Raw genomic sequence first — 57,079 nt, 5'->3', positions numbered from 1 at the left:
CGTGTTGCGTCCGGCCGGATCCCCTCGCCCCCCCGCATGGCCCATCGCCGGATGCGCTCCCCGCCACACCGGGTGACGCTGAGTGTGCGCCACGTTCCGTACGGTCAGGAGGCTGCATGCGTAGGTCGCTCCGCTCACTCCTCGCCGTTCTCGCGGTTCCGCTCGCCGCCGCTCTTGCCCTGGTGCTGGTCGCCCCGGCCCCGGCGACCGCCGACCGCGGGGTGGTGGGCGGCCAGCCGGTCCATACGATCGAGGCGCCGTGGGTGGTCGCCCTGTCCAGTCGTGAGGTGTTCGGTGCTGCCCGCTCAGGCCAGTTCTGTGGCGGGGCCGTGGTGGGCCCCACGACGGTCCTCACGGCGGCCCACTGTCTGAGCCGGGCGGTGCTCGGCCGGAACTGGCGGGAGGTGCCGGATCTGCGCGTGCTCGTCGGGCGCAACGATCTGCGGGGGAGTGCCGGGGTGGAGTTCCCGGCGGGTCGGGTGTGGGTGAATCCCGCGTACGAGGGCGACGACCGGGCCGGTGATGTCGCGGTGATCACCCTGAGTCGTCCGCTGCCGCCCGCCTACGTCCTTCCCATGGCTCAGCGCGGCGATCTCGCCTACCAGCCCGGTACCCGGGCGGCGGTGTACGGCTGGGGTGATACGGAGGGCAACGGCAGCTATGCCTCGACGCTGCGGATGGCCACCGTCCGGGTGCTGGAGGACGCGACCTGTGAGGCCGCGTATCCCGGCACCGCGGAGGGTGACTACCAGGCGGATTCAATGATCTGCGCTGGGCTGCCGCGCGGCGGGCACGACGCCTGCCAGGGGGACAGCGGCGGGCCGCTGGTGGCCGGAGGACGGCTGGTGGGGCTGGTGTCCTGGGGGAGCGGCTGTGCGGTGGCGGGCCGGCCCGGGGTCTACACGAGGATCTCGGCGGTGGCGCCGCTGGTGGCCGCCCATGGTTGACGGGCCCGTGACACGAGCGCGGGCGGCCGCCCCCGGTGTGGGGGCGAGCCGCCCGAGATCCGGCCCTGGGCCGGCGTCGCTCGTCGTCGTGGTGGGGCGAAGCGTCAGCGTTCGTCTTCGGACGCGGACGCCGGAACGGCGGTCAGCCGCTCGGTCTCGTCCTGTATCTCAGCGGCGATCTTCTTGAGTTCCGGCTCGAACTTGCGCCCGTGATGGGCACAGAAGAGCAGTTCACCGCCGCTCATCAGGACGACGCGCAGATAAGCCTGGGCGCCGCAGCGGTCGCAGCGGTCAGCGGCCGTCAGCGGGCTCGCGGGGGTCAGAACAGTAGTCACGTCGCCTCTTCTCTAGCTCGACGAGCTGTCGTACCAGGGTCAACATCCAACCAGCCCGATATCGTTCCCGCTCGTGGCTTTTTCCCAAAACTTGCTTCTGAGTAGGCCGGATGGTGACGGTTGGCGGCGAATGAGCCGTATTGCGATGGTTTACAGATTCACGTCGTTTGGTCGGTTATGTCCAACCGGCTGGGTTGCCGGTTGTTCATGAGGACGTGCCCGGAGCCTAAATGGTTCATGCCTGAAAGGGAACGTGATGTGTGCGTCACTCCGACGGGCGATCGAACGTACGAGCGAAACAGGTGTTGTCTCGACTAGCATGGACGTTTCACGGGTGGCGGCACAGAGGCTCTATCAAGCCTCGGTACCCTCTGACGGGCGACCCAGCCACCACCGTGCCCACAGCCGGGCCAACCAGAAATTCAGCGAGGAGCGAACCGCGTGACCGCCGACACGTCCGTGCCGTCCACTGCGCTGCTGACCGGAGCAGACCGGGGCGGCTCCAACTACACCGCGCGGCACCTTCTCGTCCTCGAGGGCCTCGAGGCCGTGCGCAAGCGCCCCGGTATGTACATCGGCTCCACCGACAGCCGGGGCCTGATGCACTGCCTCTGGGAGATCATCGACAACTCGGTGGACGAGGCCCTCGGCGGCTACTGCGACCGCATCGAGGTGATCCTCCACGACGACGGCTCCGTGGAGGTCCGGGACAACGGCCGCGGCATCCCGGTCGACGTCGAGCCGAAGACCGGGCTGTCCGGCGTCGAGGTCGTGATGACCAAGCTGCACGCCGGCGGCAAGTTCGGCGGCGGCGCGTACGCGGCCTCCGGCGGTCTGCACGGCGTCGGCGCCTCCGTGGTGAACGCGCTGTCCGGCCGGCTCGACGTCGAGGTGGACCTCAACGGCAAGACCCACTCGATCAGCTTCCGCCGCGGTGTCCCCGGAATCTTCACCGAATCCGGCCCCGACGCGCCTTTCGACCCCTCCAGCGGCCTCCTCAAGGGCAAGCGGGTCCCCAAGACCCGCACCGGCACCCGCATCCGCTACTGGGCGGACCGGCAGATCTTCCTCAAGGACGCCAAGCTCTCCCTGGACACGCTGTACGCCCGCGCCCGCCAGACCGCCTTCCTGGTGCCCGGCCTCACCCTGGTCGTCCGGGACGAGCGCGGTCTCGACGGCGAGACGGGGCCGGTCGAGGAGACGTTCCGCTACGACGGCGGCATCAGCGAGTTCTGCGAGTACCTCGCCCAGGACAAGGGCGTCTGCGATGTGCTGCGCCTCTCCGGCCAGGGCACCTTCAAGGAGACCGTGCCGGTCCTCGACGAGCGCGGCCATATGACGCCCACCGAGGTCACCCGCGAGCTCGGCGTCGACATCGCGCTGCGCTGGGGCACCGGCTACGACAGCACCGTCAAGTCCTTCGTCAACATCATCGCCACCCCCAAGGGCGGCACCCATGTCTCCGGCTTCGAGCGCTCGGTCACCAAGACCGTCAACGAGGCGCTGCGCGTCACCAAGACACTGCGCGTCGCCGAGGACGACGTCGTCAAGGACGACGCCATGGAGGGCCTGACGGCGGTGGTGACCGTCCGGCTCGCGGAGCCGCAGTTCGAGGGCCAGACCAAGGAGGTGCTGGGCACCTCGGCCGCCTCCCGGATCGTGGCCAATGTGGTCTCCAAGGAGCTCAAGGCGTTCCTGACCTCCTCCAAGCGGGACGCCAAGGCGCAGGCCCGCGCCGTCCTGGAGAAGGTCGCCGCCGCGGCCCGCACCCGTATCGCGGCCCGCCAGCACAAGGAGGCGCAGCGCCGCAAGACCGCGCTGGAGTCCTCCTCGCTGCCCGCCAAGCTGGCCGACTGCCGCAGCGACGACGTGGACCGCAGCGAGCTGTTCATCGTCGAGGGGGACTCGGCGCTGGGCACGGCCAAGCTGGCGCGCAACTCGGAGTTCCAGGCGCTGCTGCCGATCCGCGGCAAGATCCTGAACGTTCAGAAGGCGTCGATCTCCGACATGCTGAAGAACGCCGAGTGCGGTGCGATCATCCAGGTGATAGGAGCCGGCTCGGGCCGCACCTTCGACATCGACCAGGCCCGCTACGGCAAGGTGATCTTCCTTGCGGACGCCGATGTCGACGGGGCCCACATCCGCATCCTGCTGCTCACCCTGTTCCAGCGCTATATGCGGCCGATGGTCGAACAGGGCCGGGTCTTCTCGGCCGTTCCGCCGCTGCACCGGGTCGAGCTGGTCAACCCCAAGCGGGGCCAGTCGAAGTACATCTACACCTACTCCGACAACGAGCTCCGGGAGACGCTGCTGGACCTCCAGCGCCGCGGTGTCCGCTACAAGGACGGCATCCAGCGCTACAAGGGTCTCGGTGAGATGGACGCCGACCAGCTCGCGGAGACCACGATGGATCCGCGCCACCGCACCCTGCGGCGCATCAACATCAGCGATCTGGAGGCGGCGGAGCAGGTGTTCGACCTGCTCATGGGCAACGAGGTCGCACCGCGCAAGGAGTTCATCACCAACTCCGCGGCCACTTTGGACCGTTCGCGCATCGACGCCTGATCCGGCGCCTGATCCGGCCCGCGCCTCTCCACCCACGGGTGGAGAGGCGTACGTCATGGGCGGCCTCGTGGGTCCACCCGGGTCCCACCCCGGCTCCGATCCGCGCGGCCCCACCTCATCCGTAGCGTCCCGGGAAGTGGTTGTGTCCCTTCCCCGGAGGCTCTGTGTGATGTCGGGAATCCCCCATGCCGTGGTGATCGCCGCGGTGGTCGTCGTCGTGATCGCCCGTCAGTTCCGGCCGCAGAAGGTGGTCGAGGACACCCGGCGATGGTGGGCGCTGCCGGTCGTCCTCGGCTGGCTGGCGCTGCGTGAGCCGGGACTGATCGACCACCGCCACCAGGCGGCCGCCGTGGCGCTGCTGGTGGGGGATCTGCTCGCCGGTGCGGTCACCGGAGCCGCCTGGGCCTGGACCAGCCGGGTGTGGACGGACGACTCGGGCGCGGTCTGGGCCCGGGGCGGGAAGGTCACGGCGGCGGTGTGGGCCGGTGGACTGGTGCTCCGGCTCGCCCTGGCCGCGGCGGGCGCGCTGGCGGGTGTGCGTCAGGAGAGCGGTTCGATCACGCTGACCCTGGCCGTGTCGCTGCTGCTGAGCAGCGCCGTCGTGATGCTGCGGGCGCACGGTCCGGAGCTGATGACACGTGGCGTGGGGAAGGGCACACTCGGCCGATGAGCGCATGGACACGGTGGCCGTCGTGGCAGGCGCTGTCGGGCCAGGGGCTGCCCCGGATCCGACGGGCGCTCGATGTCTGCGGATGGGCGACCGCCGTGTGCTGGCTGGTCCGGGGGCTCTTCCAGGACGAGGCCCTGCCGGGCTGGGAACGGGCGGTGCTGATCGGCACCCTGGCCGGATGCACGGCCGCCATGTTCGCGTTCCGCCGGGTCACCGTGGACCACCGGCTGCTGCCCGCCCTGGCGCTGGTGGCCCTGCTGATCGGCGCGGCGGCCGGAATGCGGACGGCCGGGGCCGACCACCCGGCGGACGTGGTGTGGGGCGCCTCCGCGATCCTCGCGATGGAGCGGCTGCCGCTGCTCGCGGGGGTGGGCTGCGGGGTCACCGCGATGGGCTCCTCCGTGCTCACCAGCGCCGAACCGTCGCTGAGCGGTGTCATCACCGGCGCCGGTCTGCTGCTGATCGGCTATACGCTCCGCCTGGACGACGAGGCCCGGGGCAGCGGCTACCGGCTGCTCGCCCAGGAGCGGGCCGCCCGGCGGGCCGAGGCGGAGACGGCGGCGCTGGCCGAACGGACCCGGATCGCCCGGGAGATCCACGACGTGCTGGCGCACAGCCTGTCCGCCCAACTCGTCCACCTGGAAGCGGCGCGGCTGCTGATCGAGCGCGGTGAGGACTCCGCGAAGGTCCTGGAACGCGTGGTGGCCGCACGGGGAATGGCCCGCGAGGGGCTCACCGAGACCCGGCAGGCGCTGTCGGCGCTGCGCGGTGAGATGGTGCCGGTCGAGGACTTCCTGCGGGACTCCGCGGCGGCGGAGGGGGCCGGGTTCGCGACCGAGGGGGAGCGGAGGCGGCTGAGCGCGGAGGCGGGGCTCGCGGTGCGTCGGGTCGCGCAGGAGGCGCTGACGAACGTCCGCAAGCACGCGCCGGGCGCGCGGGTGCGGCTGCGGCTGGTCTACGGGGCGCGCGAGGTCGCGCTCGAGGTGAGCGACGACGGCGCGGGCCGGGCACCAGCCGGCGCCCAACTGGCCGCCACCGGCTCCGGGTACGGTCTGCTGGGGATGCGCGAGCGTGCCGCCCTCCTCGGCGGCAGCCTGGAGGCGGGGCCGGCGGGGGAGGGGTTCACGGTGCGGCTGAGGGTGCCGCTGTGAGCGACGGTACGAGACTGCCAGGGGGCGCGTGGAGTACGGGAGGTCTGGTGTCGCGTGACCGCAGAAGCCGACGGGCACGCGTGCCCGCGGCTGCGCGCCGGGCGGCCGTGGCGACGGACGGGATGGTGGGGGCGTGACGGACGACGGCAGCGGAGGGACGCCGCCGGTGACCGCACGGGTGGTGGTGGCTGACGACCAGACCGTGGTGCGCGAGGGGATCGTGATGCTGCTGGGGCTCCTCCCCGGTATCGAGGTCGTCGGATCCGCCGGTGACGGCGAGGAGGCGCTGCGGCTCGTCGCCGAACGCGCCCCGGACGTCGTCCTGATGGATCTGCGGATGCCGCGCTGCGACGGTGTCGAGGCCACCCGCCGGGTATGTGCCGCCTACCCGGACACCCAGGTCGTCGTGCTGACCACCTACGCCGACGACGACTCGCTCTTCCCCGCGCTGCGCGCGGGTGCCCGCGGCTATCTCACCAAGGACGCCGACGCGGACGAGATCCTGCGGGCCGTCCGGGACGTGATGTCCGGGGACGCCGGGCTGTCCCCGAAGGTGCAGCGGCTGCTGCTGGATCGGCTCACCGAACGGGACGGACCCGCCCCCGCCGCGCCCCGGAGGCCCGGCGGCGCCCCGAGTACGCCCGCAGCACTGCCCGACGGGCTCACCCCGCGGGAGGCGGAGGTCCTGGCGCTGGTCGCGGAGGGGCTCTCGAACGCGGAGATCGCGCGCGGTCTGCACGTCGCCCCCGCGACCGTGAAGACGCACATCAACAACCTCTTCTCCAAGACCGGGGTACGCGACCGGGCGCAGGCCGTCCGCTACGCCTACCGCTACGGCATCGCCCGGCCACCGGGGGACAGTTCCGATGCGTTCGTCACCTGAGTCACCTGATGGGGTGAACGTCCGGTATTGAAGGGTCAGGGATCTTCCGGATCTGCCCATCCTTGGGCACGCGGCCAATGCGGCAGTGAGCAAGGAGTGTTCGGGTGGACATGCACAACGCGCGCGATACGGGAGCGGCCCGGCTGGACGATCCCTGGTACGACGCGCTCGCGTCCGGCTGGGGAGAGCCGGACGACGGGGACAGCAGACCGCGGCGGGCGAGCCCGCCCGCCGCGGAGGAGGTCTACACGGAGGTGCACGGCAGCGCCGCGTTCCAGGAAGTGCGGAGGCGCTACCGCCGGTTCGTGTTCCCCGCGGCCGCCGCGTTCCTCCTCTGGTATCTGGTCTATGTCGTCGCGGCGACCACGGCCCCCGATCTGATGGCCCGCCCCGTGGTCGGCGTCCTCAATGTCGCGATGGTCGCCGGACTGGCCCAGTTCGCCACCACCTTCCTCCTCACCTGGGCGTATGCCCGACACGCCCGGCTGCGCCGGGACCGGGTCGCGCTGGAACTGCGCTGGGTGACCCAGGAGATGATGCGGGGGCACGGGCGGTGACCGGCAATCAGCAGAGCCTGGCGCTGCTGCTCTTCGGCGTCTTCGTGGCCGGCACGCTCGGGATCACCACCTGGGCGGGCCGCAGACGTCATGGCTCACCCGAGGAGTTCTACGCGGGCGGACGGCTGTTCTCGCCCATGGAGAACGGCTTCGCGATCGCCGGTGACTACATGTCGGCCGCTTCCTTCCTCGGTATTTCGGGGCTGATCGCGCTCTTCGGCTACGACGGGGTGCTCTACTGCGTCGGCTTCTTCGTGGCCTGGCTGGTGGTGCTCCTCCTGGTGGCCGAACTGGTCCGCAACTGCGGCCGGTTCACCCTGGCCGACGTACTGGCCGCCCGGATGCGCGAGCGCCCGGTCCGGATCGCCGCGGGCGTCTCGTCCGTCACGGTCTGCGTGCTCTATCTCGTCGCCCAGATGGTCGGCGCGGGCAGTCTGGTCGCCCTGCTGCTCGGCGAGACCGGTGCCCACGCCCGCACCTGGACGGTCATCGGTGTCGGCACCCTGATGGTGGTCTTCGTGACGCTCGGCGGTATGCGCGCCACGACCTGGATCCAGATCATCAAGGCCGTACTGCTGATGGGCGGGGCGATCGCGCTGACCGTCCTCGTGCTCGTCCGCTTCCAGGGCGACATCGACGCGCTGCTGAGCTCGGCGGCGCGCCACAGCGGGCACGGCGCCGACTTCCTGGCCCCCGGCCTCAAGTACGGCGGCGACTGGACCGCGCGGCTGGACTTCGTGAGCCTGGGGCTGGCCCTGGTGCTGGGCACCGCCGGGCTGCCGCACATCCTCTCGCGCTTCTACACGGTCCCCACCGCCCGGGCCGCACGGCGCTCGGTCATCTGGTCCATCGGCCTGATCGGCGGCTTCTACCTGATGACGATCGTGCTCGGCTTCGGCGCGGCCGCGGTGCTGGGCACCGACGCCGTACGGTCCTCCAACGCGGCCGGGAACACGGCCGTTCCGCTGCTCGCGCTGGACCTCGGCGGCGGCGCCGGGTCGACCGGGGGGACGGTGCTGTTCGCGGTCGTCGCCGCGGTCGCGTTCGCCACCATCCTGGCCGTCGTCGCGGGTATCACCCTCGCCTCCTCGGCCTCCGTCGCCCATGACCTCTACGCCTCGCTGAGCCGCCGGGCGGACCGCACCCCGCGCAGCGAGGTCGCGGTCGCGCGGCTCGCCGCGGTGGGGATCGGGGCGGCGGCGATCGGCCTCGGACTGCTCGTCCAGGACCTCAATGTGGCTTTCCTGGTGGGGCTGGCCTTTGCCGCCGCCGCGTCCGCAAACCTTCCGGTGCTGCTGTATTCGCTGTTCTGGCGGCGGTTCACCACCCGGGGGGCGGTGTGGTCGGTCTACGGGGGTCTGGTTCCGGCGGTGGTGCTGGTGGTGCTGTCCCCGGTCGTCTCCGGCGGTCCGGGCGCGATCTTCCCCGGGGTGGACTTCCATGTCTTCCCGCTGGAGAACCCGGGCCTGGTCTCCGTGCCGCTCGGCTTTCTCGCGGGCTGGATCGGCACGGTCACCTCAGGCGCGGCCGTGGACACCGCCGGGCACGCGGCCAAGCACGCGGAGACGGAGGTCCGGGCGCTCACCGGGGCGGGAGCCGCCTGATGCCACAGCGCGGGCAGTCCGCTCAGACCCACACATAGCGGTGCTCGGGGCGGCCGGTCTCGCCGTACTTGAGGCTGAGCCGCACCCGGCCCGTACGCTCCAGCAGCTTCAGATAGCGCTGTGCGGTCTGCCGGCTCAGCGCCGACCGCTCGGCGACCTCCTGGGCCGACAGCGGTCCTTCGGCGCCGCGCAGCACCTCGCGGACGAGATCGGCGGTGAGCGCGGAGTGGCCCTTCGGCAGCTCCGCGGGGCCGGCCGAGGCACCGCCCAGCGCGCCGAAGATCCGGTCCACCTGGTCCTGTCCGGCCTCGCCGCCGCCCTCCAGCGCACGGCGCAGCGCCGCGTACCCCGCCAGCTTGGCGCGCAGTCCGGCGAAGGTGAAGGGTTTGACCAGGTACTGGAGCGCGCCGTGACGCATGGCCGCCTGGACGGTCCCGATGTCGCGGGCGGCGGTCACCATGATGATGTCGGTGTGGTGGCCGAGCTGGCGCAGCCGCCCCACCAGCGCGAGCCCCGTCTCGTCCGGCAGATAGTGGTCCAGCAGCACCAGGTCGGCGTGGCCGCGCTCCAGGAAGTCCAGCGCCTCGGCGGCCGAGTGCGCCGATCCGGCCACGTGGAAGCCCGCCACCTTGCCGACGTAGGCCGCGTTCACCCGGGCCACGCGCACATCGTCGTCCACGACCAGTACCTCGATGGGCGCGGGCGGTCCGGGTCTGTCGTTCATCGTGGCTCTCCTGTCGCGGTCAGCGGTGCCCCGCCCGGTTCCTCGGCCAGCGCCTCGGGGAGGACAACGGTGAACTCCGCGCCCCCGCCCGCGCGGTCGGACACCTGTGCGCTGCCGCCCTGGCGTTCGGCGAGGCGGCGCACCAGGGCCAGACCGATACCGCGCTTCCCGTGCGCGGGCGGCTCCTTCGTCGACCAGCCCTCGGTGAAGACCAGGTCGCGACGGTCGGCGGGGACACCGGGGCCGGTGTCGGAGACGCGCAGGAGCACCGTACGCGTGCGGTCGTCCGCGCACAGCGCCACCTCGACCCGCGGTTCGCGCGAGCCGACGGCCGCGTCCAGGGCGTTGTCGATGAGGTTGCCGACGATCGTCACCAGGCCCGGCGGATCCACCAGCCGGTCCGGCAGCAGGGTGTCGTCGGCGAGGGCCAGGGAGACCCCGCGCTCGGTGGCGACGGTGGCCTTGCCCACCAGGAGGGCGGCGAGCAGCGGGTCGTGTACCCGCTCGGTGACCTGCTCGGCGGTGGCGCGGTGCACCCCGACCGCCTCGGTGATGAACTCCGTCGCCTCCTCGTGCAGCCCCAGCTCCAGCAGGCCCAGGAGGGTGTGCATCCGGTTGGCGTGCTCGTGGTCCTGGGCGCGCAGGGCGTCGATCAGCCCGCGGGTGCCGTCCAGTTCGCGGCCCAGCCGCTCCAGCTCGGTGCGGTCGCGGAGGGTGGCCACGGCGCCGCCGTCGTCCGTCGGCATCCGGTTGGCGACCAGGACCCGTCCGCCGGAGACGGTCAGCAGATCGGCGCCGGTGACCCGCCCGGTGAGCACATCGGTCGTACGGCCCGGTGGCAGTACCGCCTCCAGCGGCTGCCCGGTGTCCTCGGTACGCAGCTCCAGCAGCCGCTGCGCCTCGTCGTTCAGCAGCCGGATACGGCCGCGCGCGTCGAGGGCGACAACACCCTCTCGGATGCCGTGCAGCATCGCCTCGCGCTCGGCGAGCAGCGCCGAGATATCGGAGAAGGCCAGGTCATGGGTGCGCCGCTGGAGTCTGCGGGAGACCAGATACGCCGCGAGGGCACCGACGGCGAGCGCCCCGCCCGCGTACGCGAGCATCCCGGGCACCGCGCCGACCAGCCGCCCGCGCACCGTCTCGTACGCGATGCCGACCGATACGGCGCCCACGATGCGGCCGTCCGCGTCGCGCAGCGGCACCTTGCCGCGTGCGGAGCGGCCGAGGGTGCCCTGGTCGATCTGCATGACGTCCCGGCCCGCGAGGGCCTCGCTGGGGTCGGTGGAGACATGCCTGCCGATCTCGCGCGGGGAGGTGTGCGACCAGCGGACCCCGTGCCGGTCCATGATCACGACGTACTCGGCACCGGTCGCCCGGCGGATCCGCTCCGCCTCGGTCTGCACCGGGCCGCCAGGGGAGGGGCGGGTGTGCTGGAGCTCCTCGGCCAGCCGCGGCCGGGCGGCCGTGGTCTGCGCGATGGCGAGGGCACGGCGCATGGCCTGGTCGTCCAGCTGCGAGCCGAGCGGGGCGAGGAAGAGGCCGGTCGCGAGCACGGTGACGCCCGTGGCGATGGCCAGCTGCATCAGCAGGACCTGGGAGAAGACGCGTCGGGGCCATCCGATGCGCCACCTGATGGCCGCGAGCCGCGGCCGCGGCGGTATCGCGGCGCTCATGGCAACGAAGGGTAACCAAGGGCGCGGGGGCGGGGTCCATGGCCGCCCGGCGGAGAGGGGCGCGGGGCCAGGCCCTGTCCGGTGGATCGGATCGGCCGGGGGCCCGGGGTGACCGGGTCAGCGGCGGCCCGCGGGCACCGGCCGGGGAGCGTGGGCCGCGGTGGTCCGGGTCGCACGGATGCCGACGACCTCCATCCGGGCCGGGGAGCCCAGCGCGGAACCGCAGCTCTCCGGGCGGGGCGGGGCGGAGGCGACCTGGGCGACGCTCACCCGCCACGCCCGGCCGTCGCGGTGCACGACGGTCACGGACCAGGTGGGGGCCGCGCCCTCGGTCCGCGCCACCGTGAGCGCCTCCGTGCCGTCCTCGCCGGTGATGGCGCGGACGGCCAGCTCGGCCGCCTGCCCCGGCCGCTCCCAGGCGGAGCGGCCACGGCAGCCCTCGAGGACGACGCGGCCGCCGCGCAGCGCCTCGAGGGCGTTCCGCACGCTCCGCGCGGTGGCGCGCCCGTAGGTGTAGCCGTGCGGCAGGACGACAAGCGTCGGGGAGAAGCGGTGGCCGCCGATGTGGGTGACCTCCCAGGTGCCGTCGACGCCGGCGGCGACGAGCTCGGCGGCGAGGGGACGGCCCAGGAGGGCGCAGCAGCGGTCCCGCTTGCCGTTGGTGCAGACGAGCACCAGCGGATCGCCGGTGTACTCCTCCCACTGCCCGGGGGCGTCCTGGGCGGTGTGCCGGCCGGAGGGTTCGCCGTCGTCCGGTGCCGCCAGCGTCAGACCGGCCGGGTCACCGGCGCCCAGCGCCGCGAAGTCGAGGGCGCGCAGCCGTCCTGGGTCGTTGAGGGCGGTGGTGCGGATCCAGGAGCGGCCGGGCCGGGTGTGGGAGACGAACACCCGGTGCCGCGCACCGGTGTGCAGATCGGCGTGGCGGCCGGGGCGGCGGATGAGCGCGACCCGTACGCCGGTGTCCTTGGCCGCGCGCTCCAGCGCGCGGCCCACGGCCGGGTCGAGATGACTCGCCGTGAGGGCCTCGGTGCCCCACGGACCGGGTTGTTCGACCAGCAGCCAGGTGGGGGCGGTGGCCGCCGTCCCGGCGAGCGGCTCGGACAGGTCCCGGGAGGCAGTCGCGCACGTGCTCACGAAGGTAAGCCTAACCTCTCTCGATCGACCTGGCGCGCCGGAGTGGGACAGGGAGCACCACATGAGCCGGATCGTGCCTCCTGCGCCCCACAGCCGGACGATGACGGTCCGTATTCAGCGCCGTGCACGCGGTTCCGCGATGCGGAAGCGAACGGGAGAATGGCGGCTACGGGGGCGGGGAGGGGGCTTGGGATGAGCGGTTTATGGGCGCGGTGGCGCGAGCGCCGGGGGAGACGCGGGGGACGACGGGGGCTGGATCCCGCCCTGAAGTCGATGGTGCGGGCGGCCTACCGCGACGGGCGGCCCCTTCCCGAGCCGCTCGCCCGCAAGGCGGCGCACGCCGGTGATCCACAGGGCATGACGGTCTACGGCATCGGGCTCGGCAACCGGGGCGCGTACGCCGAGGCGGTGCACTGGCTGGGCAAGGCGGTCGCCGCGGGGGACACCTCGGCGATGGTGGTCCTCGGCACGCTGCAGATGGATCTGGGCAATCTGGGCGAGGCGGAGCGGCACTTCCGCAGGGCCGCCGACCGCGGACACTCCGGCGCCCGCGTCGCCCTCCAGCAGCTCCGCGCCCGCCGCAACGGCAGCGGCCACTGAGCCGCACCACGTCGCTGAGGCAGCCGCACGGGGCGGGTCGCCACCCCTCCGCACGCGCGGGGGCGCGGCACCCCGTGGTGCCGCGCCCCCGCGTCCAGCGTTCCGCGGTGCCGCGCGCCCCCGCCCGCTTCAGCGGCCGGTGGCCCGCCGCCCGGCTCACACGGGCCCGGCCACCACCGCCACCGGCTTCGCCAGCGGGATGCCCGAGCCGTCCCGGCGCGGGTCCGGGTCGGGCAGTGTCGCCGCGGCTCCGGTGGCCGTCGCGGCGCGGGCCGGGGTGGCACCCGCCCAGGCCAGGACGAGACAGTCCTCACCCTTCAGGAACCGCTGGCAGCGCACCCCGCCCGTCGCCCGGCCCTTGCGCGGGTACTGGTCGAACGGGGTCAGCTTGGCCGACTGCTGCACCGAGTCGTCGAGCGTGCCGTGTGCGCCCGCCACCGTGAACACCACCGCGTCCGCCGCCGGGTCCACGGCCGTGAACGAGATCACCTTCGCGCCGGAGCCCAGCTTGATGCCCGCCATACCACCCGCCGGGCGGCCCTGCGGCCGCACCTGGCTCGCCTGATAACGCAGCAGCTGGGCGTCGTCGGTGATGAAGACCAGGTCCTCCTCGCCGGTGCGCAGCTCCACCGCGCCCACGATCCGGTCGCCGTCCCGGAGCCCGATGACCTCCAGCTCCTCCTTGTGGGCCGGATAGTCGGGGACCACGCGCTTGACGACGCCCTGCTCCGTGCCGATCGCGAGCCCCGGTGAGGACTCGTCGAGGGTGGTGAGGCAGATCAGCTCCTCGCCCTCCTCCAGGGTCAGGAACTCCGCGATCGGCGCCCCGCCCGCCAGGTTGGGGGGCCCGGCCTTCTCGGGGAGGATCGGCAGGTCGATCACCGACAGCCGCAGCAGCCGCCCGGTGGAGGTCACCGCGCCCACATCGGCGCGGGCCGTGGCCGGGACCGCCGAGACGATCACATCGTGCTTGGCGCGCTTGGCCTGTCCCTCGACCGGGAACGGCTCTCCGTTCGCGGTGCGGGCCAGCAGGCCGGTGGAGGACAGCAGCACCCGGCACGGGTCGTCCGCGACCTCCAGTGGCACCGCGGTGACCGGCGCGTTCGACGACTCCAGCAGCACCGTCCGCCGGGGGGTGCCGAACTTCTTGGCCACCTGGGCCAGTTCGGAGGAGACCAGCTTGCGCAGCTCGGCGTCGGAGTCCAGGATCCGGGTCAGCTCCTCGATCTCCGCCTTGAGCCGGTCACGCTCCGACTCCAGCTCGATACGGTCGAACTTGGTCAGGCGCCGAAGCGGGGTGTCCAGGATGTACTGCGTCTGGATCTCGGAGAGTTCAAAGCGCGACATGAGGGCTTCCTTGGCCTGCGCCGCGTTGTCGCTGGAGCGGATCAGCCGGATGACCTCGTCGATGTCGAGCAGGGCGACCAGGAGACCCTCGACCAGGTGCAGCCGGTCGCGCCGCTTGCCGCGCCGGAACTCGCTGCGCCGCCGCACGACCTCGAAGCGGTGGTCGAGATAGACCTCCAGCAGCTCCTTGAGCCCCAGGGTGAGCGGCTGGCCGTCCACCAGCGCCACATTGTTGATACCGAAGGACTCCTCCATCGGCGTGAGCTTGTAGAGCTGCTCCAGCACGGCTTCGGGGTTGAAGCCGTTCTTCACCTCGATCACCAGCCGCAGGCCGTGCTGGCGGTCGGTGAGGTCCTTGACGTCCGCGATGCCCTGGAGTTTCTTCGAGCCGACCAGGTCCTTGATCTTCGAGATGACCTTCTCGGGGCCCACGGTGAAGGGCAGTTCGGTGACGACCAGCCCCTTGCGGCGGGCGGTCACGTCCTCCACCGCCACCGTGGCGCGGATCTTGAAGGTACCGCGGCCGTTCTCATAGGCGTCCCGGACGCCGCCGAGACCCACGATCCGGCCGCCGGTCGGCAGGTCGGGGCCGGGCACGAACCGCATCAGCGTGTCCAGATCGGCGCCCGGGTGCTTGATCAGATGGCGGGCGGCGGCGATCACCTCGCCCAGATTGTGCGGGGCCATATTGGTCGCCATACCGACCGCGATTCCGGACGTGCCGTTGACCAGCAGGTTCGGATAGGCGGCGGGCAGGGTGACCGGCTCCTGCTCACTGCCGTCGTAGTTCGGTGCGAAGTCGACCGTGTCCTCGTCGATGGACTCGGTCATCAGCGAGGTGGCCGAGGCCATCCGGCACTCGGTGTAGCGCATCGCCGCGGGCGGGTCGTCATTGCCCAGCGAGCCGAAGTTCCCGTGGCCGTCGACCATCGGCAGCCGCATCGAGAACGGCTGCGCCATGCGCACCAGCGCGTCGTAGATCGAGGCGTCGCCGTGCGGGTGGAGCTTTCCCATCACCTCGCCCACGACGCGGGCGCACTTCACGAAGCCGCGCTCGGGGCGCAGCCCCATCTCGTTCATCTGGTAGAGGATGCGGCGGTGCACGGGCTTGAGCCCGTCGCGGGCGTCGGGCAGCGCACGCGAATAGATGACCGAGTAGGCGTACTCAAGGAAGGAGCCCTGCATCTCGTCGACGACGTCGATGTCGAGGATGCGCTCCTCGAAGTCGTCCGGCGGCGGGGTCTTCGTGCTGCGGCGGGCCATCGCGCGTGCGGCTCCTTCAACTGCCGGGGCGGGATCTGACGGCGTCCATTGTGGCCCGCCCCGCCGACAACTGTGGAACGGGCCATGGACGAGCGTGGCCGCGTCCCCTCCCGCGGCCGCCCGCGGGGCCCCTCCCACAGGGGTCACGGCGGCGGTCCGCGGCACCCTCGCGGGGCGGAACGGGACCGGAACTTCGCCAGATGTCCGTGCGCTTGCATACAGTGACAGGAGCGCTCATCACGCGGCTCGCACCGCCTCCATCACGCGATCGAAGGGACGTACATGCCCATGGGTCACACGGCCACGCAACAGGCCGGCTCCGGCGGCCTGAAAGCGACCGAGCATCGGCTGGCCAACGGACTGCGGGTGGTGCTCTCCGAGGACCACCTGACCCCGGTCGCCGCGATCTGCCTCTGGTACGACGTCGGCTCGCGCCACGAAGTCAAGGGGCGCACGGGCCTGGCTCACCTCTTCGAGCACCTGATGTTCCAGGGCTCGGCCCAGGTGACGGGCAACGGCCACTTCGAGCTGGTGCAGGGCGCCGGCGGCTCGCTCAACGGCACGACCAGCTTCGAGCGCACCAACTACTTCGAGACCATGCCCACCCACCAGGTGGAGCTGGCGCTGTGGCTGGAGGCGGACCGGATGGGGTCCCTCCTGACCGCGCTGGACGAGGAGAGCCTGGAGAACCAGCGGGACGTCGTCAAGAACGAGCGCCGCCAGCGCTACGACAACGTGCCGTACGGCACGGCCTTCGAGAAGCTGGTCGCCATGGCCTACCCCGAGGGCCACCCGTACCACCACACCCCCATCGGCTCGATGGCCGACCTGGACGCGGCCTCCCTGGAGGACGCGCGCGCCTTCTTCCGCACCTACTACGCGCCGAACAACGCGGTGCTGTCGGTCGTCGGCGACATCGACCCCGAGCAGACCCTCGCCTGGGTCGAGAAGTACTTCGGCTCCATCCCCTCCCACGACGGCAAGCGGCCGCCCCGCGACGGCACGCTCCCGGAGGTGATCGGCGAGCAGCTGCGCGAGGTCGTGGAGGAGGAGGTCCCCGCCCGCGCCCTGATGGCCGCCTACCGGCTGCCGCACGACGGCACCCGCGAGGCCGACGCGGCCGACCTGGCGCTGACCGTGCTCGGGGGCGGCGAGTCCTCCCGGCTCCACAACCGCCTGGTGCGCCGCGACCGCACGGCCGTCGCGGCCGGATTCGGGCTGCTGCGGCTGTCGGGCGCGCCCTCGCTCGGCTGGCTGGACGTGAAGACCTCCGGCGGGGTCGAGGTGCCCGCCATCGAGACCGCGGTCGACGAGGAGCTGGCCCGCTTCGCCGAGGAGGGGCCGACCCCGCAGGAGATGGAGCGTGCCCAGGCGCAGATCGAGCGCGAGTGGCTGGACCGGCTGGCCACCGTCGGCGGCCGGGCGGACGAGCTGTGCCGTTTCGCCGTGCTGTTCGGCGATCCGCAGCTGGCGCTGACCGCCGTGGAGCGGGTGCTCGACATCACGCCCGAGGAGGTGCGGGCGGTGGCCGCCGCGCGGCTGCGCCCGGACAACCGCGCCGTGCTGGTCTACGAGCCCGTCCAGGGCGCGGACACCGCTGATGACGCCGCTGATGACGCCGCCGACGACACCGACGCAGAAGGGGAGGCGGCCCAGTGAGCGACGCCGTCACCGCGACCATGACCTTCCACCCGCAGCCCGTCGGCGGGGCCCCCAGGCCGTGGGCCTTCCCGGCCCCCGAGCGCGGTGAGCTGTCCAACGGGCTCACGGTGCTGCGCTGCCACCGCCCCGGCCAGCAGGTCGTGGCCGTCGAGGTCAATCTGGACGCCCCGCTGGACGCCGAGCCCGCCGGGCTCGACGGGGTGGCCACCATCATGGCGCGCGCCCTGTCCGAGGGCACCGACAAGCACGACGCCGAGGAGTTCGCCGCCGAGCTCGAGCGCTGCGGTGCCACCCTGGACGCCCACGCCGACCACCCGGGTGTGCGGGTCTCCCTGGAGGTCCCGGTCTCCCGGTTGCCCAAGGCGCTGGGGCTGCTCGCCGACGCGCTGCGCGCCCCCGCCTTCCCCGACAGCGAGGTCGAGCGGCTGGTGCGGAACCGGCTGGACGAGATCCCGCACGAGCTGGCCAACCCGGCCCGCCGCGCCTCCATGGCACTGTCCAAGGAGCTGTTCCCGGCCGAGTCGCGGATGTCCCGGCCGCGCCAGGGCACCGAGGAGACGGTCGAGGGCATCGACGCCGCGGCCGTGCGCGCCTTCTACGAGGCGCATGTCCGCCCCTCCACCGCGACCGCCGTCGTGGTCGGCGACCTCGGCGGGGTCGACCTCGACCAGGCCCTCGCCGACACCCTCGGCGCCTGGACGGGCGGCACGGCCGCGCCCCGGCAGGTCCCGCCGATCGTGGCCGACGACACCGGTCGGGTGGTGATCGTCGACCGGCCCGGGGCGGTCCAGACCCAGCTGCTGATCGGCCGGATCGGGGCCGACCGCCACGACCGCGTCTGGCCCGCCCAGGTGCTGGGCACCTACTGCCTGGGCGGCACCCTCACCTCCCGGCTCGACCGCGTGCTGCGCGAGGAGAAGGGCTACACCTACGGGGTGCGCTCCTTCTGCCAGGTGCTGCGCTCCACGGCCTCCTCGCCGTCCGGCGGGTCCACCGGTGCCGCGATGCTGGCGATCAGCGGCTCGGTGGCCACCGAGGTCACCGGCCCCGCGCTGGAGGACCTCTGGAAGGTGCTGCGCACCGTGAAGGACGAGGGGCTGACGGACGCCGAGCGCGATGTCGCCGTGCAGAACCTCGTGGGCGTCGCCCCGTTGAAGTACGAGACCGCGGCCGCGGTCGCGGGCACCCTCGCCGACCAGGTCGAGCAGCACCTTCCGGACGACTTCCAGGCGCAGTTGTACGCCCGGCTCGCCGAGGCCGGAACGGTGGAGGCCACCGCCGCCGTGGTGAGCGCCTTCCCGGCGGACCGGCTGGTCACGGTGCTGGTCGGGGACGCCTCGGCGATCGAGGAGCCGGTCCGGGCGCTGGGCATCGGTGAGGTGACCGTCGTCTCGGGCTGACCCCGGCAGGGCCTCCGGCGGTCCGACGGGCCGTCAGCGGAAGGGCCCTGACATCGAGTGCGATGTCAGGGTCCTTCCGAATGCCCGTTTTATAGGAGGGTTGGGTGTTTGGTTTGTGGGGAGGGCAACAAAAATCCGGATCTGTTTGGTGATCGAAAGACGCCCCGTTTAGCGTCAGTCCGGCTGTTCGCCATCTACACGCCGCGCCCGCGGCACGGGCAGTCATCGCCGAGTCCCCGTACGGCGCGAGCCAGGGGAGCCGGGGACCCAATGTCCCCTGGGGTGAATCGGGCGCCTTGTCCTCCGGGGCGAGGGGGCCGTAGGAGACCTTCCTGCTCCGAACCCGTCAGCTAACCCGGTAGGCGAGAAGGAAGGAAAGGAGTGCGCCACAGCATGGCGTTCACCCGTGCCACCGGGAAGCACCGCCGTCCCCGACGGTCCGTCCGCACCGGCGCGAACATCGCGGGAGTCACCACCATCGCCTCGGGCGTCGTCGCCGGTATCGCCGGTCCCGCCCTGGCCGCCTCCGACGAGGCACCCGCTCCCGAGCAGACCGGGTTGCAGCAGGCGATCGTGATCGACGAGGGGCTGGCCGACCAGATCCAGGCCCAGGCGCAGTCCCAGGAGACCGCCGCCGCGGAGGCCGCGGCCAAGGCGCGGGCCGAGACCATCGCCCGTCAGGAGGCCGCCAGGAAGGCCGAGGCGGCCGCGAAGAAGGCCAAGGCGGAGCGCGCCGCCAAGGAGCGCGCCGCGCGCGAGGCCGAGCGCAAGCGCCTCAACACCTTCGTCGCGCCGATCTCGGGCTCCTACGTCTCCACCGGCTACCAGGCGTCCAGCGGTCTGTGGTCCTCCGGCAGCCACACCGGCATCGACTTCCACGCCGCCTCGGGCACCACGGTGCACGCCGTGGGCGCCGGTGAGGTCGTCGAGGCGGGCTGGGGCGGTTCGTACGGCAACAACATCGTCATCAAGATGAAGGACGGCACGTACACCCAGTACGGCCACATGTCCTCGCTCAACGTCTCGGTCGGCCAGAAGGTCACCCCGGGCCAGCAGATCGGCCTGTCGGGCGCCACCGGCAACGTCACCGGACCGCATCTGCACTTCGAGGCGCGCACCAGCCCCGACTACGGTTCGGACATCGACCCCGTGGCGTACCTGCGCTCCCACGGCGTCAGCGTCTGACCCCACCGCGACCGTGCCGTGTCCCCACGGGGACACCCCGCGCACCAGGACCGTGCCAAGGCCCCGTCCGCCGGACCTTGGATTCAAGGGGTCGTCGCAACACCACTTGGTTTCAGGTGGTGAGTAGATCACGTAGACGCTCGGCTGGGGTATCCCAGCCGAGCGTCTTGCGTGGGCGGCCGTTGAGTTCCTGGGCGACGTGTTCGAGGTCTTCGGGACTGTGGACGCTGAGGTCGGTGCCTTTCGGGAAGTACTGGCGCAGGAGGCCGTTGGTGTTCTCGTTCGAGCCGCGTTGCCAGGGGCTGGCGGGGTCGCAGAAGTAGACGGGCATGCCGGTGGCCATGCTGAACTGCTTGTGGCGTGCCATCTCGCTGCCCTGGTCCCAGGTGAGGGAGCCGCGCAGGTGGGCGGGCAGGGTCTGGATCGTGGCAACGAGGCCGTCGCGGACGGTCTCGGCGTCGTGGGCCCCGCCCGGCAGATGGACCAGCAGGGTGTAACGGGTGCTGCGCTCGACCAGGGTGGCGATCGCGGAGCGCCCGCCCGCGCCGATGATCAGGTCGCCTTCCCAGTGACCGGGCACGGCCCGGTCCTCGACGTCGGCGGGACGGTCGCTGATCATCACCATCGGGTCGATGAACCGGGGCGTGCGCCGCTGGGAGTCCCGGCGCGGTTTGCGGCGGGTCCGGCCGGAACGGATGGCGGCCTGCACTTCCCGCTTCAGGCCGCCGCGGGCCTGGAAATACAGTGCCTGGTAGACCGTCTCCACGCTCACCCGCATGCTCTCGTCGTCGGGATGCTCTCTCCGTAGAGCGTGGCAGATCTGTGCCGGTGACCACCGCTGGCGCAGTCCGTCCCGGACGAAGCGGCGCAGCCGTCCCTCGCGCAGCAGTTTGCGCTCCTTGGGCCGGGGTCTGCGCGCTGCCGCTGCCCGGTGGGCGGCGTAGGGCTGGTAGCCCTCGCTGCCCGAGTTCGCGTCGATCTCCCGCTTGATGGTGCTCGCCGGCCGTCCCAGGACCCGTCCGATCGCCCTCAGCGACTGCCCCGCCGCGCGCAGATCGCGGATCTTCTCGCGCTCGGCGAGCGCTAGGAACCGCGGGTGAAGCTGCTTCTCCAGGGCCGTCAGGCCCACCGGTGCCGTGGTCACACCGCACATCGTGACGGTCCCGGTGCTGTAGTCGACACGGCGGCCGTCAGCGTAAGTGCGCGTGGTGCCGGTCTTCTTGACGCCCCAGTCCCAGTCCTTGGCCGTGCGCTCGTTCACCCCGACCTGCAGGGCCGCCACCCGACGTGCGACACCGGCGGCCCGAAGCCGCTCGTACTCGTCGCGCCCGGGGTGCCGCCGAGGCAGGCGCACCGAGGTCCGTCCGGCCTTTCGGGCCCAGCCGAAGGCAGTGTTCCGGTTCACCCCCAGCTCACGCGCCACCACGGTCACGTTCCCCACGGCATCCAGCCGCGCAAGGAAACGCTCCCTCAACCCCGCAAGATCATCCCGTCCAACGGCCACGGTCCTCGCAACTCCCACAGATCGCGGGTGTTGCGAGGACCGTTAGAACCCAAGGACCGGACGGGGCCTTCGGCATGCGCCACCCGCCCCCGCTGACCAAAAATATCCATGAATTCCGGCTCGCCATCGGAAATTCCGCCGGTTTGGAATAGAGTTGTCGAACGCCCGTCGACCGGGTGCGTTTCGCTGGGATTAAGGCGGAGGTTCGACTGTGGCGGGACCGGAAGTGAACGGGGATACCACCGCCATCCCGGGCGGTCGGCGGATTTCGGCGCAAGCGGTGTGCACGGCCATTCGCGACGACATCGTATCCGGTGCTTATCCGCCCGGCGGCCGGCTCACCGAGGAACTGCTCGCGCGCCGCTACGGCGTCTCGCGGGTGCCCGTCCGGGAGGCCCTGCGCACCCTGGAGTCCGAGGGGTTCGTGACCACCCGGCGCCATGCGGGCGCCTGTGTCGCCCAGCCCTCCGAGCGGGAGGCGGCGGACCTCCTCGACATCCGTGGGCTGCTGGAGCCGCTGGGCGCCGCCCGCGCCGCCCAGCGCCGCACCGAGGCCCATCTGAAGGTGCTGCGCGGCCTCGTCCGGCTCGGCCAGGAGCGGGCCCGCCGCGGCTGCCTCGGCGAACTGCCGCCCCTGGGCGACTGGTTCCATGAGACGCTCGCCCAGGCGTCGGGCAGTCCGAGTCTGGCCGGGCTGCTCGTCCAGGTGCGGCGCAAGATCGCGTGGGTGTACGCGGCCGACCCGGCGCGGCGGCCGGAGCGGCCCGTGCCGGGCGGCGGTGCCGGGCGGTCCGACCCGGCGGTGCGGGCCGTGGAGTCCTGGGCGGAGCACGGCGCGCTGGTGGACGCGGTGGCGCGCGGCGACGCCGATCGCGCCCGGATCATCGCCACCGCGCACACCGAGCGCGCGCTCTCGGAATACCGGCTGCGCCGTCCGGCTCAGGTGAGAACTTCGAAACATTCCGTCAACACGGCGAGCGGGCGGAATTAACACGGTTCCCGTATACAAGTTCCCGACTGCGTTCCTTTACAAAGGCGATTGCAAAGGGGCGGTTGCGAGGAGAGCGGCTTCACAGGGGGCAGGCGCAACGGGGCAGGAATTCGGAAACGACAGGGCCGCGGTGACCGGAATGGGTCACCGCGGCCCTGTCGCGCGAAAGAAGATCCGGCGGAATGCGAGAGCCGAATCACCGGGCGGGTCAGACCGTCTCGGGAAGCTCCTCGAGACCCTCCGCCACGAGCTTCGCCAGACGGTCGAGCGCGATCTCCGCGTCGTCCGCGTCGGAGGCCAGCACGACCTCCTCGCCGCCCTGCGCGCCCAGGCCGAGCACGGCCAGCATGGAGGCGGCGTTGACCGGGGTGCCGTCGGCCTTGGCGATCGTGATGGGGACGCCCGCGGCGGTGGCCGCCCGGACGAAGATCGACGCGGGGCGGGCGTGCAGGCCCTCGGCCCAGCCGATGGTGACGCGGCGCTCAGCCATGGTGTTGCCCTTCAGGTGTGACGGGTGCTGTTGTCTAGACCAAAATCATACGGTGTCCGGGTTCACCCGAACGATGTCCGAGTGAGCCCGGGAGTGCCCGGACCGGTCCGATACGGACCTTCCCCCGACACCCGGCCCCGACGCAAGGGGGTCCACCATTCGGACCCGCTCCCGATTCCGGTGGGGACCGTTCGGACCTGCTCCCGATGACCTCCCGGCCCGTACGCTTGCCCCATGCCGACGCCGCCGGACCAGCACGCCTACCCGACCCACTGGGAGGCCGACGTGGTGCTCCGGGACGGTGGTACCGCTCAGATCCGCCCCATCACCCCCGATGACGCGCAGCGGCTGGTCAGCTTCTACGAGCATGTCTCCGACGAGTCGAAGTACTACCGCTTCTTCGCCCCCTATCCGCGCCTGTCCGACCGCGATGTCCACCGCTTCACGCACCACGACTACGTCGACCGGGTGGGTCTGGCGGCCATCGTGGGGGGCGAGTTCATCGCCACCGTGCGCTACGACCGCATCGACGGCCGGGGCCGGTCGGCCAGCGCACCCGCCGACGAGGCCGAGGTCGCCTTCCTGGTCCAGGACGCCCATCAGGGCCGCGGTGTCGCCTCCGCCCTCCTGGAGCACATCGCCGCGGTCGCGCGGGAACGCGACATCCGCCGCTTCGTCGCCGAGGTGCTGCCCGCCAACACCAAGATGATCAAGGTGTTCACGGACGCGGGCTACACCCAGCAGCGCAGCTTCGAGGACGGCGTCGTCCGCCTCGAGTTCGACCTCGAACCCACCGACCGGTCCGTGGCCGTCATGCGCGCCCGCGAGCAGCGGGCCGAGGCCCGCTCCGTGCAGCGGCTGCTCGCCCCCGGCTCCGTCGCCGTCATCGGCACCGGACGCGCCCCCGGCGGCGTCGGCCGCACAGTGCTGCGCAACCTCCTCGACGGGGGCTTCACCGGGCGGCTGTACGCCGTCAACCGCGCTTTCCCCGAGGGCGGCGCGCCCCTGGACCCGGAGGGCGTCCCCGGCCACCGCTCGCTGCGCGAGATCGACGGCCCGGTCGACCTGGCCGTCGTCGCCGTCCCCGCCGAGCAGGTGCCGTCGGTGGCGGCCGACTGCGGTGAGCACGGCGTCCAGAGCCTGGTCGTCCTCTCCGCCGGATACGCCGAGAGCGGGCCCGAGGGCCGCGCCCGCCAGCGCGACCTGGTCCGCCAGGCGCGCACCTACGGCATGCGCGTCATCGGCCCCAACGCCTTCGGCGTCATCAACACCGCCGACGGCGTGCGGCTGAACGCCTCCCTCTCCCCGCAACTGCCCGTCCCCGGACGGCTCGGGCTGTTCACCCAGTCCGGGGCCATCGGCATCGCGCTGCTGTCCGGGCTGCACCGGCGCGGTGCCGGGCAGGCCGGTCTGCCCGGGATCGCCGGGATATCGACCTTCGTCTCCGCGGGGAACCGCGCCGACGTCTCGGGCAACGACCTCCTCCAGTACTGGTACGACGACCCGCAGACCGACGTCGCCCTGATGTACCTGGAATCCATCGGCAACCCGCGGAAGTTCACCCGGCTCGCCAAGCGCACCGCCGCCGTCAAACCGGTGGTGGTGGTCAAGGGCGCCCGCCACAGCGGCAGCGCGCCCACCGGCCATGCCGTGCCCGCCACCGGGATCCCCGACGCCACCGTCTCCGCCCTGCTGCGGCAGGCGGGCGTCATCCGGGTCGACACCATCACCGAGCTCGCCGACGTCGGTGTCCTGCTCGCCTCCCAGCCGCTCCCGGCCGGGCCGCGGGTCGGCATCCTCGGCAACTCCGAGTCCCTGGGGCTGCTCACCTACGACGCCTGTCTCACCGAGGGGCTGCGCCCGCTGCCGCCCCGCGACCTGACCACGGCCGCCGATCCCGGCGACTTCCGCTCCGCGCTCACCGAGGCGCTCGCCGACGACGGGTGCGACGCGGTCGTCGTCACCGCCATCCCCTGGGTCGGCGACACCTGCGCCGCCGATCTCGCCGCGGCCGTGCGCGAGGCGGCCGACGCGGCCCCCGGGCCCGGCGGCACCAAGCCCGTGGCCGTGGTCCACCTGGAGATCCCCGACCTGGTGGAGGCCCTGGCCGGGGTCAGCGACGGGGGCACCCCGCGGACCCGGCGGATCCCCGCGTACCCCGCGGCGGAGCGGGCCGTACGGGCGCTGGCCGAGGCCGTGCGGTACGCGCGCTGGCGGCAGGAGTCCGCCGAGCCCGGACGGGTGCCGGAGTACGACGACATCGACGAGGCCGGGGCCGCGGCCGACATCGAGGTCCTGCTCGCCCCGGCCGAGGTCGCCCCCGCCGAGAGCACCCCGGCCCCCGGCGTCCCGACCCCTGATCTTCCGGTATCCGGCGTCCCGGCCGACGGCGGACCGCACCCCGGCGCCCCGCCGCCGGACGACACCGGGGCCGCCGCCGCCGCCGGTGTGGAGCTGTCCGCCGCCGACACCCAGCGGCTGCTGGCCCGCTACGGGGTCAGCGTGCTGCCCGCCCTGCCCGCGCCCGGCCCCGACGCCGCGGTCCGGGCCGCCGAGCGGCTCGGCTTCCCGGTCGCCCTCAAGCCCACCGCCCCCCAGCTGCGCCACCGCACCGACCTGGGCGGTGTACGGCTCGGGCTCGGCAGCGAGGTGGAACTGCGCCGCGCCTACGCCGAGTTGACCGACTACCTCGGCCCGCCCGAGGAACTGGGGCTGGTCGTCCAGCGGATGGCGCCACGCGGTGTGGACACCGTGGTCCGGGCCGCGATCGACCCCGCGGCCGGGACCGTGCTCTCCTTCGGCCTCGCCGGTGCCCCTTCCGAACTGCTCGGCGACACCGCCCACCGCCTCGTCCCGGCCACCGACCAGGACGCCGCCGAGCTCATCCGGTCCATCCGGACCGCCCCGCTCCTCTTCGGCTGGCGCGGCTCCAAGCCCGTGGACACCGCGGCCCTGGAGGAGCTGCTGCTGCGGGTGTCACGTCTGGTCGACGACCACCCCGAGATAGTCGCGGTCGACCTCGAACCGGTCGTTGTCGCTCAGCGCGGTCTGTCGGTGCTCGGCGCCTCCGCCCGCCTCGCCCCACCTCCCGTCCGCACCGACCTCGGCCCCCGCCACCTCCCCGCCTACTGACCCCACCAGGCCTGCTGACCCCACCAGGAGGTCCTGAGACGGGGACACCGCATCCCGGACGGTCCCCCCGGCCACGGCCCCGGTGGGTTCCGAACCGGCCGTCCGCCCCCTCGTACGGCCGGAGCGGCCGCACCCACGGATTAGGATGGTGCACATGGCGAAGACCGGTACGACGACCCAGGGGCTGCGAGCGGCGATCGAGCGCAGCGGCTATTACCCGGCACTCGTGGCCGAGGCGGTGGAGGCCGCCGTGGGCGGGGAACCGATCGTCTCGTACCTCGTCCACCAGGAGACCACCTTCGACGCCAACGAGGTCCGCCGGCATGTCACGGTCCTCGTCCTCACCCGCAACCGCTTCATCGTCAGCCACACCGACGAGCAGGCCGCGGACGGCACCTCTCCGTCGCCGTACGCCACCACCTCCACCGAGTCGGTGAAGCTCCAGCGGATCTCCTCGGTGGTGCTCAGCCGGGTCGTCGCCAACCCCGAGTCGTACACCCCGGGCACCCTGCCGCGGGAGGTCGTGCTCACCATCGGGTGGGGCGCGGTCAACCGGCTGGACCTGGAGCCCGCCGCGTGCGGCGACCCCAACTGCGAGGCGGACCACGGCTACACCGGCTCCTCCACCGCCGACGACCTGAGCCTGCGCGTCAGCGAGGCGGGCGACGGTCCTGACAGCGTCCGCCAGACCCTCGCCTTCGCCCAGGCGCTCTCGGAGGCCACCGCGGCCACGCCGGACTCCGGCCGCTGATGTCCGGCTCCGCCCTCGGTCCCGTCACCCCGGCCGGCTCCGCCTGGCCCGAGCCCGCTCCGCTCGACCCGCGCGCCGCGCCGCTGCCGAAGTACGGCTCCGGTTCGCTGGCCGACCTGCTGCCCGCCATCGCCGCGGGACAGGAGATCCCGGGGTTCGCCTCCGGTCTCGCCCTCGCACCCGCCGACCGGGTCTGCGTCTTCCTGATCGACGGTCTCGGCTGGGAGCTGCTGCGCGCCCACCCGGCCGAGGCGCCCTTTCTGACCACGCTGCTGTCCAGCTCGCTGAACGGCACCGGAGCACCGCTGACCGCGGGCTTCCCGTCCACCACCGCGACCTCCCTGGCGTCGGTGGGCACCGGGCTGCCGCCGGGCGCCCACGGGCTGCCCGGGTACACCGTGGCCGACCCCGCCACCGGCCATCTGATGAACCAGCTGCGCTGGCAGCCCTGGACGGATCCGTATCTCTGGCAGCCGTACCCCACGGTGTTCCAGCGCGCCGACGCCGCGGGCGTGCACACCTGCCAGGTCTCCGCGCCGACCTTCGGGGAGACCCCGCTCACCAAGATCGCGCTGAGCGGCGGCACCTTTCACGGACGGCTCTCCGGCGAGGAGCGGATGGACCTCGCCGCCGAGCAACTCGCCGCCGGGGGCCGCTCCCTGGTCTACACGTACTACAGCGAAGTGGACGGCAAGGGCCATCGCTTCGGTGTGGACTCCGCGGAGTGGCGGGACCAGCTGCGGTACGTGGACCGGCTCGCCCAGCGGCTCGCCGAACAACTCCCGCCCCGTACCGCCCTCTACATCACCGCCGACCACGGCATGATCGACATCCCGTTCGACCCTGAGTCGCGGATCGACTTCGACGAGGACTGGGAACTGCGGGCGGGCGTCGCGCTGCTGGGCGGCGAGGGCCGCGCCCGGCATGTGTACGCGGTCCCCGGCGCCGCCGGTGATGTACTGGCCGTCTGGCGCGAGGTGCTGGGCGACCGGATGTGGGTGGCCGGGCGCGACGAGGCCATCGAGGCGGGCTGGTTCGGACGGCCCGGCGACGGCGGCGGGGTGGACGAGCGGGTCTACCGGCGGATCGGCGACGTGGTGGCGGCGGCCGCCGCCGACGTCGCCATCGTCGCCTCGGAGTCCGAGCCGAAGGAGTCCGCGATGGTGGGGCTGCACGGTTCGATGACCCCCGTGGAGCAGCTGGTGCCGCTCCTCGAAGTACGCTCCTGAAGCGCGATCCGTCACCCGCCGTACGAAAGGCTCTGCCACCCTCATGCCCGAGCTGGTGTTCTTCTCCGGAACCATGGACTGCGGAAAGAGCACCCTCGCTCTGCAGATCGAGCACAACCGCTCGGCGCGCGGACTGCAAGGGGTGATCTACGCCCGGGACGACCGGGCGGGCAAGGGCAGGCTCTCCTCGCGGCTCGGGCTGGCCATCGAGGCGGTCGAGGCCGCCCGGGACCTGGACTTCTACACCCATGTGGTCGGGGTGCTGACCGCCGGGGGCCGCGCCGACTACGTCATCGTGGACGAGGCGCAGTTCCTCGCCCCGGCCCAGATCGACCAACTCGCCCGGATCGTCGATGACCTGGGCGTGGACGTCTTCGCCTTCGGCATCACCACCGACTTCCGCAGCAAACTCTTCCCCGGCTCGCAGCGGCTGGTGGAACTCGCCGACCGGGTGGAGGTGTTGCAGGTCGAGGCGCTGTGCTGGTGCGGTGCGCGGGCGACGCACAACGCCCGTACCGTCGGCGGCCGGATGGTCGTGGAGGGCGCGCAGGTCGTCGTGGGCGATGTCAACCAGCCGGAGAATCCGGTCGGTTACGAGGTGCTGTGCCGCCGCCACCACCGGCGCCGGATGACGGCCGCCACCGCCCACGCGGCCACCCTGTCACCGGATGTGCTGCCGGTCGACGCGCCCTCGGGGCGGGAGGGCACCGGTGCGAGGCCGGACGGGACCGCGCACCGGCGGCGCCACGAGCCGGCCGCCACCTCCGCCTGAGGGGCGTCCCGAACAGCCGTGGCCGTCGTACCGTCAGCGGTCCGCGGCCCGTACGACGGTGAAGTCGGCGCCTTCCGGATCCGTCACCGTGGCCGAGCGGCCGGCCGGCCCCTCCGACGGCGGCCGCACCACCTGTCCGCCGGACGCGGCCACCCGGCCCACCGCTTCGTCCACGTCCGCCACCGCGAAATGGGTCATCCAGTGCGGCCCCCGGTCGCGCGGCAGCGCACGGCCCACACTCTGGATCGCACAGACCGGTTGCCCGTCCAGCCGCAGGGTGTGGCCGCCGGAGTCGCCCGGGCCGGTGGGCTCCGGCTGGTAACCGAAGACCATCTGGTAGAACTTGGCGACGCCGGTAGCGGAACGGGTCATCAGCTCGTGCCAGACGGGGGTGCCCGGCGCCCCGCCCGCCGGGGTCTCCGGCTGGTGCACCTCCTGCCACACCCCGAACACCGCGCCCTCCGGGTCGGCCGCCAGCAGCATCCGTCCGGCCTCGTCCGCGTCGAGCGGGCCCACCGCCACGGTGCCGCCGCAGGCGCGGATCATCTCGGCCGTCTCATTGGTGTCGTCCGAGGCCAGATAGGTCATCCAGGCCACCGGAAGATGGCGCTCCGGAGGCAGCTCACCCAGCCCGGCGACCGGCCGTGCGCCCTGTACGGCGCGGACGTACGCGCCGAGCTGCTGCGGGCCCGGTGTGAACTCCCAGCCGAACACGGCGTGGTAGAAGTCCTGTGTCGCGGCAAGGTCGTGCACCATCAGACTCGTCCAGCAGGGCGTGCCCGGTGTGCGCCGAGTCGCTGCCTCGGTCATACGTCAATCTCTCCTCGGACCATTTGTTGTGGCCGTACGTCCCCGGGCGCCGGTCGGCGGCGCGGGGCGGTGGTGCGGAGGTGCTGCTGTGGGGGGTCCGGAAGATATTTGCACCACCTGTCGCAACGTGACCCCCGGCCGCGCCGCAATTCGCCGGTTCCCACTGGAGAATGCCCGAAATCGCACTGTGTATCCGTTTCGGCTTCATTGCGGTCGTGTGGCCATCAGCTGTACGTCGGGTGACTCGGTAGTCCAGAAGTCGCAGGGATATCTACGTAAGGATGGTTCCCATGAATCCCCTCGTCACCGCATCTGACCTCATGGACGAGTTGGCGGGAGACCGGCCGCCGCTGCTGCTCGATGTGCGCTGGCAGTTGGGCGGCCCTCCGGGGCGCCCCATGTACGAGGCAGGGCATCTGCCCGGTGCCGTCTACGTCGACCTCGACACCGAGTTGGCGGGTCCGGCCGGAGCGGCGGGCCGTCATCCGCTGCCCGAACTGCCCACCTTCGAAGCCGCGATGCGCGGGGCCGGGGTCGACCGTGACCGGCGCGTGGTGGCGTACGACGGCGGCCAGGGGTGGGCCGCGGCGCGTGCGTGGTGGCTGCTGCGCTGGGCGGGCCATCCGTCCGTACGGGTGCTGGACGGCGGGCTGCCCGCCTGGACGGCGCAAGGCGGCGCGCTGACCACCGATGTCCCGGCCGTGGCCGAGGGGGACTTCGTCCCCGAGCCGGGGGCCGTGCCGCTGCTGGAGGCGGACGACGCGGCGGCGCTCGCCCGCCGCGGCGTGCTGCTGGACGCGCGGGCCGCCGAGCGCTACCGGGGCGAGGTCGAGCCCATCGATCCGATCGGCGGCCACATCCCCGGCGCGGTCTCCGCCCCGACGGCCGAGAACGTCGCCGCCGACGGTCGGTTCCTGCCCGCGGCCCGACTGGCCGAGCGCTTCGCGGGACTGGGCGTCACGGAGGCCACCGAGGTGGGGGTGTACTGCGGTTCCGGGGTCTCCGCCGCGCACCAGGTGCTGGCGCTGGCGGCCGTGGGCGTACCGGCGGCCCTGTACGTCGGCTCCTGGAGCGAGTGGTCCGCCTCCGGCGACCGTCCGGTGGCCACGGGGCCGCAGCCGGGCTGAGCACAACGGTGGGCCCTGCCGCCGCTGTTCGGGGCGGCAGGGCCCACCGGATGAGCACCTGCGGGCCGAGGGGCGCCCGGCGCACGGCCAGGGCGCCCGACGGCTACTCCTGCTTCTTGCGGCGGGTGCCGAAGACGATCTCGTCCCAGCTGGGCACCGCCGCCCGGCGGCCCGGACGGACACCGTCCGCCTCCGCCTGGCGGTCCGTGGTCCCGGTCAGCCGGTCGCGATGCCCCGCCACCGACCGCGGCATCAGCACATCCGCGTACGCCGAACCCGCGCTCGCCGCCGGAGCGGGCGGCTCCACGGCCTCCGGCTCCTCGGCGGGCTCGTCCGGCTGGGCGGCCGACGCGACGGGCGCGTCGGGCACGACCATGTCCCCCCGGAAGTTGGGCACGGCCTCCAGCAGGCTGGTGAGCGAGTCCCGCTCGCCGCCGATGCCGTCGTCCACGGAGGCGGACGCCGACGCCGGTGCGGGGGGGTCGGTCTCCTCGCCGCCGCGCTCGGCCGATGTCCGGTCCCGGTCCCGGTCTCTTTCTCTGTCCCGGTCCCGGTCGCGCGGCAGCCGGGCGATCCTCGGGACGAAGGGGAAGCTGGGCTCGGGGGTGTCGTCCGCCTCGCCGATCAGCGCCCGCGCCTCGTCGTCGACGGCCTGGACCAGCCGCCGGGGCGGGTCATAGGTCCAGCTCGCCGAGTGCGGCTCCCCGGCGACCCGGTAGACCAGCAGCACTTCCCAGGTGCCGTCGTCGCGCCGCCAGGAGTCCCACTGCGTGGTGTCCTTCTCGGCGCCGCGCAGCAGCAGCCGCTCCGCGACGGCCTCGCCGAGCTGCGGTCCGGTGTTCTCGCCGGGCCGGCGCACGGGTGTCTTGCGGGCGCGCTCGGCCATGAACGCGCGCTCCGCGAGCACCGGGCCCTCGAAGCGGCGCACACGGTCGACGGGGATGCCCGCCATCTGCGCGACCTCTTCGGCCGAGGCACCGGCGCGTATACGGGCCTGGATGTCACGGGGCCGCAGATGGCTTTCGACCTCGATCTCGATCTGGCCGAGCCGAGCGCGGTCATTGCGCACCGCGGCACGCAGTCGCTCGTCGATGGGAAGCGTGTACTCCGTGCTGTCCGCAGCCTTGAGCACCAGCCGTGTGCCGTCGTTGCTGACGGCCACGACACGCAGTTCGGGCATGGGGACCTCCCGGGTGGTGCCTGCCGACGTCACGGTTGCGTCGCTGCTCTCCCGCTAGACGAGTGTGGCCTGCCCGGGTGCAGCCTGCCACAACTTTGCCGAGTTGCCCGGCGTGTCGGGCATGGGCCCCGATCCGCCGTTATGGCACGGTGACCTTTTTGCAACCCAAAGTGACGGCGCTGTCACCTCGGGCGGCGATCCCCATGTCATGTCGCGGCGGCGCCGGTTGAGTTGCCGCCTTCCGGCCCCTCCCGTTGGGTCCGGGCAGCCGGACGGGAAGAGGGGGGCCAAGGTTCGCCACAGTACTCCATTCGGGCCGCTCGGGTGGAGCGGCGCGCCAGCCGAGTTCGGCCCCGGCATGGTGATCGGACGCCCAACCCTTCGCGGTGGGCCCGGTTATGAGTGGCAAGCTTCACAGAATCGTCAGAATCGGAACGATCTGCTTCGTTTATCGGTCACTTCTCCTTGCGGGCTGGAACGAATGTCCAAGCAAGGCCGAGAAGGCCGCGCGGCGGGCGGCGTCCCGCGCCCGCGGCACCGGCCGTGTTCGCCGTCGCCATGATGGCCCTCACGGGGATCGAGTGGGCGTCAGGCGGGCCGGTGTCCGACGTCTGGGGCGGCGACCGGGGAGGGACGACGGTCGGCGGGAGCGTCAACCGTCCGCCGGGGGCCTCGGGATCGAAGCACGGGCCTCCGCCATCGGACACCCGTTCACCGGGGGCACCGGGGACGCCACACCCGCGCCGGACTCCCCCACGGGTGAGTGAACCCGCGCCGGAGGAGCCCGGAGCCGGGCATCAGTCGCCGAGCACCCGCCGCAGATAGTCGTTGGCGAACAGCCGGCCGGGGTCCAGCCGGTCGCGGACCGCGGTGAACTCGCCGAACCGCGGATAGACCCCCGCCAGATAGGCGGCGTCACGGCTGTGCAGCTTGCCCCAGTGCGGGCGGCCGCCGTGTGCGGTCATGATCTGCTCGGCGGCGGTGAAGTACGCCCGGTGCGGGGTGCCCCGGTACAGATGCACCGCGATGTAGGCGGTGTCCCGGCCCGAGGCGGTGGACAGCGGGATGTCGTCGGCGGGCGCGGTGCGCACCTCCACCGGGAAGCTGACCCGCAGATCCGAGCGGTCCACGGTTCTCTTCAGCTCGCGCAGCGCTTCGACCGCGGCCTCGCGCGGCAGGGCGTACTCCATCTCCAGGAAGCGGACCCGGCGCGGACTGGTGAAGACTTTGTAAGGGATGTCCGTGTAACTGCGGGCGGACAGTGCCCGGCTGGAGATCCGGGCGATCCCGGGGATGGTCGCGGGGACCGCCCGCCCCACCGAACAGGCCACCTGGAAGATGCCGTTGGACAGCAGCTCGTCGTCGACCCAGCCGCTGACCCGGCCCACCGGGGCGGCGGGGCCCCGGCTGCGGTTGTTCCGCTTGGTGTTGCAGTTGCCGGTGTGCGGAAACCAGTAGAACTCGAAGTGCTCGTTCTCGGAGACCAGATGGGGGAAGTCGGCCAGCACCCGGTCGAGGGACATCGGCTCCTCCCGCGCGGTGAGCAGGAACTCCGGCTCCGCCCGGAAGGTGATCGCGCTGATCACACCCAGCGCCCCCAGCCCGACCCGGGCCGCCGCGAAGATCTCCGGGTTCTCCTCCGCCGAACAGCGCAGCACCGAGCCGTCCGCCGTCACCAGTTCGAGAGCGGCGATCTGGGCGGAGATCGAGGCGCTGTCCCGGCCGGTTCCATGGGTGCCGGTGGAGATGGCACCGGCCACCGTCTGCTCCATGATGTCGCCCATATTGGTCAGCGACAGCCCATGGGCCGACAGCGTTTCGTTGAGCTGGTGGAGCGGGGTGCCCGCGGACACCGTCACGGTCCCGGCCTCGCGGTCCAGCTCCCGTACGCCCACCAGCCGGTCCGGGCGTATCAGCAGCCCGTCCGTGGCGGCCGCGGTGCTGAACGAGTGGCCGGTGCCCACCGCCTTCACCGTCAGCCCCTCGGCCGCCGCTCCGCGCACCGCCTCGGCGAGATCCTGAGTGCACGACGGGCTCACACTCCGTACCGGCCGGGCCGCCACATTGCCCGCCCAGTTACGCCACACGCTGCTCCGACCGGTCCTCACGGTCCTGACGGCCATCCGCACCCGGCCCCTCCCGCTCTGGCGCCGGCCGCAGCCGGCGGTATCCGAGGAACGCCACCGTCGCCGCGAGCGCCCCGGCCACGGCCGGCACCAGGTACCCCGCCCCGGCCCCGGCGGCGTCGACCACCGAACCGGCGACCGACGAGCCGAGCGCCACCCCGACCGCGAGCCCGGTGGTGGTCCAGGTCATGCCCTCGGTCAGGTTCGCGCGCGGTACGTGCCGTTCGACGAGGGCCATGGTGGTGACCATGGTCGGAGCCACCGACAGGCCCGCGACGAAGAGCGCCCCGGCCAGAAACGGCAGGTTCCCGACCAGTAGGAGGGGGATCATACTCACGGCCATCGCACAAATACCCACCAGCCACTGGCGGGACACCGCCCCGCGCGGGCCCTTCATGCCGAACACCGCGCCCGCCAGACAGGAGCCCAGCGCGTAGACCGACAGCACCAGGCTGGCCGCGGCCTTGTGGCCCTCCTCGTCGGCGAAGGCCACCGTCACCACGTCGATCGCCCCGAAGATGGCGCCCGTCGCCACGAAGGTGGCCACCAGCACCCGCAGTCCGGGCGAGCGCAGGGCCGAGCCGCCGGTGTGGTGCTCGCGCGGGTGCGGCACCGGTTCGGTGGCGCGCTGGAGGGTCAGCGAGAAGACGCCGACGGCCAGGAAGCAGGCCGCCAGCAGCACGCCCGCCTCCGGGAACCAGGCCGTGGACAGACCGATCGCGATCACCGGCCCGACGATGAAGCACACCTCGTCGACGATCGACTCCCAGGCGTACGCGGCGTGCAGCTGCCGCGCCGCGTCCTGGTGGATCGCCGCCCAGCGGGCCCGCACCATCGCCCCCACGCTCGGCACGCACCCGGCCGCCACGGCCCAGACGAACAGCGTCCAGTCCGGCCAGCCCCGGCGCGCGGTCAGCAGCAGCCCCGCGACACCGGTCAGCGCCACGAGGGTCGCCGGGCGCAGCACCGCGCGCTGACCGTGCCGGTCGACGAGGCGGGAGATCTGCGGTCCGGCGACCGCCGCGGACAGCGCGACGGTCGCCGAGAGCGCGCCCGCCAGCCCGTACCGGCCGGTGAGCTGGGAGATCATCGTGACGAGGCCGACGCCCTCCATCGCGATCGGCAGCCGCCCGACAAAACCGGCGGCGGAGAACGCCTTGGTACCGGGGGGCGCGAAGAGCGCGCGGTAAGGACTGGAACTGGGCACGACAGGGGCTCCGCCGATGAGCAGGACCGGACGGCAGGGCCGACCGGGTGAGGAACGTGAGAGCTGATACAGCTTACGGCCACCGCCGGGTCCGCGCAGGGGTTATTTCCCGCCCGTCAGGGGCTGGTGGCAGGATCGGCAGCATGCCGGATCAGTCAGAACAGCCATCTCCCGCCCCGTACGACGCCCTGCTCCTGCTCTCCTTCGGCGGGCCGGAGGGGCCGGAGGACGTCGTCCCGTTCCTGGAGAACGTGACGCGCGGGCGGGGCATCCCACGTGAGCGGCTGAAGGAGGTGGGTCGGCACTACTTCCTCTTCGGCGGCGTCAGCCCGATCAACGCGCAGAACCGGGAGCTGCTCCAGGCGCTGCGCAAGGACTTCGCCGAGCACGGCCTGGACCTGCCGGTCTACTGGGGCAACCGCAACTGGGCGCCGTATCTGACCGACACCCTGCGGGAGATGGTCACCGACGGCCACCGCCGCATCCTGGTGCTGGCCACCAGCGCCTACGCCTCCTACTCCGGCTGTCGCCAGTACCGGGAGAACCTGGCGGACGCGCTCGCGGCGCTGGAGGGGGAGGGCCTGCCGTTGCCGCGCGTCGACAAGCTGCGGCACTACTTCAACCACCCCGGCTTTGTCCGCCCCATGGTGGACGCGACGGTCGCCGCGCTCGGCGAGCTGCCCGAGGGGCTGCGCGACGCGGCGCACCTGGCCTTCACCACCCACTCCATCCCGACCGCCGCCGCGGACACCTCCGGCCCCCCGGCGGACCACGGCGAGGGCGGCGCGTACGTGGCCGAGCACCTCGAGGTGGCCCGGCTGGTCGCGGACGCGGTGCGCGAGCGGACCGGTGCCGACCGCCCGTGGCGCCTGGTCTACCAGTCGCGCAGCGGTGCCCCGCACATCCCGTGGCTGGAGCCGGACATCTGCGACCACCTCGAGGAGCTGCACGGCGCGGGCGCGGCCGCCGCGGTCATGGTCCCGATCGGCTTCGTCTCGGACCACATGGAGGTCACGTACGACCTCGACACGGAGGCCACGGACAAGGCCGCCGAGCTGGGCCTGCCGGTCTCCCGCGCCTCGACCGTCGGCGCCGATCCGCGGTTCGCGGCGGCGGTCCGCGATCTGGTGCTGGAGCGCGCGGCCACCGAGCGCTTCGCCGAGGGGCGGGCGGCCGCCGCCCCCGAGCGGTGCGCGCTGGGCGCCCTCGGCCCGAGCCACGACCTCTGCCCGGCGGGCTGCTGCCCGGCCCGCTCCCCGCGGCCCGCGGCCGCGGGGGTCGACTGAGCCCACCGAACTCAACGGCCCGTCACCGCCGCCGGCGCCGCTCGCACCCCACGGGGACATCCGCGAAGGAGCACGATGACCGACCCGCTCACGACCGAACTGCTCGACCTGGCGCTGGAGGTCGCCCGCCGGGCCGGGGACCTGCTGCGGGACGGCCGCCCGGCCGACCTCGGCGTGGCCGCCACCAAGTCCAGCCCGATCGATGTTGTCACCGAGATGGACATCGCCTCCGAGAAGCTGATCACCGACTTCCTGGCGCGGCACCGCCCGGCCGACGGGGTGCTGGGGGAGGAGGGCGCGAGCCACGAGGGCAGCAGCGGTGTCCGCTGGGTGATCGACCCCATCGACGGCACCGTGAACTACCTCTACGGCCTGCCCGCCTGGGCGGTCAGCATCGCCGCCCGGAAGGACGGCGAGACGGTCGTCGGGGTGGTGGCCGCCCCGGTCCGCGGTGAGACGTACCACGCGGTGCTCGGCCAGGGCGCCTACGCCAACGGCGAGCCCGTTCACTGCCGCCCCGCGCCCGAGCTGGAGCGGTCACTGATCGGCACCGGCTTCGGCTACCTACGGGAGCGGCGCGTCGGGCAGGCCAGGGTGCTGCACGAGCTGCTGCCCGGGGTGCGCGACATCCGCCGCGGCGGATCGGCCGCCATCGATCTGTGCGATGTCGGCTGCGGGCGCCTGGACGGCTACTACGAGCGCGGGCTCAACCCCTGGGACTACGCGGCCGGAGAGCTGATAGCCCGGGAGGCGGGGGTGCTGACCGGCGGGCGGCCGGGCACCCCGGGCTCCGGGGAGCTGATGGTCGCCGCCGCCCCCGGCCTCTTCGAAACGCTCCAGGGCCGCTTGGAGGAGCTGGGCGCCTGGCACGACTGACGCGACGCCCGGCAGAGACGCCGAAGCGCCCCGGTGCCGCTGGGACACCGGGGCGCTCGGGCGTGGGACCGGAACCGACCGCTGGATCGACGGCGCGTTTCCGGCTGTGAACCTGGATCTGTATGTGGATCGTGCATCAGCGGATCTGTATCCCCGGAGGGATCAAGCGACGGCGCTGACCTCCACGCCATGCTCGGCAGCCAGCCGACGGAGGTCTTCCAGCTCCGCCTGCTCCACATCGGCGAGGAACTCGTCGCCCGTCTCACGGGCGCGAGTGAGGTCGGACTGGGTGGTCTCTATACGCTGCAGAATGCCTGCGGTGAACGCGTCCATGGTGCGCCCCCTCGTCGTGGGTCGGTGGCACGGGGGTGTGCCGACGGCGGGGCGATCACGTACGTGGTCCCTGCGGATGACAGCAAGATCATGGGATGCCAAAGACAGGGCGTGATCGCGGGTGTGCAGTCGTCCTCCCCACCCCGTTGTGAGCGGAAACCTCCGGCGCAAAAAGAATCTGAATTACCTGTTCCGGCGCTTCCGTCCCGCCTCGGTGGCCGTGCGGCGGTCCCTCCGCTCCCTCTTACCGCCGGTTTATGAGACTTCGAGGCAGGATGGAGGGCGCCGAACGCTCATCGAGTTCGGCGAGATCACGCCCGCTGCGGCCATGACGGAAGGACTAACGACGTGCGCGTACTCGTCGTCGAGGACGAGCAGCTGCTCGCCGACGCGGTGGCCACCGGTCTGCGCCGGGAGGCCATGGCCGTCGACGTCGTGTATGACGGAGCGGCCGCCCTGGAGCGCATCGCCGTCAACGACTACGACGTCGTCGTCCTCGACCGGGACCTGCCCCTCGTCCACGGCGACGACGTCTGCCGCAAGCTCGTCGAGCTCGGGATGCCCACCCGGGTCCTGATGCTCACCGCCTCCGGTGACGTCAGCGACCGGGTCGAGGGCCTGGAGATCGGCGCCGACGACTACCTGCCCAAGCCCTTCGCCTTCAGTGAGCTGATCGCGCGGGTGCGGGCGCTCGGCCGCCGTACCACCGTCGCGCTGCCGCCCGTACTGGAGCGGGCCGGGATCAAGCTGGACCCCAACCGCCGCGAGGTGTTCCGCAACGGCAAGGAGATCCAGCTGGCGCCGAAGGAGTTCGCGGTGCTGGAGGTGCTGATGCGCAGCGAGGGAGCCGTGGTCTCCGCCGAGCAGCTGCTGGAGAAGGCGTGGGACGAGAACACCGACCCCTTCACCAACGTCGTCCGGGTGACCGTGATGACGCTGCGCCGCAAGCTGGGTGAGCCCGCGGTGATCGTCACCGTTCCCGGCTCGGGTTACCGGATCTGACCGGGCATGGCGACGACCCCGCTTCCGCCCACGGCGCCACCGAAGCCCAGCTGGGACCCGCCGCACGGCTCGCCCCCCAACCCCTGGCTGCGCCCCACCATCCGGATACGGCTCACCCTGCTCTACGGCGGGATGTTCCTGATCGCCGGTGTGGTGCTGCTGACGATCATCTATCTGCTCGCGGCCGACGCCATCCGCCGCGGCAGTGAGTTCCCGCTCCAGATCGTGCGGATCGACTACAAGCCGACCGACACCTGCCACCTGCCCAGCCAGGGCAACAACGACGCGTTCAACCGTGCGGTGGCCCAGTGCATGAAGCAGCAGCGCGACTACGCCCTGGACGGGCTGCTGCGCCGCTCGCTGATCGCCCTCCTCGGGCTGGCCGTGGTCGCCTTCGCGTTCGGCTACGCCATGGCCGGGCGGGTGCTCTCGCCGCTGGGCCGGATCACCCGTACGGCGCGCCAGGTGGCGGGCTCGGACCTGTCCCGCCGGATCGAGCTGGACGGCCCGGACGACGAGCTGAAGGAGCTGGCCGACACCTTCGACGAGATGCTGGAACGGCTGGACCGGGCGTTCACCGCCCAGCAGCGGTTCGTCGCCAACGCCTCGCACGAGCTGCGCACGCCGCTGGCGATCAACCGGACGCTGCTGGAGGTCCAACTCTCCGATCCGCAGGCCCCCCCGGAGCTGGTCCAGCTGGGCAGAACGCTGCTGGCCACCAATGAGCGCAGCGAGCAGCTGGTGGAGGGCCTGCTGCTGCTCGCCCGCAGTGACAACGAGATCGTCGACCGCAAGCCGGTGGACCTCGCCGAGGTGGCCTCCCAGGCGCTGGACCAGGTCCGGGCCGAGGCGGAGGCCAAGGGCGTGGAGGTGCGCGGGGTGCGCGAGCCCGCGGTGGTCCAGGGCAACGGTGTGCTGCTGGAGCGGATCGCGCTGAACCTGGTGCAGAATGCCGTGCGCTACAACGTCGCCGAGGGCGGCTGGGTGCACCTCACCACCGGGATCCAGCGGGGTCAGGCGGTGCTGGTGGTGGCGAACACCGGCCCGGTGGTCCCGGCCTACGAGCTGGACAACATCTTCGAGCCCTTCCGGCGGCTGCGTACCGAGCGCACCGGCAGTGACAAGGGCGTCGGCCTCGGGTTGTCGATCGCGCGCTCGGTGGCGCGCGCCCACGGCGGCAGGATCGCGGCGGAGCCGCGCGAGGGAGGCGGCCTTGTCGTGCGGGTGGTACTCCCGCTCTGAGCGGGCAGACGGGCCCGAAAACGGAAGCTGCGGTACCGTCGGGAGGTGTTCGCTTTGGGCGGAATTTTCGTGATCCGACCCACACCTGTATGGTGTGTGATCGATCACATGGGCGATTTTCAAGCCATATACTCTGCGTGATCGTCACGGTTGACGGAAAGCCGGGAAAATCCGGGTTTTCAGGGACCGTGATCACGGGAAGTACACGTCATGGCGCATGCGAGTGCGACTGTCGGACCGTGTACGGTCCCGATGGCCATCCAACCCGATCACCTCTTCAGGGGTGCGGTTGGGTGTCGATTGAGTAACAGACCTTGATGTGAGGCAAAATCTCCGCCTCGGGTCGGGCACAAGTCCGGCCTCTCACGCGTTACGTGCGCTGGAGACACCGCAGACACCCAGAGGGGGAGAGCGACATGGCAACGGATTACGACACCCCACGCAAGACCGACGATGACGTCAACGAGGACAGCATCGAGGAACTGAAGGCCCGGCGGAACGACAAGTCCGCCTCGACCGTCGACGTGGACGAGTTCGAGCAGGCCGAAGGCCTCGAACTGCCCGGCGCGGACCTCTCGAACGAGGAGCTGTCCGTTCGAGTGCTGCCCCGTCAGGCGGACGAGTTCACCTGCATGAGCTGCTTCCTCGTGCACCACCGCAGCCAGCTGGCCAACGAGACCAAGAACGGCCAGCCGATCTGCCGCGACTGCGCGGCCTGAACCACGGCGCAGGCGTGGACGCGGAGCACGGCGGCGTGACCGAGGCGCACCCCGAGCGAGGCCGGACGGCCTCGCTCGCGAGCGCCCTGGGCCGTGGCGTGCGCAAAGGCGGCGAGCGTGCGAGAGCGGGGGTTCACGCGGTCGCCGACCGGATCATCGCGAACGCTCCACGGATCCCGGTCCGGGACCTGGAGACACTGCGCAAGCAGTTCCCCGGGCTCGGCCCGGAGGAGATCGCGGACAAGCTGGTGGCCGGTGCCGCGCACGGCACCTCCACCGTGGGCGCGGGTGTCGGCGCAGCGGCCATGCTGCCCGTCCCGCCCGCCATGCCCACCGAACTGGCCGCGGAGATCATCGGCGTGGCCTCCATAGAGATCAAGCTCATCGCCGAGCTGCACGAGGTCTACGGACTGCGGGCACCCGGCGGAGTGCGCCAGCGCGCCACCGCCTATCTCGGGGCGTGGGCCGACGAGCGCGGGATCGACGTCACCGTCCCGGCCACCGTCAACGCCGCGCTGGGCGTCCAGATGAAGCGCGAGCTGCGGCAGCAGGTGCTCAAGCGCAGCTTCCGGAATCTGCCGGTGCTGGCCCCCTTCATGGTGGGCGCGACCGTCGGGGCCGCCATGAACCGGCGCGACACCAAGAAGCTCGCGCGCAAGGTCCGCAAGGACCTGCGCACCAAGCAGATCCCCTGGAGCGATCTGGTCCCCCTGGCCGAATGAGCCTCCGGCGGCGCCCACGGCGTTGTCCCCCAGCGCCCGGGCCCAGCCCCTGGGGAGCGGCTGCTACGAGGCGTCCGAGCGCACCGCCGCCAGAGCGGCCGCCAGAGCCTCCGGATTCCGGGTCGACACATACACGTACGGCGTCGGGTCCCGCGGATCGGTGACCTCCACCCGCAGCGCGGTGGGGATGTAGCTGCGCAGCAGCATGAACGCCCGCGGATCGGCCTTGTAGGTGCGCCAGGCGCGCGCCTCCTCCGCGTCCAGCACCTCGGTGGCCCCCAGTGCCGACACCGGGACCTTCGCCTCTCCCGCCACCAGCGAGCCCGCCACCACCCGCACCCGCGCCGAGCCGTACGAACTCACCCCGACCGCGGTCAGCGCCGCGCCGCCGATCAGACCGCCGAGCATCGGCAGCGTGCCGAACGGCAGCATGATCAGCCCCATGGCGACCCCGGCCATCAGGGCGATGAACCACCAGGAACGGGGCGCGGTCAGGCGTTCGTCGTAAGGCTGCATGCCTATCAGCTTGGCACGGCCGCCGGTTCCGGCTGTCCGCGCGGGTAAGGTCAGCCGTTGTGAGTGGAACAACGACAGCGCTGAAGCCGCCGGAGGGCGCCAGAGCACCCGTGCGCCACCCCGACGCGCCCGCGCCCGGGGAGCTTCTCGACGCCCACAACGACCAGTGCTTCGGCTGCGGCGACCAGGTGAACGGTCTGCGCCTGCGGGCCCGCGCCGGCGAGGGCGTCGGCGTCACCGCCGAGTTCGAGGTGCGCCCCGCCGGCCAGGGAGCGCCGGGCCTGGCCCACGGCGGGCTGCTGAGCGCGGCGCTGGACGAGACGCTGGGGGCGCTCAACTGGATGCAGCGGGTGATCGCGGTGACCGGGCGGCTGGAGACCGACTTCGTCCGTCCCGTACCCGTGGGCGCCGTGCTGCACCTGGAGGCGCGGGTGACCGCCGTGCACGGCCGCAAGATCTACTGCACGGCCACCGGCCGGGTGGACGCCCCCGACGGCCCCGTCGCCGTCCGCGCGGACGCCCTCTTCATCGAGGTGCGGGTCGACCACTTCATCAAGAACGGCCGGTCGGCGGAGATCGACGCCGCGCTCGCCGACCCGGACCAGGCGAAGCTGGCGCGGGTGTGCGAGGTGAACCCGTGAGTCCGAAGCCGGTCGAGGTGCTGATCCGCCGGGTCGATCCCGAGGTGCCGCTCCCCGGGTACGCCCACCCCGGCGACGCGGGCGCCGATCTGGTCACCACACAGGCCGCGGAGCTCGCCCCCGGGGAGCGCACGGTTCTGCCCACCGGAGTGTCTATCGCGCTTCCGGAGGGGTATGCCGCCTTTGTGCATCCGAGGTCCGGACTGGCCGCCCGCTGTGGCATCGCCATGGTGAATGCCCCGGGGACCATCGATGCCGGGTACCGTGGAGAGATCAAGGTGATCGTGGTCAATCTCGATCCGCGCGAGAGCGTGCGGTTCGAGCGCTTCGACCGGATCGCCCAATTGGTCGTCCAGCAGGTCGAGAAGGTGCGCTTCCACGAGGTGGCGGAGCTTCCCGGGTCGGCGCGGGCCGAAGGGGGCTTCGGGTCCACCGGCGGCCACGCCGCCGTGGACGGCACAAAGGGTGGGAATGGATACGCTTCGGTCGGTTCCGACCGGGAAGGACGATGACGTGTTCGGACGTCGCCGCAAGCGCAGCAAGGAGGACGTCGAGGCGCTCGACGTGGCCTCCGAGGAGTTGGCCGAGGACGCGGAGGACGCGGAGGACCCCTCCGAGGCGGTGGAGGCCGCCCGGGTGAGCCTGCCGCCCGCGCCGCGCCCCGAGGGCCCGTGGGACGTATCCGAGGTGCGTGAGCCCGCCGAGGGCCGGGTGGACCTGGGCGGCCTGTTCGTCCCCGGTGTCGAGGGCATGGAGCTGCGGGTGGAGGTCGCGGGGGACGCGATCGTCGCCGCGACCGTGGTGCTGCGGGACAGCGCCGTGCAGCTCCAGGCGTTCGCCGCGCCCAAGAAGGAAGGCATCTGGGCCGAGGTCCGGGATGAGATCGCCACCGGCATCACCCAGCAGGGTGGCGTGGTGGACGAGGTCGAGGGACCGCTCGGCTGGGAGCTGCGCGCGCAGGTGCCGGTGCAGCTGCCGGACGGGAAGAACGGCGTGCAGGTGGTCCGCTTCATCGGTGTCGACGGGCCGCGCTGGTTCCTGCGCGGAGTGATCTCCGGGCAGGGCGCGGTGCAGCCCGAGACCGGCAGTCTGCTGGAGGCGATCTTCCAGGACACGGTGGTGGTGCGCGGCGAGGGCCCGATGGCCCCGCGCGATCCGATCGTGCTCAAGCTGCCGGACGACGCGCAGATGGTGCCCGACGGGGTGCAGCAGGAGGAGGCGCAGGGCTCGCGGTTCGCGGGCGGCGCCGACCGTCTCCAGCGCGGCCCGGAGATCAGCGAGGTCCGCTGAGACTCCTCCCGCGCGTACTCCCGCGCCGACGGAAAGCCAGGTCCGAAGGGGCCCGGGGCGATGTCCCCGGGCCCCTTCGGCATTTTCCCGGGGGCATTGAACAGAGCTGCCCCACGGGCCGTATCCCTGGGCGTGAGACCTCCCCGGCCCTCCCCGGTTCGACCCCGACGAGGTGATGAGATGGCGCACAGCCTTCCGTTACGGCTCCGTAGGCGCATCGTCGCCGCCGCTGCCATCGGTGGTGTCACCTGTGTGTCCGTCGTGGCCGGAGCCGCGCTGGCGGACCTGTCGGATCCGTCGGGCCGGAGCGACGCCACTGCGTCGGCCGGAGCCGCGTCCCGGATCAGCTGTCCCGCCGTCTCCGGTTCGCTCCCCGAGGTCCCGGCGGGCGCCAGGGCCGAGGTGGACCGCAATCTCGCGCTGCTGGACGCCCAGCTCGCCGAGGCCAGCTCGCGGCTGGCCGACTCCCCGGGCAAGGGCGGCCCGGACCCGGACTTCGTCCGGGACGCCGTGCTGGGTCCGCTGAAGGACCAGCGCAGCTCGACGATCGAGCGCATCGCCCTCTCCATCTCCCGCCAGGGCGTGACCGCCCCCTCCGGTCTCGGCGCCTTGGCGGGCTGCTCGCTCGGATCAGGCTGAGCCCTTGGCGTAAGGCTTGGCCTGATGTGAGCGTTCACGGGTGGGCCGTACTCTTCTCTGCGGAGTACGGCCCACCGCTTTTCGCAGGTGGGAGCGGTCGGCGTCAGGGATGCGTCAAAAGGGCGCCAATGGCCGTAAGGGAGCCGTCAACGGGCGTCGCCGGGTGCCCTGGGCGGGGGTTTGCTCTAGGGGTCCGTTCGTATCCGAGCCCCTAGGAGCCCACGATGGCCGACCTGGCCTTCGTCGTCGCCACGATCGCGGTTTTCGCGGTGGTGGCCGTCGTCGCCAGAGGGGTGACGAAGCTGTGACCGCCGAGAACGTCGCCGGCCTGGTCGTGGCCGTCGCCCTGCTGGGTTATCTGGTCCTCGCGCTGATCTTCCCGGAGAGGTTCTGAGGTCCCGCCCATGAGCCCCGAACTCGCCGGGGTGCTCCAGCTGGCCGCGCTGATCGGCGCGCTCGCCCTGGTGTACCGACCGCTCGGCGACCACATGGCCGCCGTCTACAGCTCCGACAAGCATCTGCGTCCCGAGAAGTGGATCTACCGCTGCATCGGAGCCAACCCGTCCACCCAGATGCGCTGGCCCGCCTATCTGCGCGGAGTCCTCGCGTTCTCGCTGGTGGGTGTTCTCTTCCTGTACCTGATGCAGCGCGTCCAGGGCGGCCTGCCGCTCTCGCTCGGCTTCACGCCGATCAGCCCGCACCAGGCGTTCAACACCGCCGCGTCCTTCGTCGCCAACACCAACTGGCAGTCGTACGCGGGTGAGCAGTCCATGGGGCACGCCGTCCAGACGGCCGGACTCGCGGTGCAGAACTTCGTCTCCGCCGCCGTCGGCATGGCCGTGGCCGTCGCGCTGGTCCGGGGCTTCGCCCGCTCGCGCACCGGTGAGCTCGGCAACTTCTGGGCCGACCTGGTGCGCGGCACCGTGCGCATCCTGATCCCGCTCGCGGTGGTGGGCGCGCTGGTGCTGGTCGCCTGCGGCGCCGTCCAGAACTTCGCGGGCATCCACGAGGTCGGGCAGCTCACCGGCGGCAGCCGGCAGATGAACGGCGGCGCCGTGGCCTCGCAGGAGGCCATCAAGGAGCTGGGCACCAACGGCGGCGGCTTCTTCAACGCCAACTCCGCCCACCCCTTCGAGAACCCGAGCGGCTTCACCAACCTCTTCGAGATCTTCCTGATCCTGGTCATCCCCTTCGCGCTGACCCGCACCTTCGGCAAGCTGGTGGGCAACCTCCGGCAGGGCTACGCGATCCTCGCCGCGATGGGCCTGATCTGGCTCGGCTTCACGGCGCTGATGATGTGGACCGAGTTCCACCACGGCGGCGCGGCCCTCCAGGAGGCGGGCGGCGCGATGGAGGGCAAGGAGCAGCGGTTCGGCGTCGGCGCGTCCGCGATCTTCGCCACCAGTACCACGCTGACGTCGACCGGCGCCGTGGACTCCTTCCACTCCTCCTTCACCGGCTTCGGCGGCGGGCTGACGATGCTGGGCATGATGCTCGGCGAGATCGCCCCCGGCGGTGTGGGCTCGGGCCTCTACGGCATGCTGATCATGGCGATCATCGCGGTGTTCATCGCGGGCCTCATGGTCGGCCGCACCCCCGAGTACCTCGGGAAGAAGATCGGCTCTCGTGAGATCAAGCTCGCGGCCTGCTACATCCTGATCACCCCGACGCTGGTGCTCGGCTTCACCGCCGTGTCGATGGCGCTGGCCACCCCGCCGGACTCGATCCTCAACACCGCCGGGGACTCGGTGCACCGCAGCGGCGCCCACGGCTTCTCCGAGGTGCTCTACGCCTTCACCTCCGGCGCCAACAACAACGGCTCCGCCTTCGCCGGGCTCAACGCGAACACCGAGTGGTACAACACCACGATCGGCCTGGCCATCCTGCTCGGCCGCTTCCTCCCCATGGTCTTCGTCCTGGCGCTGGCCGGCTCGCTGGCCGAGCAGAAGCCCGTCCCCGAGACCGCGGGGACCCTGCGTACCGAGAAGCCGCTCTTCGCGGGGCTGCTGGTCGGGGCGATCCTCATCATCACCGGTCTGACCTACTTCCCGGCCCTGGCCCTTGGCCCGATGGCGGAGGGACTCTCATGAGCACAGCCACCACTCCCGCACGCACCGCACCCGAGGGCGGGCGCCCGCACGGCCCCGAGGGCTCCGGCGGGCGGGTCTCGGGCGGCCTGTTCGACCCTCAGCAGCTGGTGACGTCGCTGCCGGACGCCTTCCGCAAGCTGGACCCGCGGATCATGGCGAAGTCCCCGGTGATGTTCGTGGTCGAGATCGGCTCGGTGCTCACCACCGTGCTCGCCGTCCTCGACCCCGGCGACTGGTTCGGCTGGGCCATCACCGCCTGGCTGTGGCTGACCGTGGTCTTCGCCAACCTGGCCGAGGCCGTGGCCGAGGGCCGCGGCAAGGCGCAGGCCGACACCCTGCGCAAGGCCAAGACCGACACCGTGGCGCGTCGGCTGACCGGCTCCGCCGAGGAGCGCGTGCCCGGCACCGAACTGCGCATCGGCGATCTGGTGGTCTGCGAGGCGGGCGACATCATCCCGGGTGACGGCGACGTCGTCGAGGGTGTGGCGTCCGTGGACGAGTCCGCCATCACCGGTGAATCGGCCCCGGTCATCCGGGAGTCCGGCGGCGACCGGTCCGCGGTCACCGGCGGCACCAAGGTGCTGTCCGACCGCATCGTCATCAAGATCACCACCAAACCGGGCGAGACCTTCATCGACCGGATGATCAACCTCGTCGAGGGCGCCGCCCGGCAGAAGACCCCGAACGAGATCGCGCTGAACATCCTGCTCGCCTCGCTCACCATCGTCTTCCTGCTGGCGGTGGTGACCCTCCAGCCGTTCGCGATCCACGCGGGCGCCGAGCAGACGATGATCGTGCTCACCGCGCTGCTGGTCTGCCTCATCCCGACCACCATCGGGGCGCTGCTCTCGGCCATCGGCATCGCGGGCATGGACCGGCTGGTCCAGCGCAATGTGCTGGCCATGTCCGGCCGCGCGGTCGAGGCGGCAGGCGATGTGTCCACCCTGCTCCTCGACAAGACCGGCACCATCACCCTCGGCAACCGGCAGGCGGCGGAGTTCGTCCCGGTTGCCGGGGTGTCCGAGGCGGAGCTCGCCGACGCGGCCCAGCTGTCCTCGCTGGCCGACGAGACCCCTGAAGGCCGCTCGATCGTGGTCCTCGCCAAGGAGCGCTACGGGCTGCGGGCGCGGGACGAGGGCGAGCTGGGCCACGCTGCCTCTTTGATGTTTGTGCCCTTCACCGCCCAGACCCGGATGTCCGGCGTCGACCTGGACGGCATCAAGGTGCGCAAGGGCGCCGCGGGCGCCATCGTCGCCTGGGTCGGGCAGCGCGGCGGGAAGGTCTCCTCCGACGCGCAGGAGAAGGTCGACGCGATATCGGCGGCCGGTGGCACCCCGCTGCTGGTCGCGGTCGAGGACGCCGACGGACCGCGGGTGCTCGGCGTGATCCACCTCAAGGACGTGGTCAAGGAGGGCATGCGGGAGCGGTTCGACGAACTGCGCCGGATGGGCATCAAGACCGTGATGATCACCGGGGACAACCCGCTGACCGCGAAGGCCATCGCCGACGAGGCGGGCGTGGACGACTTCCTGGCGGAGGCCACGCCCGAGGACAAGATGGCGCTCATCAAGCGGGAGCAGGCGGGCGGCAAGCTGGTCGCGATGACCGGCGACGGCACCAACGACGCCCCCGCGCTGGCCCAGGCCGACGTCGGCGTCGCCATGAACACCGGTACCTCGGCCGCCAAGGAGGCCGGGAACATGGTGGACCTGGACTCCAACCCGACCAAGCTGATCGAGATCGTGGAGATCGGCAAGCAGCTGCTCATCACCCGCGGCGCGCTGACCACCTTCTCGATCGCCAACGACGTCGCCAAGTACTTCGCGATCATCCCCGCGATGTTCGGCGCGGTGGCGGGCTACGAGGGCCTGGACACGCTCAACATCATGGGGCTGTCCTCGGCCCAGTCGGCCATCCTCTCGGCGGTGATCTTCAACGCGCTGATCATCGTGGCGCTGGTGCCGCTCGCCCTGAAGGGCGTGCGCTACCGCCCCATGAGCGCCGACCGGATGCTCCGCCGCAACCTGGGCCGGTACGGCCTCGGCGGCCTGATCGCCCCGTTCATCGGGATCAAACTCATCGACCTGCTCATCTCCCTCATCCCCGGGATCGGGTGACCCACCACCATGACCTCCATGAACAGCTCGGTCCGCGGCACGGCGCGGCTGATCGGCGCGGGTCTGCGCGCGCTGCTGGCGCTCACCGTCGTCTGCGGGGTGCTCTACCCCCTCGCGGTCACCGGGATCGCCCAGGCCGCCTTCCACGACCAGGCCAACGGCTCCGAGGTGACGTCCGGCGGCCGGGTCGTCGGCTCCGAACTCATCGGCCAGCGCTTCGACCTCGACACGAAGGACGAGGACGGCAATCCGCTGCCGGACCCGCGCTACTTCCAGCCCCGGCCGTCCGCGGCGGGCACCAACGCCTACAACACCCAGTACTCGATCACCGTCTCCGGCGCGTCCAACCTCGCCGCCGACAGCAAGGTGCTGAGGCAGACCGTCATCGACCGCCGGAAGCAGGTGGCCCGCTTCAACGACGTCGCCCCGTCCCGGGTGCCGGTGGACGCGCTCACCGCCTCCGGTTCCGGCCTCGACCCGGACATCTCCCCGGCCTATGCCAAGCTCCAGGTCAACCGGGTCGCCAAGGCCAACGGATTGGCGGGGGACGAGGTCGCCCGGCTGGTGAAGAAGCACACCGGCGGCCGTCAGCTCGGCTTCCTCGGTGAGCCGCGGGTCAACGTGCTGAGGCTGAACATCGCGCTGACCCGGCTCACTCAGCGCTGAGAACGCGGAACAGCGAGGAAAATAGGGTCATGGGACGCGGCAAGCTACGGATCTACCTCGGTGCGGCCCCCGGAGTCGGCAAGACCTACGCCATGCTCTCGGAGGGCCACCGCCGGGTCGAACGCGGCACCGACCTCGTGGTCGGCTTCGTCGAGCACCACGGCCGCCGTCGCACCGAGGTGATGATGCACGGGCTGGAGGCGGTGCCCCGCCGGGAGCTGGATTACCGGGGCGCCGTCTTCACCGAGATGGACGTGGACGCGGTGCTCGCCCGCCGCCCCGCCGTCGCCCTCGTCGACGAGCTCGCCCACACCAACGTCCCCGGCTCCCGCAACACCAAGCGCTGGCAGGACGTCGAGGAGCTGCTGCGGGCGGGCATCGACGTCGTCTCCACTGTCAACATCCAGCACCTGGAGTCGCTGGGCGACGTGGTGGAGTCGATAACGGGCGTCCGGCAGCGGGAGACCGTGCCCGACGAAGTGGTGCGCCGCGCCGACCAGATCGAGTTGGTCGACATGTCGCCCCAGGCCCTGCGTCGCCGGATGGCGCACGGCAACATCTACGCCCCCGACAAGGTCGACGCGGCGCTGTCCAACTACTTCCGGCCCGGGAACCTGACCGCGCTGCGCGAGCTGGCCCTGCTGTGGACCGCCGACCGGGTCGACGAGTACCTCCAGCAGTACCGCTCCGAGCACAGCATCCGCACCACCTGGCAGGCGCGCGAGCGCATCGTCGTCGGCCTCACCGGCGGCCCCGAGGGGCGGACGCTGATCCGCCGGGCGGCCCGGATGGCGGCCAAGGGCTCCGGCAGCGAGATCCTCGCCGTCTACATCGCCCGCAGCGACGGGCTGACCTCCGCCTCCCCCAAGGAGCTGGCGGTCCAGCGCACCCTGGTCGAGGACCTGGGCGGAACCTTCCACCACGTCATAGGGGAGGACGTCCCCGGGGCGCTGCTGGAGTTCGCCCGCGGGGTCAACGCCACCCAGATCGTGCTCGGTTCCAGCCGCCGCAAGGCGTGGCAGTACATCTTCGGACCCGGGGTGGGCGCCACCGTCGCCCGCGACTCCGGACCCGACCTCGACGTCCACATCGTCACCCACGGCGAGGTCGCCAAGGGCCGCGGACTGCCCGTGGCGCGCGGCGCCCGGCTCGGCCGCTCCCGCCTGATCGCGGGCTGGGTGGTGGGAGTGGCCGGACCGGCGCTGCTCACCCTGCTGCTCACCGGCACCGGCGCCACCCTCGCCTCCGACGGCGGACCCGGCTTCGCCAACGAGGTGCTGCTCTTCCTCTTCCTCAACGTGCTGGCGGCGCTGCTCGGCGGGATGCTGCCCGCCCTCGCCTCGGCGGCCGTCGGATCACTGCTGCTGAACTACTACTTCACCCCGCCCACCCACACCCTCACCATCGCCGACCCCGAGAACATCGTCGCCATAGCGATCTTCGTGGCGGTGGCGGTCAGCGTCGCCTCGGTCGTCGACCTCGCCGCGCGCCGCACCCACCAGGCCGCCCGGCTGCGCGCCGAGTCCGAGGTGCTGTCCTTCCTCGCGGGCAGTGTGCTGCGCGGTGAGACCAGCCTGGAGGCGCTGCTGGAGCGGGTCCGCGAGACCTTCGGCATGGACACGGTGGCGCTGCTGGAGCGGGAGAGCGATGTCGCCTCCTGGACCTGCGCGGGCAGCGTCGGCGCCGCCGGGGGAGCGGGGCCGCCCGAGCGGCCCGAGGACGCGGACGTGGACATGCCGGTCGGCGACCACATGGCGCTCGCGCTCTGCGGCCGGGTACTGCCCGCCGAGGACCGCCGGGTGCTCGCCGCCTTCGCCGCCCAGGCCGCCGTCGTCCTCGACCGGCAGCGGCTGACCGTCGAGGCCGAGCGGGCCAACGAGCTGGCCGAGGGCAACCGGATACGGACCGCCCTGCTGGCCGCCGTCAGCCACGATCTGCGCACCCCGCTCGCGGCCATCAAGGCGGCCGTCAGCTCCCTGCGCTCAGACGACGTCGCCTGGTCCGAGGAGGACGAGGCCGAGCTGCTGGAGGGCATCGAGGACGGCGCCGACCGGCTCGACCACCTGGTGGGGAACCTGCTGGACATGTCCCGGCTCCAGACCGGCACCGTCACCCCCCTCATCCGCGAGATCGACCTCGACGAGGTGGTGCCGATGGCGCTCGGCGGCGTCCCGGACGCCAGCGTCACCCTCGACATCCCCGAGGAGCTGCCGATGGTCGCCGTCGACCCCGGGCTGCTGGAGCGCAGCGTCGCCAACATCGTGGAGAACGCCGTGAAGTACAGCCCGCCGGACTCGCCCGTGCTGGTCTCGGCCAGCGCGCTGGGCGAACGGGTCGAGCTGCGCGTCGCCGACCGCGGCCCCGGAGTGCCCGACACCGCCAAGGATCGGATCTTCGAGCCCTTCCAGCGGTACGGTGACGCCCCGCGCACCGCCGGGGTCGGCCTCGGGCTCGCCGTGGCCCGCGGCTTCGCCGAGACGATGGGCGGCCGGCTGGCCGCCGAGGACACCCCGGGCGGCGGGATGACCATGGTGCTCACCCTGCGGGCCGCCCCCGGCCGCCCACCGGTCCGCCCCGACCTCCCGGCGCGGGCGATTTCCTGACCGGCTCCCCGGAGCCGTGCGGGGGGGGCGGCCCGAGGAGGCGGACGACACCAGAGATCGGAAGGCAGACCAGATGAACCGGGTGCTCGTGGTGGACGACGAGCCGCAGATCGTACGCGCCCTCGTGATCAACCTGAAGGCGCGCAAGTACGAGGTGGACGCCGCGTCGGACGGCGCGACCGCCCTGCGGCTCGCCGCCACCCGCCATCCCGACGTGGTCGTGCTCGACCTCGGACTGCCGGACATGGACGGCGTGGAAGTGATCAAGGGGCTGCGCGGCTGGACCCGGGTACCGATCCTGGTGCTCTCCGCCCGCCAGACCTCCGACGAGAAGGTCGAGGCCCTGGACGCGGGGGCGGACGACTACGTCACCAAGCCCTTCGGCATGGACGAGCTGCTCGCCCGGCTGCGCGCAGCCGTCCGCCGCGCCGAGCCCACCGTGCAGTCGGAGGACCGGGTGACCGTGGAGACCGAGGCGTTCTCGGTCGACCTGGCGGCCAAGAAGGCCCACCGCGACGGCCGCGACGTCCGGCTGACGCCCACCGAATGGCATCTGCTGGAGGTGCTGGTGCGCAACCCCGGCCGTCTGGTCAGCCAGAAGCAGCTGCTCCAGGAGGTCTGGGGCCCCTCCTACGGCACCGAGACCAACTACCTGCGGGTCTACATGGCCCAGCTGCGCCGCAAGCTGGAGGTGGACCCCTCCCATCCGCGGCACTTCATCACGGAGCCGGGGATGGGCTACCGCTTCGAGCGGTGATCTGCGGGCCGGGGTGTGCGGCCGGGGGTCCGGGGGTTGCCCCCGGGGGGATGCAGCATCACGGAGCCGGGGATGGGCTACCGCTTCGAGCGGTGACCGGCTCGCGCGGCGATCGGTTCGAGCGCTGATCGGTTCGTGCGGTGCGTGACAAGACGGGGTTGCGGTGGAGACTCACCGGTACGCTGGCCGTATGAGTTCCGTACGCCAGCCCTCCGAGAAGGGTGACAAGCCGGTCGGCCGCTTTCGGCGGATGCTCGACCGGCTGTCGAGTTCCGAGGAGGAGCTTCACTCCGCAGAGCTCCAGCAGGACGCGGAGGCCGCGGGCTGCACCAAGATCGGTGAATGCGGCGACCGGCAGATCGTGAAGGTGACGGGTACGCTGCGCACCGTCACACTGCGACCGAGGGCCGGAGTGCCCGCACTGGAGGCGGAGCTCTTCGACGGCACCGCCGCGCTGGACGTGGTGTGGCTGGGCCGTCGCTCCATCATCGGCATAGAACCGGGCCGCAAGCTGATCGCCTCCGGCCGGATCTCCATGAGTCACGGGCGCCGGGTGCTGTTCAATCCGAAGTACGAACTCCGACCGCTCGGACAGGAGTAGCCGGTGACGTCAGACGACAAGCCGACCCCCACCGATGACCAGGACGCCGCCGCGAAGAGCAGGGCGGCGGCCGACACCGCGCTCCTCGAGGCGTTCGGCGGCGTACGGGGCATGGTGGACACCACCGTCCCCGGCCTGGTCTTCGTTCTGCTCTACACCATCAAGCGCGACATCCATCTCGCCGCCATCGCCGCGCTCGGTCTGACCGTGCTGCTGGCGCTGGCCCGGCTGGCGCGCAAGGAGACCCTGAAGCACGCCTTCAGCGGGGTCTTCGGGGTCGCGTTCGGTGCGATCTTCGCCATGATGTCCGGCGACGCCAAGAACTTCTATCTGCCGGGCATGCTCTACACCCTCGGCCTGGCGGTCGCCTACGTCCTGTCGGCGATCTTCCGCTATCCGCTGATCGGTGTGCTGCTCGGGCCGATGCTCAAGGAGAACCTCTCCTGGCGCACCCGCAATCCGGGCCGTCTCCGCGCCTACACCAAGGCCACCTGGGCGTGGGGGCTGATCCTGCTGGCCAAGTCGGCGATCCTCTTCCCGCTCTACTGGTGGGGGGACGCCACCCAGCTGGGCTGGGTCAAGGTGGCGCTGGGCATTCCGCCGTTCCTGCTCTGCGTCTATCTGACCTGGATCTTCCTGGCGAAGGCCCCACCGCCGATCGATGTCATCGCGGAGATGGAGGCCGAGGAGAAGGCCGAGCGGGAGCGCCGGCGCGCCCGGGCCGAGACCGAGCGGGTCACCGACCCGCTGCTCGCGGAGTGGACCGACCAGATCGTGAGCGAGGCCCGCGGTGAGTCGGCCGACCGTCAGCCGCCCCGCTTCCCCTGACGCGGCCGCCCGCCGACGGCGGACGACGCGACGACGAGGGCCCCGGGAACCGAAGCTTGGATTCAAGGGGTCGTCGCAACACCACTTGGTTTCAGGTGGTGAGTAGATCACGTAGACGCTCGGCTGGGGTATCCCAGCCGAGCGTCTTGCGTGGGCGGCCGTTGAGTTCCTGGGCGACGTGTTCGAGGTCTTCGGGACTGTGGACGCTGAGGTCGGTGCCTTTCGGGAAGTACTGGCGCAGGAGGCCGTTGGTGTTCTCGTTCGAGCCGCGTTGCCAGGGGCTGGCGGGGTCGCAGAAGTAGACGGGCATGCCGGTGGCCATGCTGAACTGCTTGTGGCGTGCCATCTCGCTGCCCTGGTCCCAGGTGAGGGAGCCGCGCAGGTGGGCGGGCAGGGTCTGGATCGTGGCAACGAGGCCGTCGCGGACGGTCTCGGCGTCGTGGGCCCCGCCCGGCAGATGGACCAGCAGGGTGTAACGGGTGCTGCGCTCGACCAGGGTGGCGATCGCGGAGCGCCCGCCCGCGCCGATGATCAGGTCGCCTTCCCAGTGACCGGGCACGGCCCGGTCCTCGACGTCGGCGGGACGGTCGCTGATCATCACCATCGGGTCGATGAACCGGGGCGTGCGCCGCTGGGAGTCCCGGCGCGGTTTGCGGCGGGTCCGGCCGGAACGGATGGCGGCCTGCACTTCCCGCTTCAGGCCGCCGCGGGCCTGGAAATACAGTGCCTGGTAGACCGTCTCCACGCTCACCCGCATGCTCTCGTCGTCGGGATGCTCTCTCCGTAGAGCGTGGCAGATCTGTGCCGGTGACCACCGCTGGCGCAGTCCGTCCCGGACGAAGCGGCGCAGCCGTCCCTCGCGCAGCAGTTTGCGCTCCTTGGGCCGGGGTCTGCGCGCTGCCGCTGCCCGGTGGGCGGCGTAGGGCTGGTAGCCCTCGCTGCCCGAGTTCGCGTCGATCTCCCGCTTGATGGTGCTCGCCGGCCGTCCCAGGACCCGTCCGATCGCCCTCAGCGACTGCCCCGCCGCGCGCAGATCGCGGATCTTCTCGCGCTCGGCGAGCGCTAGGAACCGCGGGTGAAGCTGCTTCTCCAGGGCCGTCAGGCCCACCGGTGCCGTGGTCACACCGCACATCGTGACGGTCCCGGTGCTGTAGTCGACACGGCGGCCGTCAGCGTAAGTGCGCGTGGTGCCGGTCTTCTTGACGCCCCAGTCCCAGTCCTTGGCCGTGCGCTCGTTCACCCCGACCTGCAGGGCCGCCACCCGACGTGCGACACCGGCGGCCCGAAGCCGCTCGTACTCGTCGCGCCCGGGGTGCCGCCGAGGCAGGCGCACCGAGGTCCGTCCGGCCTTTCGGGCCCAGCCGAAGGCAGTGTTCCGGTTCACCCCCAGCTCACGCGCCACCACGGTCACGTTCCCCACGGCATCCAGCCGCGCAAGGAAACGCTCCCTCAACCCCGCAAGATCATCCCGTCCAACGGCCACGGTCCTCGCAACTCCCACAGATCGCGGGTGTTGCGAGGACCGTTAGAACCCAAGAAGAGGTTCCCGGGGCCCTCGCCCGTGTCGCGGCCCGGGGCTCAGCCGCCCCCTCACGGACCGGGGCTCGGCTCCCGGCGGACCGACAGCAGGTCCTCCAGCTGCTCCTCACGTGCCTGCGCAGCGACGAACAGCAGCTCGTCGCCCGCCTCCAGGACATCGTCCTTGTTCGGGGTCAGCACACGGGTGCCGCGGATGATGGTGACCAGGGTGGTGTCCTCCGGCCACTCCACATCGCCGACCCGGGTCCCGGCCAGGGCCGCCTCCGGCGGCAGCGTCAGCTCGACCAGGTTGGCGTCGCCGTGGCTGAAGCGCAGCAGCCGCACCAGGTCGCCGACGCTCACCGCCTCCTCGACCAGTGCCGACATCAGCCGCGGGGTGGAGACGGCGACATCGACGCCCCACGCCTCGTTGAACAGCCACTCGTTCTTGGGGTTGTTCACCCGGGCGACCACCCGGGGCACCCCGTACTCGGTCTTGGCGAGCAGCGAGACGACCAGGTTCACCTTGTCGTCCCCGGTCGCCGCGATGACCACATTGCAGCGCTGGAGCGCGGCCTCGTCCAGCGAGGTGATCTCGCAGGCGTCGGCGAGCAGCCACTCGGCCTGCGGCACCCGCTCCACCGAGATGGCGGTGGGCGCCTTGTCGATGAGGAGCACCTCGTGGCCGTTCTCCAGCAGCTCGCCCGCGATGGAGCGCCCCACGGCGCCCGCTCCGGCAATGGCGACCCTCACGGCGCCTCCTCGTTCGCTTCTCCGCCCGCACGGCGCACCGGTGCGGCTTTCGCAGTCGGATGCGGCCCGGCGGCCGTACGTGTGACGCTCACCGGTTCCGCTCCTCGGGGCCCTCGTCGAAGGCCGCCTCGACCTTCTCGACCTCGTCGGTGCGCATCATCACATGGACGAGGTCGCCCTCCTGGAGCACCGTCTGGGAGGTCGGCAGGATGGCCTCGCCGAGCCGGGTCAGGAACGCCACCCGCACCCCGGTCTCCTCCTGGAGCTTGCTGACCTTGTGCCCGACCCAGGCGGGGGAGGTGTGCACCTCGGCCAGCTGCACGCCACCGCTGGGGTCGCGCCACAGCGGCTCCGCGCCGGACGGCAGCAGCCGCCGCAGCATCTGGTCGGCGGTCCACCGGACGGTGGCCACGGTGGGGATGCCCAGACGCTGGTAGACCTCGGCACGGCGGGGATCGTAGATCCGGGCCGCCACGTTCTCCACGCCGAACATCTCACGGGCCACCCGGGCCGCGATGATGTTGGAGTTGTCGCCGCTGCTGACGGCGGCGAAGGCCCCGGCCTCCTCGATGCCCGCTTCGCGCAGGGTGTCCTGGTCGAAGCCGACGCCGGTCACCCGGCGCCCGCCGAACCCCGCGCCGAGGCGGCGGAAGGCGGTGGGGTCCTGGTCGACGACCGCGACCGTGTGCCCCTGCTGCTCCAGGGTCTGGGCGAGTGCGGAGCCCACCCGGCCGCAGCCCATGATCACGATATGCATGCGTCCTACCCCGCACTCCTGATGACCGTGCTGACCTGCGCAAACACCCTGCTCACATCTTCCTTCCAGGACCTACGGGGCAACAGTGGGGACCGTGTCCCCGC

General features: G+C 72.0%; 51 protein-coding genes and 1 riboswitch. Of the genes, 35 read left to right on the top strand and 16 right to left on the bottom strand.

Going from position 1 to position 57,079, the window contains the following annotated elements; all coding sequences use genetic code 11:
* Positions 1-116: 116 nt before the first annotated feature.
* A complete protein-coding gene (locus HUT19_RS10735) occupies positions 117-947 on the top strand; it encodes a trypsin-like serine protease (protein WP_176180247.1) in 831 nt (276 codons plus the stop codon).
* A gap of 104 nt (positions 948-1,051) precedes the next feature.
* Here HUT19_RS10735 and HUT19_RS10730 read toward each other — a convergent pair whose 3' ends face one another.
* Positions 1,052-1,282 carry a hypothetical protein gene (locus HUT19_RS10730; protein WP_176180246.1) on the bottom strand — a complete coding sequence of 77 codons (231 nt, stop codon included), beginning with the start codon at positions 1,280-1,282 and terminating at the stop codon, positions 1,052-1,054.
* Between the two features lie 441 nt (positions 1,283-1,723).
* Here HUT19_RS10730 and HUT19_RS10725 point away from each other — a divergent pair, with 441 nt between their 5' ends.
* The 6 genes from HUT19_RS10725 to HUT19_RS10700 all read left to right on the top strand — a co-directional run bounded on the left by HUT19_RS10725 (position 1,724) and on the right by HUT19_RS10700 (position 8,712).
* On the top strand, positions 1,724-3,847 hold the full coding sequence (locus HUT19_RS10725; protein ID WP_176180245.1) for a type IIA DNA topoisomerase subunit B: 2,124 nt from the start codon (positions 1,724-1,726) through the stop codon (positions 3,845-3,847).
* A gap of 169 nt (positions 3,848-4,016) precedes the next feature.
* Entirely contained in the window at positions 4,017-4,517 is a 501-nt protein-coding gene (locus HUT19_RS10720; RefSeq protein ID WP_176180244.1) for a DUF1453 domain-containing protein, read from the top strand.
* Positions 4,514-5,668, top strand: coding sequence for a sensor histidine kinase (locus HUT19_RS10715; RefSeq protein WP_176180243.1), 1,155 nt, complete (start codon positions 4,514-4,516; stop codon positions 5,666-5,668). Before HUT19_RS10720 ends, HUT19_RS10715 begins: the two co-directional genes overlap by 4 nt.
* A gap of 133 nt (positions 5,669-5,801) precedes the next feature.
* Positions 5,802-6,551: a response regulator transcription factor gene (locus tag HUT19_RS10710; RefSeq protein WP_303331748.1), complete on the top strand. Its 750-nt coding sequence runs from the start codon at positions 5,802-5,804 to the stop codon at positions 6,549-6,551.
* A gap of 110 nt (positions 6,552-6,661) precedes the next feature.
* Positions 6,662-7,108, top strand: a complete 447-nt coding sequence (locus HUT19_RS10705; RefSeq protein ID WP_176186742.1) for a DUF485 domain-containing protein — start codon at positions 6,662-6,664, stop codon at positions 7,106-7,108.
* Positions 7,105-8,712, top strand: coding sequence for a cation acetate symporter (locus HUT19_RS10700; protein ID WP_176180242.1), 1,608 nt, complete (start codon positions 7,105-7,107; stop codon positions 8,710-8,712). Before HUT19_RS10705 ends, HUT19_RS10700 begins: the two co-directional genes overlap by 4 nt.
* A gap of 22 nt (positions 8,713-8,734) precedes the next feature.
* On the opposite strand, the gene HUT19_RS10695 is transcribed toward HUT19_RS10700, so the two are convergent.
* The 3 genes from HUT19_RS10695 to HUT19_RS10685 all read right to left on the bottom strand — a co-directional run bounded on the left by HUT19_RS10695 (position 8,735) and on the right by HUT19_RS10685 (position 12,243).
* Positions 8,735-9,436: a response regulator gene (locus HUT19_RS10695; RefSeq protein WP_176180241.1), complete on the bottom strand. Its 702-nt coding sequence runs from the start codon at positions 9,434-9,436 to the stop codon at positions 8,735-8,737.
* Positions 9,433-11,109 carry a sensor histidine kinase gene (locus tag HUT19_RS10690; RefSeq protein ID WP_176180240.1) on the bottom strand — a complete coding sequence of 559 codons (1,677 nt, stop codon included), beginning with the start codon at positions 11,107-11,109 and terminating at the stop codon, positions 9,433-9,435. Before HUT19_RS10690 ends, HUT19_RS10695 begins: the two co-directional genes overlap by 4 nt.
* A 117-nt stretch (positions 11,110-11,226) precedes the next feature.
* Complete coding sequence (locus tag HUT19_RS10685; protein WP_176180239.1) at positions 11,227-12,243, bottom strand: sucrase ferredoxin; 1,017 nt, start codon at positions 12,241-12,243, stop codon at positions 11,227-11,229.
* 192 nt (positions 12,244-12,435) lie between these two features.
* Between HUT19_RS10685 and HUT19_RS10680 the strand changes: the two genes are divergently transcribed.
* Positions 12,436-12,843, top strand: coding sequence for a sel1 repeat family protein (locus tag HUT19_RS10680; protein WP_176180238.1), 408 nt, complete (start codon positions 12,436-12,438; stop codon positions 12,841-12,843).
* 156 nt (positions 12,844-12,999) lie between these two features.
* On the opposite strand, the gene HUT19_RS10675 is transcribed toward HUT19_RS10680, so the two are convergent.
* Positions 13,000-15,453, bottom strand: coding sequence for a DNA topoisomerase (ATP-hydrolyzing) subunit A (locus tag HUT19_RS10675; RefSeq protein WP_176180237.1), 2,454 nt, complete (start codon positions 15,451-15,453; stop codon positions 13,000-13,002).
* A gap of 282 nt (positions 15,454-15,735) precedes the next feature.
* Between HUT19_RS10675 and HUT19_RS10670 the strand changes: the two genes are divergently transcribed.
* The 3 genes from HUT19_RS10670 to HUT19_RS10660 all read left to right on the top strand — a co-directional run bounded on the left by HUT19_RS10670 (position 15,736) and on the right by HUT19_RS10660 (position 19,700).
* Positions 15,736-17,112, top strand: coding sequence for a pitrilysin family protein (locus tag HUT19_RS10670; protein WP_176180236.1), 1,377 nt, complete (start codon positions 15,736-15,738; stop codon positions 17,110-17,112).
* Positions 17,113-17,132: 20 nt separating this feature from the next.
* Positions 17,133-18,515 carry a pitrilysin family protein gene (locus tag HUT19_RS10665; protein ID WP_176186740.1) on the top strand — a complete coding sequence of 461 codons (1,383 nt, stop codon included), beginning with the start codon at positions 17,133-17,135 and terminating at the stop codon, positions 18,513-18,515.
* Between the two features lie 216 nt (positions 18,516-18,731).
* Positions 18,732-18,894: riboswitch (cyclic di-AMP (ydaO/yuaA leader) on the top strand.
* Positions 18,895-18,908: 14 nt separating this feature from the next.
* Positions 18,909-19,700 carry a M23 family metallopeptidase gene (locus tag HUT19_RS10660; protein ID WP_176180235.1) on the top strand — a complete coding sequence of 264 codons (792 nt, stop codon included), beginning with the start codon at positions 18,909-18,911 and terminating at the stop codon, positions 19,698-19,700.
* A 112-nt stretch (positions 19,701-19,812) separates the two neighbouring features.
* Here HUT19_RS10660 and HUT19_RS10655 read toward each other — a convergent pair whose 3' ends face one another.
* The gene (locus HUT19_RS10655) at positions 19,813-20,853 is read right to left on the bottom strand and encodes an IS30 family transposase (RefSeq protein ID WP_176186644.1); all 1,041 of its coding nucleotides are present in this window, start codon (positions 20,851-20,853) and stop codon (positions 19,813-19,815) included.
* A 598-nt stretch (positions 20,854-21,451) separates the two neighbouring features.
* Here HUT19_RS10655 and HUT19_RS10650 point away from each other — a divergent pair.
* Positions 21,452-22,195, top strand: a complete 744-nt coding sequence (locus HUT19_RS10650; protein ID WP_176186738.1) for a GntR family transcriptional regulator — start codon at positions 21,452-21,454, stop codon at positions 22,193-22,195.
* A gap of 208 nt (positions 22,196-22,403) precedes the next feature.
* Here HUT19_RS10650 and HUT19_RS10645 read toward each other — a convergent pair whose 3' ends face one another.
* Positions 22,404-22,685: an HPr family phosphocarrier protein gene (locus tag HUT19_RS10645; RefSeq protein ID WP_176180234.1), complete on the bottom strand. Its 282-nt coding sequence runs from the start codon at positions 22,683-22,685 to the stop codon at positions 22,404-22,406.
* Positions 22,686-22,919: 234 nt separating this feature from the next.
* Here HUT19_RS10645 and HUT19_RS10640 point away from each other — a divergent pair, with 234 nt between their 5' ends.
* From HUT19_RS10640 to HUT19_RS10625, 4 genes are all read left to right on the top strand, one after another.
* Positions 22,920-25,817 (top strand): bifunctional GNAT family N-acetyltransferase/acetate--CoA ligase family protein, encoded by a 2,898-nt coding sequence (locus HUT19_RS10640; protein WP_176180233.1) that lies wholly within the window; start codon positions 22,920-22,922, stop codon positions 25,815-25,817.
* Positions 25,818-25,971: 154 nt separating this feature from the next.
* Positions 25,972-26,568, top strand: a complete 597-nt coding sequence (locus tag HUT19_RS10635; protein ID WP_176180232.1) for a DUF5998 family protein — start codon at positions 25,972-25,974, stop codon at positions 26,566-26,568.
* A complete protein-coding gene (locus tag HUT19_RS10630) occupies positions 26,568-27,797 on the top strand; it encodes an alkaline phosphatase family protein (protein ID WP_176180231.1) in 1,230 nt (409 codons plus the stop codon). Before HUT19_RS10635 ends, HUT19_RS10630 begins: the two co-directional genes overlap by 1 nt.
* 43 nt (positions 27,798-27,840) lie before the next feature.
* Entirely contained in the window at positions 27,841-28,569 is a 729-nt protein-coding gene (locus HUT19_RS10625) for a thymidine kinase (RefSeq protein WP_254885523.1), read from the top strand.
* 33 nt (positions 28,570-28,602) lie between these two features.
* Here HUT19_RS10625 and HUT19_RS10620 read toward each other — a convergent pair whose 3' ends face one another.
* Positions 28,603-29,379: a VOC family protein gene (locus tag HUT19_RS10620; protein WP_176180230.1), complete on the bottom strand. Its 777-nt coding sequence runs from the start codon at positions 29,377-29,379 to the stop codon at positions 28,603-28,605.
* Positions 29,380-29,669: 290 nt separating this feature from the next.
* Between HUT19_RS10620 and HUT19_RS10615 the strand changes: the two genes are divergently transcribed.
* Positions 29,670-30,506: a sulfurtransferase gene (locus tag HUT19_RS10615; protein ID WP_176180229.1), complete on the top strand. Its 837-nt coding sequence runs from the start codon at positions 29,670-29,672 to the stop codon at positions 30,504-30,506.
* Positions 30,507-30,609: 103 nt separating this feature from the next.
* On the opposite strand, the gene sepH is transcribed toward HUT19_RS10615, so the two are convergent.
* The 3 genes from sepH to HUT19_RS10600 all read right to left on the bottom strand — a co-directional run bounded on the left by sepH (position 30,610) and on the right by HUT19_RS10600 (position 35,019).
* A complete protein-coding gene (gene sepH, locus HUT19_RS10610) occupies positions 30,610-31,686 on the bottom strand; it encodes a septation protein SepH (protein ID WP_254885522.1) in 1,077 nt (358 codons plus the stop codon).
* 797 nt (positions 31,687-32,483) lie between these two features.
* Entirely contained in the window at positions 32,484-33,809 is a 1,326-nt protein-coding gene (locus tag HUT19_RS10605) for a D-arabinono-1,4-lactone oxidase (RefSeq protein ID WP_176180227.1), read from the bottom strand.
* Positions 33,763-35,019, bottom strand: a complete 1,257-nt coding sequence (locus tag HUT19_RS10600) for an MFS transporter (RefSeq protein WP_176180226.1) — start codon at positions 35,017-35,019, stop codon at positions 33,763-33,765. Before HUT19_RS10600 ends, HUT19_RS10605 begins: the two co-directional genes overlap by 47 nt.
* 143 nt (positions 35,020-35,162) lie before the next feature.
* Here HUT19_RS10600 and HUT19_RS10595 point away from each other — a divergent pair, with 143 nt between their 5' ends.
* Both HUT19_RS10595 and HUT19_RS10590 read left to right on the top strand, forming a co-directional pair.
* Positions 35,163-36,305, top strand: coding sequence for a ferrochelatase (locus HUT19_RS10595; RefSeq protein WP_176180225.1), 1,143 nt, complete (start codon positions 35,163-35,165; stop codon positions 36,303-36,305).
* Positions 36,306-36,380: 75 nt separating this feature from the next.
* A complete protein-coding gene (locus tag HUT19_RS10590; protein WP_176180224.1) occupies positions 36,381-37,181 on the top strand; it encodes an inositol monophosphatase family protein in 801 nt (266 codons plus the stop codon).
* 162 nt (positions 37,182-37,343) lie between these two features.
* On the opposite strand, the gene HUT19_RS10585 is transcribed toward HUT19_RS10590, so the two are convergent.
* Entirely contained in the window at positions 37,344-37,514 is a 171-nt protein-coding gene (locus HUT19_RS10585; RefSeq protein ID WP_176180223.1) for a hypothetical protein, read from the bottom strand.
* 348 nt (positions 37,515-37,862) lie between these two features.
* Here HUT19_RS10585 and HUT19_RS10580 point away from each other — a divergent pair, with 348 nt between their 5' ends.
* The 4 genes from HUT19_RS10580 (at position 37,863) to HUT19_RS10565 (ending at position 41,199) form a co-directional block, all read left to right on the top strand.
* The gene (locus tag HUT19_RS10580; RefSeq protein WP_176180222.1) at positions 37,863-38,516 is read left to right on the top strand and encodes a response regulator transcription factor; all 654 of its coding nucleotides are present in this window, start codon (positions 37,863-37,865) and stop codon (positions 38,514-38,516) included.
* A gap of 6 nt (positions 38,517-38,522) precedes the next feature.
* Entirely contained in the window at positions 38,523-39,758 is a 1,236-nt protein-coding gene (locus HUT19_RS10575; RefSeq protein WP_176180221.1) for a cell wall metabolism sensor histidine kinase WalK, read from the top strand.
* A gap of 416 nt (positions 39,759-40,174) precedes the next feature.
* Positions 40,175-40,477, top strand: coding sequence for a DUF4193 domain-containing protein (locus HUT19_RS10570; RefSeq protein ID WP_014175864.1), 303 nt, complete (start codon positions 40,175-40,177; stop codon positions 40,475-40,477).
* On the top strand, positions 40,396-41,199 hold the full coding sequence (locus HUT19_RS10565) for a hypothetical protein (RefSeq protein WP_254886147.1): 804 nt from the start codon (positions 40,396-40,398) through the stop codon (positions 41,197-41,199). Before HUT19_RS10570 ends, HUT19_RS10565 begins: the two co-directional genes overlap by 82 nt.
* Positions 41,200-41,262: 63 nt before the next feature.
* On the opposite strand, the gene HUT19_RS10560 is transcribed toward HUT19_RS10565, so the two are convergent.
* The gene (locus tag HUT19_RS10560) at positions 41,263-41,715 is read right to left on the bottom strand and encodes a DUF3093 domain-containing protein (protein WP_176180219.1); all 453 of its coding nucleotides are present in this window, start codon (positions 41,713-41,715) and stop codon (positions 41,263-41,265) included.
* A gap of 59 nt (positions 41,716-41,774) precedes the next feature.
* On the opposite strand from HUT19_RS10560, the gene HUT19_RS10555 reads away from it, so the two are divergent.
* From HUT19_RS10555 to HUT19_RS10500, 12 genes are all read left to right on the top strand, one after another.
* Entirely contained in the window at positions 41,775-42,356 is a 582-nt protein-coding gene (locus HUT19_RS10555) for a PaaI family thioesterase (RefSeq protein ID WP_176180218.1), read from the top strand.
* On the top strand, positions 42,353-42,868 hold the full coding sequence (gene dut / locus HUT19_RS10550; protein WP_176180217.1) for a dUTP diphosphatase: 516 nt from the start codon (positions 42,353-42,355) through the stop codon (positions 42,866-42,868). The genes HUT19_RS10555 and dut overlap by 4 nt, the downstream gene beginning before the upstream one ends.
* Position 42,869: 1 nt before the next feature.
* Positions 42,870-43,646 (top strand): DUF3710 domain-containing protein, encoded by a 777-nt coding sequence (locus HUT19_RS10545; protein WP_176180216.1) that lies wholly within the window; start codon positions 42,870-42,872, stop codon positions 43,644-43,646.
* Positions 43,647-43,826: 180 nt separating this feature from the next.
* Entirely contained in the window at positions 43,827-44,285 is a 459-nt protein-coding gene (locus HUT19_RS10540; RefSeq protein WP_176180215.1) for a hypothetical protein, read from the top strand.
* A 304-nt stretch (positions 44,286-44,589) separates the two neighbouring features.
* Positions 44,590-44,679, top strand: coding sequence for a K(+)-transporting ATPase subunit F (kdpF, locus tag HUT19_RS10535; protein ID WP_176180214.1), 90 nt, complete (start codon positions 44,590-44,592; stop codon positions 44,677-44,679).
* A gap of 10 nt (positions 44,680-44,689) precedes the next feature.
* A complete protein-coding gene (gene kdpA / locus HUT19_RS10530) occupies positions 44,690-46,375 on the top strand; it encodes a potassium-transporting ATPase subunit KdpA (RefSeq protein ID WP_176180213.1) in 1,686 nt (561 codons plus the stop codon).
* On the top strand, positions 46,372-48,492 hold the full coding sequence (gene kdpB, locus HUT19_RS10525) for a potassium-transporting ATPase subunit KdpB (protein WP_176180212.1): 2,121 nt from the start codon (positions 46,372-46,374) through the stop codon (positions 48,490-48,492). Before kdpA ends, kdpB begins: the two co-directional genes overlap by 4 nt.
* A gap of 9 nt (positions 48,493-48,501) precedes the next feature.
* Positions 48,502-49,158: a potassium-transporting ATPase subunit KdpC gene (gene kdpC / locus HUT19_RS10520; RefSeq protein WP_176180211.1), complete on the top strand. Its 657-nt coding sequence runs from the start codon at positions 48,502-48,504 to the stop codon at positions 49,156-49,158.
* A 29-nt stretch (positions 49,159-49,187) separates the two neighbouring features.
* Positions 49,188-51,761 (top strand): sensor histidine kinase KdpD, encoded by a 2,574-nt coding sequence (locus HUT19_RS10515; protein WP_176180210.1) that lies wholly within the window; start codon positions 49,188-49,190, stop codon positions 51,759-51,761.
* A gap of 73 nt (positions 51,762-51,834) precedes the next feature.
* On the top strand, positions 51,835-52,518 hold the full coding sequence (locus HUT19_RS10510; protein WP_176180209.1) for a response regulator: 684 nt from the start codon (positions 51,835-51,837) through the stop codon (positions 52,516-52,518).
* A gap of 190 nt (positions 52,519-52,708) precedes the next feature.
* Positions 52,709-53,119, top strand: coding sequence for an OB-fold nucleic acid binding domain-containing protein (locus HUT19_RS10505; RefSeq protein WP_176180208.1), 411 nt, complete (start codon positions 52,709-52,711; stop codon positions 53,117-53,119).
* Positions 53,120-53,122: 3 nt separating this feature from the next.
* Positions 53,123-53,947 (top strand): DUF3159 domain-containing protein, encoded by an 825-nt coding sequence (locus tag HUT19_RS10500; RefSeq protein ID WP_176180207.1) that lies wholly within the window; start codon positions 53,123-53,125, stop codon positions 53,945-53,947.
* A 91-nt stretch (positions 53,948-54,038) separates the two neighbouring features.
* Here HUT19_RS10500 and HUT19_RS10495 read toward each other — a convergent pair whose 3' ends face one another.
* From HUT19_RS10495 to HUT19_RS10485, 3 genes are all read right to left on the bottom strand, one after another.
* Positions 54,039-55,079, bottom strand: a complete 1,041-nt coding sequence (locus HUT19_RS10495) for an IS30 family transposase (protein ID WP_176186644.1) — start codon at positions 55,077-55,079, stop codon at positions 54,039-54,041.
* Positions 55,080-55,537: 458 nt separating this feature from the next.
* Complete coding sequence (locus HUT19_RS10490) at positions 55,538-56,218, bottom strand: TrkA family potassium uptake protein (protein WP_176180206.1); 681 nt, start codon at positions 56,216-56,218, stop codon at positions 55,538-55,540.
* A gap of 88 nt (positions 56,219-56,306) precedes the next feature.
* Positions 56,307-56,975: a TrkA family potassium uptake protein gene (locus HUT19_RS10485; protein WP_176180205.1), complete on the bottom strand. Its 669-nt coding sequence runs from the start codon at positions 56,973-56,975 to the stop codon at positions 56,307-56,309.
* Positions 56,976-57,079 lie beyond the last annotated feature (104 nt).

Origin of the sequence: Streptomyces sp. NA02950 (assembly GCF_013364155.1) — a bacterium.
Taxonomy (GTDB): Bacteria; Actinomycetota; Actinomycetes; order Streptomycetales; family Streptomycetaceae; genus Streptomyces.
This window is presented reverse-complemented; position numbering and strand designations above follow the sequence as displayed.

Bases quoted from the DNA above. Each gene is read 5' to 3' on its own strand.
- HUT19_RS10680 (WP_176180238.1), top strand. From the start codon at position 12,436: ATGAGCGGTTTATGGGCGCGGTGGCGCGAGCGCCGGGGGAGACGCGGG.
- HUT19_RS10540 (WP_176180215.1), top strand. From the start codon at position 43,827: ATGGCGCACAGCCTTCCGTTACGGCTCCGTAGGCGCATCGTCGCCGCC.
- HUT19_RS10670 (WP_176180236.1), top strand. From the start codon at position 15,736: ATGCCCATGGGTCACACGGCCACGCAACAGGCCGGCTCCGGCGGCCTG.
- HUT19_RS10625 (WP_254885523.1), top strand. From the start codon at position 27,841: ATGCCCGAGCTGGTGTTCTTCTCCGGAACCATGGACTGCGGAAAGAGC.
- kdpB (WP_176180212.1), top strand. From the start codon at position 46,372: ATGAGCACAGCCACCACTCCCGCACGCACCGCACCCGAGGGCGGGCGC.
- HUT19_RS10510 (WP_176180209.1), top strand. From the start codon at position 51,835: ATGAACCGGGTGCTCGTGGTGGACGACGAGCCGCAGATCGTACGCGCC.
- HUT19_RS10605 (WP_176180227.1), bottom strand. From the start codon at position 33,809: ATGGCCGTCAGGACCGTGAGGACCGGTCGGAGCAGCGTGTGGCGTAAC.
- HUT19_RS10560 (WP_176180219.1), bottom strand. From the start codon at position 41,715: ATGCAGCCTTACGACGAACGCCTGACCGCGCCCCGTTCCTGGTGGTTC.
- sepH (WP_254885522.1), bottom strand. From the start codon at position 31,686: ATGCCCGAACTGCGTGTCGTGGCCGTCAGCAACGACGGCACACGGCTG.
- kdpA (WP_176180213.1), top strand. From the start codon at position 44,690: ATGAGCCCCGAACTCGCCGGGGTGCTCCAGCTGGCCGCGCTGATCGGC.
- HUT19_RS10655 (WP_176186644.1), bottom strand. From the start codon at position 20,853: ATGTGCGGTGTGACCACGGCACCGGTGGGCCTGACGGCCCTGGAGAAG.
- HUT19_RS10635 (WP_176180232.1), top strand. From the start codon at position 25,972: ATGGCGAAGACCGGTACGACGACCCAGGGGCTGCGAGCGGCGATCGAG.
- HUT19_RS10715 (WP_176180243.1), top strand. From the start codon at position 4,514: ATGAGCGCATGGACACGGTGGCCGTCGTGGCAGGCGCTGTCGGGCCAG.
- HUT19_RS10595 (WP_176180225.1), top strand. From the start codon at position 35,163: ATGCCGGATCAGTCAGAACAGCCATCTCCCGCCCCGTACGACGCCCTG.
- HUT19_RS10660 (WP_176180235.1), top strand. From the start codon at position 18,909: ATGGCGTTCACCCGTGCCACCGGGAAGCACCGCCGTCCCCGACGGTCC.
- HUT19_RS10485 (WP_176180205.1), bottom strand. From the start codon at position 56,975: ATGCATATCGTGATCATGGGCTGCGGCCGGGTGGGCTCCGCACTCGCC.
- HUT19_RS10735 (WP_176180247.1), top strand. From the start codon at position 117: ATGCGTAGGTCGCTCCGCTCACTCCTCGCCGTTCTCGCGGTTCCGCTC.
- HUT19_RS10615 (WP_176180229.1), top strand. From the start codon at position 29,670: ATGAATCCCCTCGTCACCGCATCTGACCTCATGGACGAGTTGGCGGGA.
- HUT19_RS10505 (WP_176180208.1), top strand. From the start codon at position 52,709: ATGAGTTCCGTACGCCAGCCCTCCGAGAAGGGTGACAAGCCGGTCGGC.
- HUT19_RS10665 (WP_176186740.1), top strand. From the start codon at position 17,133: ATGACCTTCCACCCGCAGCCCGTCGGCGGGGCCCCCAGGCCGTGGGCC.
- HUT19_RS10695 (WP_176180241.1), bottom strand. From the start codon at position 9,436: ATGAACGACAGACCCGGACCGCCCGCGCCCATCGAGGTACTGGTCGTG.
- HUT19_RS10585 (WP_176180223.1), bottom strand. From the start codon at position 37,514: ATGGACGCGTTCACCGCAGGCATTCTGCAGCGTATAGAGACCACCCAG.
- HUT19_RS10675 (WP_176180237.1), bottom strand. From the start codon at position 15,453: ATGGCCCGCCGCAGCACGAAGACCCCGCCGCCGGACGACTTCGAGGAG.
- HUT19_RS10515 (WP_176180210.1), top strand. From the start codon at position 49,188: ATGGGACGCGGCAAGCTACGGATCTACCTCGGTGCGGCCCCCGGAGTC.
- kdpC (WP_176180211.1), top strand. From the start codon at position 48,502: ATGACCTCCATGAACAGCTCGGTCCGCGGCACGGCGCGGCTGATCGGC.
- HUT19_RS10690 (WP_176180240.1), bottom strand. From the start codon at position 11,109: ATGAGCGCCGCGATACCGCCGCGGCCGCGGCTCGCGGCCATCAGGTGG.
- HUT19_RS10570 (WP_014175864.1), top strand. From the start codon at position 40,175: ATGGCAACGGATTACGACACCCCACGCAAGACCGACGATGACGTCAAC.
- HUT19_RS10630 (WP_176180231.1), top strand. From the start codon at position 26,568: ATGTCCGGCTCCGCCCTCGGTCCCGTCACCCCGGCCGGCTCCGCCTGG.
- HUT19_RS10590 (WP_176180224.1), top strand. From the start codon at position 36,381: ATGACCGACCCGCTCACGACCGAACTGCTCGACCTGGCGCTGGAGGTC.
- HUT19_RS10495 (WP_176186644.1), bottom strand. From the start codon at position 55,079: ATGTGCGGTGTGACCACGGCACCGGTGGGCCTGACGGCCCTGGAGAAG.
- HUT19_RS10575 (WP_176180221.1), top strand. From the start codon at position 38,523: ATGGCGACGACCCCGCTTCCGCCCACGGCGCCACCGAAGCCCAGCTGG.
- HUT19_RS10640 (WP_176180233.1), top strand. From the start codon at position 22,920: ATGCCGACGCCGCCGGACCAGCACGCCTACCCGACCCACTGGGAGGCC.
- HUT19_RS10620 (WP_176180230.1), bottom strand. From the start codon at position 29,379: ATGACCGAGGCAGCGACTCGGCGCACACCGGGCACGCCCTGCTGGACG.
- HUT19_RS10705 (WP_176186742.1), top strand. From the start codon at position 6,662: ATGCACAACGCGCGCGATACGGGAGCGGCCCGGCTGGACGATCCCTGG.
- HUT19_RS10720 (WP_176180244.1), top strand. From the start codon at position 4,017: ATGTCGGGAATCCCCCATGCCGTGGTGATCGCCGCGGTGGTCGTCGTC.
- HUT19_RS10645 (WP_176180234.1), bottom strand. From the start codon at position 22,685: ATGGCTGAGCGCCGCGTCACCATCGGCTGGGCCGAGGGCCTGCACGCC.